This window comes from Streptococcus thalassemiae, assembly GCF_903645285.1.
GTDB lineage: Bacteria > Bacillota > Bacilli > Lactobacillales > Streptococcaceae > Streptococcus > Streptococcus thalassemiae.
Genome location: NZ_CAHJXN010000001.1, coordinates 461,374 through 516,480 on the forward strand (window position 1 = coordinate 461,374; position 55,107 = coordinate 516,480).

Here is a 55,107-nt window from a genome sequence, read left to right on the forward strand (position 1 = left end):
AAAAGTACAGCCTCCATGAGCCACAGTTCCATCACGATTGGGACAATCAAATCCCGCATCAATAGGGACTTTAAAGGTCTTTTCTCCAAATAGTTTTCGATAATAATCATTCAAGGTGTTATAAGATTTCATAACTTTCATTATAACAAAAAACACCCACAATCTCAAAAGCCTGACTTTCCTATAAATTCCTCTGTTTCTCGTTTCCATTAGCCATTTTTTATGATACAATATGGGTATGATTTTAATGAAATTAGCATCTATTTTATTATTGATACTGACCTTAGTCGTCTGCATTATCATAAGCAAACTTTTTAGATTAAAAAAACTAGGACGAAATTTTGCGGATTTGGCCTTTCCAGTTTTAATATTTGAGTATTACTTGATTACAGCTAAAACCTTTACCCATAATTTTCTCCCTAGACTGGGACTAGCCCTCTCACTTCTAGCCATTATTCTCGTTTTTTTCTTCCTTTTGAAAAAACGTAGCTTTTACTATCCTAAATTCATCAAATTCTTCTGGCGTGCAGGATTCTTATTAACCCTTGTTATGTATATTGAGATGATTGTTGAATTGATGGCCCAGAAATAAAAAACTAAATCGAAAACACCTCAATCAAACTAAAATACAGTGATTGAAGTGTTTTTTCTTTATCTATTTTTTCATCAATTCCTATTTTCCTTCTTTATCAGGAAAGAGATAACCAATCCCTACACAAGCTAGCACACCTGCTCCAATGACCAAGCCATTTGAAATTGGCAACAGGTCCAAAATTGCATTTGCGATGATAAAGGCAATAGTTAAACACATCAGACTAGCCTTGTAATCCTTTTTCAAAAGATTCTCTAGTGTGAAAAAGAGGAACAAACCTACCGGAATCAATGACCAGAGGTTGACATTAAAATTTGGCCATCCAACAGAACCAAAATACACTACTGTCGCTGCTGCTAGTAAAAATACAATCCCCAATAACTTTTTCATTTGTTTATCTCCGATTTCTTTTTTAGGAACTTGAGTTATCTGATATTGATGCCTCACGTCCCTTACAAAAATCATTATAGCAGAGGTCAGTTTCAAGAACAAGTTCGTTTGCCTATCTGGTCTCTATACCAGTCTAAGTGGTCTGATTTTCTTTAAAAAGAAAAAGAAGCCTGATAAGACTTCTTCACTTTGCCGATTGCAGGGATCGAACCTGTGACCTAGGCTTTACGAGTGCCTTGCTCTACCAACTGAGCTAAATCGGCTATTACACTTACAGTATAGCACTCTGAGAATAGATGTCAAGGAATTTTCATCTCTATTAGAAAAAAGCCTGTCCTGAGACAAGGCTTTGAGTTTCTTCATCTTAGGATCCAGCACTTTCGTAGGAATCCAAGCCCCTGTCCCAGAGTTTAAGGGAAATACTAAAAAAGACAAGGGAAATCAAAATCAAACCTCCGATGTTAAAGATTACATCCTTGTCCTGCAAGAAATAGCTGGCAGGATAGTAGGCCGTAAAGGCAAAAGGCACAATAAAGCTAATCAACCATCGAAGAAGGGAATTGTAAATCGAAATGGGATACTTGGCAAAGTCATTAAACATATAGAAAATGTAAATCATAGCCCCTGACTGCTTGGTCCAAAAAGCGATACTAGCTGTCGCGATTTTAAGAGAAGTATAAATCAAGGTCGCAAAAGGAATGCAGACTAGGAAAATCAGGAATTTTGGAAGAGTCCAATCAATGCTAGTCACTGTTGTTCCCAATAGGATACCACCGACCAAGAGTTCGCCCAAAGCATCAATCTGAAAGGTCTCAACCAAGATGTGAAAGAGAGGATTGATAGGACGCGTCAGATACTTGTCAAACTCCCCTTTTCGCACCAAACGTTGCCCCAGTGCCCAGAGATTGTCAAAAAAGAGATGGTCCAAGCCCTTGGGAATCAAGGAAAAACCATAGATAAAGGCAATTTCTTGGAAGGACCAGCCTTCTAGCGAGGGGATATGTTGAAAGATGACATTGAGAAACAAGAGGTTCAAGCCTTGGGTCAGAAAAACTCCCAGGACACCAACTACAAAATCCACCTTGTATTCCATGATTTGTTTGATGTATTGTCTAATAAAAATCAGATGCATGCGTTGATATTTTTTCATACTAACCTCCCTGAATGGTGATAAAGGACTGGACTCGTTTCCAAATCAACTGAGACAAGCCCACCATCACTAAGAGCCAGAAAAATTGTAGCAAAATCGCCTGAATCATCTGACTGGCATCGTATTTCCCAACGATAATCATGACCGGAGTGTAAATCAAGGATGAAAAAGGCAGGAAGGAGAGAATATCTGAAACAACCTTTGGAAAGAAAGCCAAGGGAATCAAACTTCCAGACATAAAAGCCACTATGGAAGTCTTAAGTAGATTGGAACCCCATAGATTTTTAAACACAAAGGCTGAAAACCCAAAACAGATATTAAAGAAAAAGTTAATCAGATAGGCCAGCGTTAAGCTAAAGAGGTAAAGGACAGTTAATCCCAGCACTTCTACAATCTCTTGCCCAGATACGATTTTCATCAAGACAATGACACTTAAAAATGGAAGGCCAACAGAGATAAAAATCAACCACTTGGACCCAAGCTCAGTGAAAAGATAAGAGGCCGCAAAATGCACTGGTCTCAGTAAGCGCATGATAATGGAACCATCCTTGACCTCCTCCCCAATCATAAAGGACGAATCTGACCTAGTCAGAAGATTGGTCACAAAACTCATGATGATGTAGAGGGTGATATCTGCCATACTGAAGCCCTGAATCAAAGACTCTTGTGAGGAATCAAAGACAGCCTTCCAAAGATAAAAGGCAACAAAAGCCCCCATGACATCGCCGATCCGATAAAGAATAAAGTTGACTCGATAGGTGATCAACTCCTGAACCCCTGCATTGATAAAGGGTTTATAACGTCTCCACATTTTGACCATCTTAGAGCTCCTTTCGGTAGAAACGGCGGATAATATCCTCGATATCCGTATCCACCATCTTCAAATCGCGGATTTCAAAATCAGACAGGGTTTGCTTAATAATATCAGCTGATTGGTAGCGAGAACTATCGAATTCAATGTTAAGACTATTTCCTTGTCTATCAACGGTCATATCAGACAAGCCTTCATAGTGAGAGGCGAGATGACTTTGACCTGGCACCAGTTCAAAGGAGAGAGTCTTCATCTTACCAAAGGTCTCCTTGAGTTGGCTCACCGTTCCATCAAAAATCTCCTGCCCCTTATCAATCATAAAAATCCGATCACAAAGTTGCTCAATGTCGCTCAGGTCGTGAGTGGTCAGGAGAATGGTCGTCTCTTCCTCCTGATTGATCTGAGTAATAGCCCGACGAATGTTATCCTTGACCGAAACGTCCAAACCAATGGTCGGCTCATCTAAAAAGAGAACCTTGGGATTGTGAAGCAAAGAGGCTGCAATGTCCGCCCGCATGCGCTGTCCCAATGAAAGAGTTCGCACAGGATCCTTGATAAAGTCCTTCAAATCCAAGACTTCATTCAAAAAATCCATGCGCTTATGAAAGAGCGAGTCTGGAACATCATAAATCTCTTTCAAAACCGTGTAGGTCTCTTGCAGTGCCAAATCCCACCACAGCTGGGTGCGTTGTCCAAAGACTACACCAATATCTTTGACATAATCTTGACGATTATCCTGAGGAATCTTGCCGTTAATCCTACAAAAACCAGATGTCGGCTTTAAAATCCCGGTCAGCATTTTAATGGTTGTCGACTTCCCAGCACCATTTGCCCCGATAAAGCCTAAAATCTGCCCCTTGGGAACCTCAAAGGTCAAATCCTTAACCGCTTCAAAGGTCTGCTTTTCAGGATGAATAAAGGAGCGCAAAGCCCCCTTCAAGCCCGGTTCCTTAACTGTCTTCACAAAATTTTTCTGAAGATGTTCCACTTCTATCATTGCCATATCTATCTCCCTATCGTAAGGAATAGAAAATCGTATTTTCGAACACAAGTATTCTAAATCCTTACTTTCTACACCTTCTACATTTTATTATTACAGAAAGCTTTATACCAACCTATTATAGTCCAATAAAAACTAGAATGCAAGCGTTTGCCTAAAATTTGTGAAATTGAAAATTTTTCTCTTAAAATAATACTTTTAATCAAAAATTCTGTTTGATAGTTTAAATTACCAACCTACCATCCTTCCCTACTAAAACAGCCCTTGACTTTCTCGATCTTTTTTTGTAATGTATATGTAATACACTATCATTACAAGGAGAAATGCCATGTCAACACTTAAACGAGACCGAGTTTATAACTTCCGCGTCAATACTCAACTATTTGAAGAAGCAAAAACCATCCTAGAAAGCCAAAACATCAGCCTTTCAGATGCCCTCAACCTCTTTGTAGAACAAATCGTCCTTGAAAAAGGTCTCCCAATTAAAACAGCCGACCAACTCAAAGCAGAAATCTTCCTAGGCGAACTCAAGTCAGAACTAGATAAAGGCTACCAAGACATCATCGAGGGGCGTCTCTACGACGCAGACGAGGTCTTTTCAAAGTATGGACTATAAAGTACGCTTTACAGAACAAGCCAGACAAGACTTGGACAATATTTTCATCCACTACTCCACAGACTTCAGTGAAAACATAGCCAAGAAAGTCTTCACTCGTCTCCAACAAATTACCAACCTACTCACCTTCTCACCAGAGGGCGGTATTAACTTTGACCATAAAATCGGATACTCCCTCTATCCAGAAAATATGCTCAGAATGATTGTCTCTAAACAATACCTACTCTTTTACCTCGTTCATGAAAAAGAAGTCCATATCCTGAGAATTATCAACTCACGCACCGACTACCTAAACCAACTCGACCACCTCTTTCAACATATCCAAGACTGAGAAGTAAGCTCTCTGTCTTTTTATTTACTGTAAATCAATTGCATATGAAAAAGCATAAACAAGGATTTTTTAAAACTCCCAATCCTCTAACATATTGAGGAGCTCCCCAACGTTCGACTCATGCACAAGCTCGCGTTTGTAGAGAACAGCAATCAAAGCATGGAAACCATTCTCTTTTTAGACTCAAAATGACGAGATTGTGGACCTCTACAGGTCCAATAACTTTTAACATTATAGTTGATTGAATCTGGAATAGTCCGCCGAGTTTTCTAAAACATTGTTATAAGTTGGTTTAAATCCCCCAATCAATTTGTCCATTTTTTATCTCATTTCACTATACAATAAGTGAGGCCGAAAAAGTCTGTAAAATTAAAAAACGCATAATATCAGGTCTTGAAAACTTGATACTATGCGTTTTATTGTGGCTTCATTTTATCCTGAAATGAAGTTTTTGCCCATCCTCATTAAGGACAATCTGTTCATTGCAAACAAATGATACCCATTAGAAAGATTAGTCTTCTTTTTTCTTGCGAGCAAGAAGTCCAAATCCACCTAGAACTCCAAGGAGTCCAAGTGCAGCTAGACTAGCGTTAGCTTCTGTACCTGTGTTAGGCAATTCTTTTTGACCATCAACATATTTAGGTGTTGCTGGCATTTGAGGTTTAGATGGCTGTTCAGGTATTGCTGGAGTTGCTGGCTCTACCGGTTGTGCTGGTTGAGTCGGTTCAACCGGTGTTGGAGTTGGCATCTCAACTTTACGGAAGATATGTCTGATATTTCCATTTGAATCTGTCACAGTCTTCACATATTCGTAACCTGGAATTGTTCCCGGTTCTTTAGAACCTGGCTCACTTGGTTTCAATGGATTTCCATTCTCATCAGTCCAAGTAGTTGTATTTTGCTTACCTGGATTTGGTTGAGGAACAGGTGAAGGTGTTGGAGCTGGTGGTGTTACTTTTTCATAAACATGAACAGTATCTCCATTTGACAGTTTCTTCGTTTCTACGAATCTGTATTCTGGAATGTCTTTCTTATCGACTGTTCCCGGTTCACTTGGATAGTTAGGAATTTCGTTTCCTTCTTTATCTTTGAAGAAGGTACTTACTTTTTCGTAGATATGTTCAGTATCACCATTTGGTAATTTCTTCGTTTCTACGAATCTGTATTCTGGGATGTCTTTCTTATCGACTGTACCTGGCTCACTTGGATAGTTTGGAATCTCTTTGCCTTCTTTATCTTTGAAGAAGGTACTTACTTTTTCGTAGATATGTTCAGTATCACCATTTGGTAATTTCTTAGTCTCTACGAATCTGTATTCTGGGATGTCTTTCTTATCGACTGTACCTGGCTCACTTGGATAGTTTGGAATCTCGTTGCCTTCTTTATCTTTGAAGAAGGTACTTACTTTTTCGTAGATGTGTTCGATATCTCCGTTTGGAAGTTTCTTAGTCTCTACGAATTTATAACCTGGAATCGTTTTAGCCGGGGTTTCTCCTTCTTCTGTTGATTTCACAGGGTTGTTGTCTTTATCAACAGTAATAAGATTACCTTCCTTATCCTTGAATGTTGTTGTTACTTTTTCGTAGATGTGTTCGATATCTCCGTTTGGAAGTTTCTTAGTCTCTACGAATTTATAACCTGGGATCGTTTTAGCTGGGATTTCTCCTTTTTCTGTTGATTTCACAGGATTGTTGTCTTTATCAACAGTAATAAGATTGCCTTCCTTATCCTTGAATGTTGTTGTTACTTTTTCATAGATATGAGTAGTATTACCCTTGCCATCAACTTTAGTTTCAACAAATCTATAGCCCGGGAAGTCCTTCTTATCAACTTTGCCATCTTCTGTAGTACTTCCTGAAACAACATTCCCATCTGTGTCTTTAAACTCCGTTACAGGACGCACAGTTGGAGTATAAGTTTCAGAAACTACTTTGCCATTGACGTCTTTCACTTGAACTGTTACTCCAGAAGTTTTCCCTACGAAATCTTTTTCTGGTGTAAATTCAATGACTCCATCCTTAAGTACATATGTTCCTTCTCCTGGAACTACAACTTCTTTCACTTCTTTACCAGTTTTATCAACTAATGTCAGAGTAAACTTATCAAGTTCAACTTTTTCATGACCTTTATTAAAGTTTACTGTTGTATTATCTTGATCTGGCGTATCAAATACTACAGGAGATGTTTGAATAGTTCCACGAGCTCCTTCAGTAACCGATGAAGCACCTGTTGGAGTTACAGCTGTCACCGTTGGGGTGTAGGTAGTCGTTGTCGCTGTTCCGTTGGCATCTTTCACTTGAACTGTTACTGGAGTTGCCTTTCCTACGAAACTTGAAAGAGGTTGGAAGGTGATGGTGTTGGTGTCTTTGTTTAGACTGTAGGTACCTTGATCTGCCACTGTGACAGTTGTAGTTTCTGCTCCATTGGCATCAAGAAGCGTTACCGTTCCTTTATCTAGCTCAACAGACTTCGCAACAGTTTCAACCATAGCACTACCTTTAGTAAAGTTCACAGTGCTAGCGTCTGTATCTGCAGTATCATACTTAATAACTGAAGTCTGCGCTTGTCCTTGCGGTCCAGTTGTCTCTGAAGCTTCAGAGCTTGGTGTTACTGGAATAACTGTTGGGGTGTAGGTAGCTTCTTTCGTAATGCTTGCAGTTTCATTCTTGGCATTTTTAACAGTCGCAGTTGCTTCAACTTTGATGGCATCTGGTGTCCCCTTATACGCACCATCTGGTTGGAAGGTGACTTTACCTGTCGTTGAATCAATTGTATACCTACCAACTGATTGAACAACTACAGATGTTTCATCTGTCGCTTGGCCTGTAGTTGGATCCACAAGCTTATAGCCTGTGATAGTCGTTGTTGCTTCTGCTCCATTTGACAAGGCAAAGGTTGGAGTTCCTTCTTGTTCTGCCCCTTGAATATCTTTCGATGTCACATCAGTCGACGTTAGAGAAACTGGAGTAACTGTCGGAGTGTAAGTCGCGGTTGATGTTTCACCATTTGAGTCCGTTGCTTGAACAGTAACACCTGTTCCCTTCTTTTTATATGATGGATCTGGTACGAAGGTCACAAGACCTGTTGTTGGTTCAATTGTGTATGTTCCTTCATTTGCAATTGTCACACTATCTGTTGCTTGATTTGTTTCTGGAGAAATCAACTGATGCTTCACAACTGTTACACTCTTGTCTGAAGTCTTAAAGGTTGGAGTTCCACTTTGAGTAGCCCCTTGAATACCAGTCGATGTAGCATCTTCAGATGTCATGGTTACATCTGTTACCGTTGGGGTGTAAGTCGTTGTTGTCGCTGTTCCGTTGGCATCTTTCACTTGAACTGTTACTGGAGTTGCCTTGCCTACAAAGCTTGAAAGAGGTTGGAAGGTGATGGTGTTGGTGTCTTTGTTTAGACTGTAGGTACCTTGATCTGCCACTGTGACAGTTGTAGTTTCTGCTCCATTGGCATCAAGAAGCGTTACCGTTCCTTTATCTAGCTCAACAGACTTCTCAACAGTTTCAACCATAGCACTACCTTTAGTAAAGTTCACAGTGCTAGCGTCTGTATCTGCAGTATCATACTTAATAACTGAAGTCTGGGCTTGTCCTTGCGGTCCAGTTGTCTCTGAAGCTTCAGAGCTTGGTGTTACTGGAATAACTGTTGGGGTGTAGGTAGCTTCTTTCGTAATGCTTGCAGTTTCATTCTTGGCATTTTTAACAGTCGCAGTTGCTTCAACTTTGATGGCATCTGGTGTTCCCTTATACGCACCATCTGGTTGGAAGGTTACTTTACCTGTCGTTGAATCAATTGTATACCTACCAACTGATTGAACAACTACAGATGTTTCATCTGTCGCTTGGCCTGTAGTTGGATCCACAAGTTTATAGCCTGTGATAGTCGTTGTTGCTTCTGCTCCATTTGACAAGGCAAAGGTTGGAGTTCCTTCTTGTTCTGCCCCTTGAATATCTTTCGATGTCACATCAGTCGACGTTAGAGAAACTGGAGTAACTGTCGGAGTGTAGGTAGCGGTTGAGGTTTCACCATTTGAGTCCGTTGCTTGAACAGTAACACCTGTTCCCTTCTTTTTATATGATGGATCTGGTACGAAGGTCACAAGACCTGTTGTTGGTTCAATTGTGTATGTTCCTTCATTTGCAATTGTAACACTAGTAGTTGGTTGCATCGTTGATGGATCAAGCAACTGACGTGTTGCAATCGTTACTGATGGATCTGATGTTTCAAATCCTGGTGTTCCACTTTGAGTAGCCCCTTGAATACCAGTCGATGTGGCATCTTCAGATGTCATGGTCACAGCTGTTACCGTTGGAGTGTAAGTCGTTGTTGTCGCTGTTCCGTTGTCATCCTTCACTTGAACTGTTACTGGAGTTGCCTTTCCTACGAAACTTGAAAGAGGTTGGAAGGTGATGGTGTTGGTGTCTTTGTTTAGACTGTAGGTACCTTGATTGGCCACTGTGACAGTTGTAGTTTCTGCTCCATTGGCATCAAGAAGCGTTACCGTTCCCTTATCTAACTCAACAGACTCCTCAACATTTTCAACCATAGCACTACCTTTAGTAAAGTTCACAGTGCTAGCGTCTGTATCTGCAGTGTCATACTTAATAACTGAAGTCTGGGCTTGTCCTTGCGGCCCAGTTGTCTTAGAAGCTTCAGAGCTTGGAGTTACTGGAATAACTGTTGGGGTGTAGGTAGCTGTCGCAGTTGCAGTGAGTGGGTTGCCAGTAGTATCATTAGAAAATGTTACTGTCAAACGTACTGTAACTGCTGGTGCTTCCCCTGTAAAGTCTTTTTCAGGAGTGAAAGTGACCAATCCTGTATCTTTATCAATCTTGTAAGTACCTATTGTCTTACCATCTTTTGTAGCCGTTACAGAGCCATCTATCGCTCCTTCAAGGCTATAGAGTTTTGTTCCCTGATCAATCTTTTTCTCAGTTTCGACATCTGTTTTAAACTCAAATGTTAGGTCACCTGTTTGTGGTTCCCCTTGAATAGCCAATGATTTCGTAGGTTGACCCTCTATATCCATAGGAGTAACAGTAATAGTGTAGACTGTTCTTGCCGTGGATGTGTTTGCACCATGATCTGTACCCGCTGTTGTCTCACCCACGTTTGTCTCATCTACTAGATTAGTATTACTATCCATAACATCTACTGTAACCGTATAAACACCAACTTCTGTCAATTTTAAGCTTGTTGCATCTGGGTAATTATGAGCATCACCAGTCTTTGTGTAAGATGCAACCACCCCACCATTTGGATCAGTTACTGTAATAGTTGTTATCTTGGTATTGTGACTAGTCTTGAAAGTTTTCTCAGCATCACTTGTAGATGGAAGTGAGTCATCTTCTGCATCAGCTACTGTCACATGAGCATCAGTTGTTACCGTACTTACTCCGTCCAAACTGCGATCTACTAAGTCTACAGTTGTATTCATCTTAGTTGTATAAGAAGTAGAAGTAACAGTTGGTTTTCTATTGATAATCGTAGCTTCGTCCGTTGATTCTGCTGTAGTAGCCTTAACCACACCAGAAAATCCTGATGAAGTAGATACTTCCCAATGATCATCATCTGTCTTTGTAGCTGTCACTACTGACTGATCCGATGACGACCATGTGTTCGTAGCTTTATCGTAAGAAACTGTTACATAGGTTCCATTCCCCACTGTTGTAGCTAAGGTATTTTCTCTCGCATAGACTGTTTCTTTACGAGTCACATCATTAACTGCCGTAACCTTTCCTGTAGCATCATAACTACGGTTATAGGCATAAATATAGAACTTGATAGAGCCATCCGCTTGCACAGAGGTGTAAACTTCTCTATTCGTTACATCATAAGTACCATCTCCGTGATCGGTTCTAACAGTCGCATATTCAGCTGGTAGTTCCCAACGTCCACTTGTTTTATTCAAGGTTGCAACATGTGACGAGTTATCATTATCTTGGAGTGTGACAGATGAACGCATCAAGGATGCTGTAACAGCTTCTGTTTTAGCATAAACAGATATCTTATTTACACCAGCTGTTGCTGTCATTTCACTTGTAACTTTTAATTTAAATTGTTCACCAACTGTTCCGACTAATTCACCAGCTGTCACTGCTGTATTTGTAGTTCCCTCCGCGGCAACATACCACTTGCCTTCTCTATTTTCAAGTGCTGTGACACTTCCATCAGGCATGGTCACCTTGGCATAGGTAGCTCCTTTAGAGATAGTCACTGGGACTTCTGTTCCATATGCAGCAATGTTGAGGACATCAATTTTAGGTGCTACCTTAACTGTGATACCTGCATGGGTTTCTTGCCCCTGGGTTGTCCAACCATTCGCACCTGTTGGCTGGTTCCAGTCCTTAGCATAGGCTGTAACATAATAAATACCAGCTTCCGTTGGAGTCCCACTAATCAAAGCCTTCCCTGTATAACCCGTAGTCGCACCGTCAGGACTAGTTAAGGTTTTATTTCCATCTAAGGCATAGGTCAATCCCGGAATCTCTGTATCCACGGCACGAGCTGTTCCAGTAGCTGTCACAATATTACCCGAGATTCCTGTAGTACTTGGCCCATATTGATTACGGACTGTAACATCTGTCCCATCTGCTAGCGTATAGCTAACATTAGCACCGCCAGACATGGCACGAGAACCTGAAGTATCTGAGTAGTGGATATCAATACTATTTGTAGAGTGACCTTGTTCATTGGTAAAGCTACTTTCACCAACCTTTCCTTCAAAGACCTCTCCATTGGTTCCAATGTTTGGTGGAGTTGTGTCTTGCCAACCGATCCAACCCCCACGAAGATTTCGGTATACTGCACGTACAGTAGCATTGGTTTGGGTATTGGTATAGGTCACATACATCCGCGTATCATATACCCCATTTGCCAGACCATCTGTCACAATCTTCCCCTGAATAGTATCTGTAGCTGCATTATAGGTTAAACCTGTTGGTAAGTTTGTCGGCTCTACCTTTGAGACCACCCAGCCAGCTGTGGCTGCTTTCTCTGTCACACTAAATCGTCCCTTGATCTTTTCGATATAGACACGGTCAGTACCTTGCTCATAAACATAATGATAGATGTGGGTTGCAAGGTATTCATATCCTCCTCCTGCACCAAAAACTACATTATTATACGTTGAAATTCTTGACCCATCTGCACGGAGTTTTCCTTTCCAGAGGGGAGCTTCTGCAGCCAAGGCTTCTGCTTGTTCCTTAGTTAGAGGAAAATCCACTCGACCTTTATTATTATTTCCGGAACCTGAGTTACCAGGATTCGTGTCGGTCCCTGTCCGTTGGTGAGAGTATACGACTGCTTCCAGAGTCGTAATATCTCCACTGATTCTATCAGTTGAGACATCTCCGTTTGTAGCGGCAGTTGCACCAAAGGTATAGATATCCTTACCTGTTGCAGAGGCTTCTGTTGTAGCTGTTGAAACTATCTTATAAGTGCCATCTCCCTGCGGAATGGATATATAATCTTTGGCATTTGGTTGTACAATTACACCACCGGCAGGAGGCGTATCAGCCAAGGAAACAGAAAATTCTTCTTTGCCTGTTTTACGGAGAGTAACATAGACAGCTTCAATAGAGGACTGTAATTCTGCCATAGATTGGTTAAGGGCTTGAGCACTCGCATCACCATTTGCTAAAGCAGCCTTTGCTTCTGTAATTTTAGCAGTATTGCTGGCTATGGCAGCTCTAATAGCACTCTTGACATCTTCAGAAAGGCTTGAATCATTTGCTTCTTTTTCCAAAAAACTATTTGCTAAACGATTGGTTACATCCGCCTCTGACACTCGCTTTTCTAACTCTACTTTTTCAGATGATTGATTTGTTTCTGCTGTATCGACTTGATTAGCTTGTGCTTGACTAGACGCCTCTGCGATTACAGTAATAGCATTTGTTAGGGCTTGGACTTGCTGAGCGACCTCTTCTTGACTTGGTTTAGCTTCTAAAACCGCTTGCGCACTTGTCAATGTTTGATTAGCAAAGTCAAGAGCTAGACTGTCTGTCCCCTTAGTAGCCGACTGGATTGCAGTACGTAAGGTCAAAATTTTCGATTGTAGTTCTGCCTTATCTGCAACTGTTTCTGTAGAGGATTCAGTTGCCGCTGCTTCGGTATTCTCATCGCTAGCTTGGGATGAGGCAGTATCTTCACCGCCGTCCCTAGTTAGGACTGGTTCTGCGTCATAAGTAGTGGGTTTAGATGAGTTAGCACCTTGATTAGCACCCTCATCGCCTATGGTCGGTGTTGGAGTAGCTGTTGAAGATAGTTCATTACCTCCTTCTACTTCTGTCGCTGAAACCGCACCAGCTCCAAGAAACATCAAACCAGCCGCAATTGCCACTGATGCTGCCCCAAAACTATACTTACGAATACCATATCGAAGGTATCTTTCAGTTCTAAAATCTTGTTGACCTCTCTTCATGAGATTCAACCTCCTTGATTTATTTTATTCGTGTTGATTTAAAGCATTAGGGCAAATAAAAAGCCCCCCCCCTTAAATTTTTTAGTAATATTAAGAGAAGAACATCTTAAAAAAGATTGCTAAATAATTGTACACATTTCAGTTCATTATAGCATTTATATTTGTAGCATTCAAGTATTATAACTGGTAATTATTGAGTTTGAATGAGTGTTTTTTAATTTTATTAGAGATTTTTCTATTTTTCATTAACGATGATCAATGCTTTAGTATAAAACCAATTTAAATACGCTTAAAGAGTATTGTATTAAAACACGTGACTCTAAGAATAACAGCAGTAACTTAAATTTATACTCTTCGAAAATCTCTTCAAACCACGTCAGCTTCACCTTGCCGTACTCAAGTACAGCCTGCGGCTAGCTTCCTAGTTTGCTCTTTGATTTTCATTGAGTATTACCTTACAAGAAGATATTTTGAAATCAAAAAAAGTTGAGACATAGCGTCTTCAACTTTTTTACATTACTTTAACTACTGATTAAAGTGAGTTTACGTCAACTTTGATACCAACACCTTGAGTAGTTGTGATAGTCAAGTTTGTTACGTAAGTTCCTTTAGCTGTAGCTGGTTTTGCTTTTTGAATTGTTTCGTTGAAAGCTTTGAAGTTTTCAACCAATTTTTCAGCTTCAAATGATACTTTACCGATGATTGCTTGAACGTTACCTGCACGGTCAGCACGGTAAGTAATTTTACCACCTTTAGACTCTTCAACTGCTTTAGCAACATCCATTGTTACAGTACCAGTTTTAGGGTTTGGCATCAAGTTACGTGGTCCAAGGACACGTCCAAGACGTCCAACAAGAGCCATCATGTCAGGTGTAGCGATAACTACGTCGAAGTCCAACCAACCATCGTTGATTTTAGCAACAAGGTCATCTTCACCAACAAAGTCTGCACCAGCAGCTTTTGCTTCTTCAGCTTTTGCACCACGTGCGAAAACAAGAACGCGTGAAGTTTTACCTGTACCGTTTGGCAATACCATTGCTCCACGGATTTGTTGGTCAGCTTTTTTAACGTCGATGTTCAAGTTGTAAGCAACTTCTACAGTTGCGTCAAATTTTGCAAAGTTAGTTTCTTTTGCAAGTGCTACAGCTTCTTCTACGCTGTATGCTTTTGTGCTGTCGATTTTCTCAAGAGCAGCACGAAGTTGTTTGCTTTTTTTAGCCATTTTCTATTCTCCTTGTAAGTGGTTCAATCGATTTTCATCTCCCACGTCACTCCTCGAAATGATGAAGTCTTGCGGGTTTTCAGTCTATTACTTTCTTTTTCCTACGGCCTTAAGTTCCCTTGCTGTACCCAAGTACAAGCATCAGTCACTTGCCTAGTATGAAAAGTAACTAATAGACTGCTGTGAGATTTTCTACTGTGTTATTGATTAGTCAACAACAGTGAATCCCATAGAACGAGCAGTACCTTCGATCATACGCATTGCAGACTCTACGTTTGCTGCGTTCAAATCTGGCATCTTAGTTTCTGCAATTTCTTGTACTTGTGCACGAGTAACTGTAGCAACTTTAGTTTTGTTAGGTGTACCTGATCCTTTTTCAACACCTGCAGCTTTTTTCAAAAGAACAGCAGCTGGTGGTGTTTTAGTGATGAAAGTAAATGATTTATCTTCGTAAACTGAGATAACAACTGGAATGATCATACCAGCTTGGTCAGCTGTACGAGCGTTGAACTCTTTTGTGAATCCCATGATGTTGATACCAGCTTGACCAAGAGCAGGTCCAACTGGTGGAGCTGGTGTAGCTTTACCAGCAGGGATTTGCAATTTTACAAGTTTTTCGACTTTTTTAGCCATTTTTAAATCCTCCTTTGTGGTTTTGGCGGTAATTAGAGATTTTTACCTCCCACAAGTATGTTTTTCACATACCCATCTATTATACACTATTTATCTGGAATTGCAAGAGAAAAGTTTATTTTTTAATCGACGTAATCTCCGCCTTCAAAGCCATAGTATTCTTCCAAACTGAGACCACTCTCAGCAATTTCTTTAGCTTCTTTTCCGACATAACGAAGGTGCCATTCCTCAGCCATATAGCCTGTTTCTTTTTCCTTACCTTTGAGATAACGGACAACAAAGCCATAATCAGCAGCATGATCCAAGAGCCATTGAGCCGCTTTTTCTTCTGTTACTAAATCACCATCAGTCCCAATAACATCAAAGGCCAAGCCAGTTTGGTGTTCGCTATAGCCAGGACGAGCAGAGTAACGGTCAGCTGCTGCTTTCCCATCTTGATTAACATAATCTTGGTAGAGCTTGGTCTGAGTTTCATAACTTCTAAAACCACTATAATGATCACTAATTGGGAAACCTGCCTCTTGCATCGCTTTGATGAGTTTAACCAACTCAGCCTTGGCTGTTGGATTTTCCCCTGGATTGTAGTCTTTTGACAATGGGTAGTGTTTGTTGGCTACGATGATTTCATCGTATTTTCCTTGGATGCTGTAGTAGTCTCCTTTATTGACCACTTCTGCTTTCTTCTGGGCAGCTCCTTGAGACTTACTTCCTACTGTTCCATCAGCTTTGGCTGTCTGTTCTGTCTTAGCTTCTCCATCTTCATTTTTTGCTTTTTCTTGTGAACAAGCTGCTAGACTCAAGGCTAGCAAGGCTGTCAAGATAAGGTATCTTTTTTTCATTTCTACTCCTTTATTTCTAATAGGTTATCTACTTCTGACGATAAACATTCGACTAATCTTTTAATCTCATCCGTTTTTACTTGGTATGTTTCTGCTGTCATTTCTTCAAAGGGAACCCACCAGACTGGACCACGACCTTTAAGACCGTGGCCATTCATATCACCTGTCCGTCGTGGAAACAGATGCCAATGAAGATGGGCATCGCCATTTCCTAGCAGTTCGATATTCATTTTCTCAGCAGCAAATGCCTTGGCAACTGCCTCTTGGACTAGACTCATTTCTTCGAGAAAACGGAGTCTTGTTTCCTTTTTCAAATGGTGCAATTCGGTGACATGTTCCTTGGCTAGAAAGAGACTATAGCCTGCAAAATACTGGTGGTCTCCAACCACAAGATAGCCTGTTTCCAACTCTTTGACAAAATAGGGATTTTCTCCCTTCTTGATGAGCTCAATTCTCTGGCAAATCAAACACATATTAGTCTACCAATGCGCTCTTAAGATAAGCATCGACCATTCGTTCTGTTGCGACCACCGAGTCAATATGAGTACGCTCATAAGAATGACTAGACTCGATACCAGCACCGAGAAGGGCGTGTTTGACTTCTGCCCCTGCAGACATAGCCGCTGAAGCGTCTGAACCATAAAATGGATAGATATCGAGCTTAAATGGAATACCTTGCTCTTTAGCCAAAGCAACCAAATGTTGACGGAAGTCATAGTGATAAGGGCCTGAAGCATCCTTGACACAGATAGACACTGTATACTCATCTGTTTGCTGGTCATCTCCCATAGCTCCCATATCCACAGCCAGATATTCTACTACCTGATCAGGAATATTAGAATTAGCCCCATGCCCCACTTCTTCAAAGACTGAAAAAGCAAAATGGGTTGTTACGGGCAATTCAATCTTCTCTTCCTTATAGATACGAAGGAGCTTAAGCAAAATCGCTGCGCTGACCTTGTCATCCAAATGACGAGACTTGATAAAACCTGTCTCTGTCACGACGGTTCGTGGATCAAAGCTGATAAAATCACCGACCTCAATACCAAGAGCACGAGTTTCTTTTTCACTGGTTACTTTGGCGTCCAAACGCACTTCCATATTATCCTGCGTGCGTTCTGCAGTTCCTGCATCCTTATAGACATGGCAAGAAGTTTGGTGGATGAGGATGGTTCCTGATACTTTTTGACCTGTGCTAGCCACATGAACGGTACAGTTTTCACCTTCAATCATGTTCCAAGGAAAACCACCGATACGGTCCATTTTGAGACGACCGTCTGGTTTGACTGCACGGACAATGGCCCCCAGCGTATCCACATGGGCAGTCACATAGCGATGCTCTTCATCATTTTGACCTTTAATGGTCACATTGACACCACCCTTAGCTGTGCGAACCGGCTGGTAACCAAAAGCTTCTAGAGTCTTGACTAAATAGTCCGAAATCTCACGAGTGAAGCCTGTTGGCGATGCAATGGCTGTTAGTTCTTTGATATATTCTACTGTTTGATTCATTTATTTACCTCTTTTGCTACCTATTATAACACATTTATCATCGGATAAAAAAAGAAAATCACTCCTGTAGACTTGGCTACAAAAGTGATTTTATACTCAATGAAAATCAAAGAGCAAACTAGGAAACTAACCGCAGGTTGCTCAAAACACTGTTTTGAGGTTGTAGATGGAACTGACGTAGTCAGTATCCTACACATACGGCAAGGCGACGTTGACGCGGTTTGAAGAGATTTTCGAAGAGTATTAGTGATTATTCCATTTCAAAAACATCACTTTCCTGCTTGTTTGGTAGAACCAATGAGAGCAAGATTCCGACAACGGCTGGTACTAACCATGGGAGTGATGCCTTGGCAAAAGGAAGAGCATTGACAAGGTTTGCAAGAAACTCAACCTTAAATGAGCTTCCTAGTACGCTTGCAATGGCAATAGCTGTAACAACAGCAATTGTCAACTGCATACCTGGTTTTGAAAGGGCAACAAATTTGTTGACAATGACAATCATAACGATAGCAATCGTGATTGGGTACAAGATAACCAGTACAGGGATTGAGTACTTGATAATCGCATCAAGACCCAAATTGGCAATAGCAAATCCAATCAAGGTAAAGGCCGTCGCATAAACCTTATAACTGATTTGTGGGAAACGCTCATTAAAGAACTCAGCTGTTGACACAATCAAACCAACTGTTGTTGTGAAGCAGGTTACGGTAACCATAGCTGCAAGGAAGAGTTGAGCTGTTGAGCCAAAGATTTCTTGAGTGGCTTGTGACAAGATGTAAACACCTGGTGTTCCACCCTTCATCGCCTCAGCTGGTACCGGGAAATGATTTCCAAGGAAACCTAAACCGATATAAAGAGCGCTGAAGGCAAGGGCAACAACGATACCAACCACCCAAATAGTTGAAATGTATTCTTTCTTACTTGAGAAACCAAGTTGTTTCAAGGTTTGAACAGCAATCACACTAAAGGCAACTGAGGCAAGGGCATCCAAGGTATTGTAACCTTCTAGGAAACCTGTACCAAAAGCAGAAGCTTGATAAGCAGCTGAAGCAGCTTGAGGACTTGTTCCACCGTATTTGAAAGCTCCCAGAACAACCAAGATAACAATCAAAATCGCAAATACTGGCGTTAAAATACGTCCAATGCGGTCCAAGATTTTTGATGGATTAAGTGAAATCAAATAGGCTGCCGCAAAATACAGAACCGTAAAGACAATCAAACCAAGACCTTTATTTGCATCCGATAAAAGGGGGCTAATCCCTACTTCGTAAGCTGTTGTAGCAGTACGTGGGATAGCAAAGAATGGACCGATTGACAAGTAAAGAACTGAGAGGTAAAGAGTCGCAAACCAAGGCGCTATCTTTGTTGAAATCTCGTAGATATATCCTTTAGGATTTAGCGTTCCAATAATAAGTGTCAAGACGGCGATACCGACACCTGAAAAGACAAAACCTGCGATAGCAGGAAGAAAATGTTCTCCAGATAGAGCACCTAGAGAAGGCGGAAAAATCAAGTTCCCCGCACCAAAAAATATTCCAAACAGGAGTAAACCTGTTAAGGCACCTTTTTTAGCCATGAAAATCTCCTTCATATTTATAAAATACTGACCTAGTATATCATGAATAAGAGTATGAAAAAAGCTTCACGAAGTAAATATTGAATGTTTTCAAGATTCTTAAAAATAAGAATTGTCTAAAAATAAAATCCCCTACCCAGTCCACACCAAGTAGGAGAAATTCTTACGTTTAGAGTTCTTCAAAGGCGGTCATTCCACCTTGGACATTGATAACATCATAACCTTGTTCTGATAGGAATTGGCAAGCACGCGCTGATCTCATTCCAGATTTACAAATAACATAATGTAACTGATCCTTGTCCAACTGATCATAGATATCGTCTAATTGACTCAGAGGAAGATTCTGAGCGCCTTCTAAGTGAAGAGCTTCAAACTCATCCACTTCTCTCACGTCTACTAGAGAAAGTTGGTCATTTTGGTAAAGCTGGTAAAATGCGTCAAAGGCTATTTCTTTCATTCTTTTTCTCCTAATACTCTTCGAAAATCTCTTCAAACCACGTCAGCGTCGCCTTACCGTAGGTATGGTTACTGACTTCGTCAGTTCTATCCACAACCTCAAAGCAGTGCTTTGAGCTGACTTCGTCAGTTCTATCCACAACCTCAAAACAGTGTTTTGAGCTGACTTCGTCAGTTCTATCCACAACCTCAAAGCTGTACTTTGAGCAGCCTGCGGCTAGCTTCCTAGTTTGCTCTTTGATTTTCATTGACTATAAAATGGTTTTAATTCTTTTTTTCAAGTCTGGCACCACTTCTGACTCAAACCAAGGATTTTTGGCCATCCAGATTTGATTTCGCGGCGAGGGGTGAACTAAAGGAAAATACTCTGGCAAGTAGTTCTGGTAATGTTTTACCCTTTCTGTCACCTTGCCACTGACTTTCTCCTGTAAATAGTAGGCTTGGGCATATTGGCCGATCAAGAGGGTCAACTGGATATCGGGTAATTCTTGCAAGAGCTGTGGATGCCATTTTTCAGCAAAGCCTGTTCTCGGTGGCAGGTCACCTGACTTGCCATGTCCTGGAAAGTAGAAATCCATAGGCAAGACAGCAAAATAGCCTGAATTGTAAAAGGTATCTTCATCCACACCGAGCCAGTCCCGCAAACGATCACCACTTTTGTCCTTCCAGTAAAGGCCTGCTTCTTGGGTTTTAAGACCAGGCGCCTGACCGATGATATTGATGCGAGCAGTTTTTGGCGCTGCAAAAAGAGGCTCAATTCCGCGTTCTGTATAGATAGCATTCTGTGGATCCGCCATAATAGCTTTCTTGATTCTTTCGATTTGAGACATCTACTTTCCCTCCAAAAAGAAGTCTAAGCATAAGATCTCAGACTTCTATCGTTTTATTTGATCAATTCGTAAATAGCTTCGGCATAGATTGCTGCTGCTCGGAAGAGATCGTCCAAGGCGATAAATTCATTGGCTTGGTGCATGGTATCAATTGAGTCTGGGAACATGGCACCGTAGGCAACTCCGCGTTCGAGCAAACGACCAAAGGTTCCACCACCGATAACTTGCTCGTGACCTTTAAGTCCAGTTTGTTTTTCATAGACATTCAACAAGGTTTGCACAAGTGGATCTTCCATTGGCACATAGTGAGGGGTATGACCGTGTTCAGAAAGGCTAACAGAAGCAACTGGCAAGTTTTCAAGGATTGACTTGATTTGTTCTGGACTTGTTCCTTTTGGATAGCGGATATTAAGGGCAATGGTATTATCAGCGCTTGTTTCATCAAAGCGGAAGACACCGGCATTCATAGAAAGGGCACCCATCTTTTCATCCACATGAGCAATCTTGAGATTTTCACCCTCATGATCGTTCAAGAGAATTTTACCAGCGATGTCAAGGTAGTCTTTGGCTGGACCAGCAAAGTCAAACTGACTAAGGAAGAGGGCAAGGTAAGTCGCACCATTGACACCTGAAGCAGGCATAGCACCGTGGGCTGATTTACCAATGATGGTAACCTTGTACTGACCGTTTTCTTCTTGGAGTTCTACTCTAAGTTTGTGTTCTGCAACAAAGGCATCTAGTTTAGCTTGCAAGTCAGCCAAATCACCTGAAACGACTGCTGTTGCTGATTCTGGTACCATGTTTTCACGCAAACCACCTGTGAAGCTGTGAAGACGGGCAGCACCTGTATTTTCTCCTGCAAAGTGGAGGTATTCCGTGATATTTCCTTTTTCACCGTTGATGATAGGGAATTCAGCATCTGGAGAGAAACCGAAGTCGGGTTTTGCAAGTCCTACGTGCTCAAAGTAGTAGTCCATGTCTGCCCAGCCTGATTCTTCGTCTGTTCCAACGATGAAGCGAACTTTCTTAGAAGTTGGAAGACCCAATTCTTTGATGATTTTCAAACCATAGTAACAAGCTGTTGTAGGTCCCTTGTCATCTGAAGCCCCACGCGCATAAAGGCGACCGTCTTTGATAGTTGGTGTGTAAGGGTCTGTGTCCCAGCCGCTACCAGCTGGAACCACGTCCATATGAGCAAAGATGCCGAGAACTTCTTCTCCATCACCAAACTCAAAATGTCCTGCGTAGTTATCAACATTTTTAGTTGGATAACCATCACGGTCTGCGATTTCAAGGAATTTTTCCAAGGCTTTTACCGGCCCAGGTCCAAATGGATGCTCAGCATCAACCTTGCTGTCATCACGTTCAGAGTTGATTTCCAAAAGGCTAAACAAGTCAGCCAAGAGGTCTTCTTTACGTTTTTCTACTTCTGCTGTAAAATCAATTGCTGTCATTTCTTTCTTCTTTCTATCTTTTCTCGATGATTTCATCTACTGGTAAGCGGTAGCTTGGTTCCAATTTCTCGTCTGTGTAACCCACTGTAATTAAGAGTTCTGGGCGGAAGCGGTCTTCAATTTCCAAAATCTCATTGACTTTTGATTTGTCAAAACCAAGAATCAGATTTGATCCGATTCCTTGGTCTGTAAGAGCCAGAACCAAGTTCATAGCAACCAAACCTGCATTGAGGGCTAGGTAGTCGCTGACTTGTTGTTCATTATAACGGGCAAATTCAGCTGGCAAATTTTTCATGAAGTATTGAAGTTGTTCTTCTGAGAAATTGTTAGCACCACCAACTCGGGCAATCTTACGAGCACGTTTAGCCAAATCTGTGTCTGTAAACAAGGCAATAGTTACAGGCGCTGATGATACCTGTTCAAAGTTGGAACCGTAAGCCAATTTTGCTAGTTCGGCATTTTTCTCACGAACCACCACAAATTTCCAAGGCTGGCTGTTGTGGGCGCTTGGTGCCAAGGTTGCAATTTCGATAGCCGTACGTACATCTTTTGGATCAACAGGCTTGTCAGTGAAATGCTTAGTCGCATGACGTTTTTTGTTTAATTCAAGAAATTTCATAATCGATTTCCTTTTCTAATTCTACTGCTTCCATTCTACCATATTTTGAAAGAGCTTGCAGATATTTTCCATGATTAAGTTTTTTTATCACAGCCATAAAAGATATATATTGGTGCATCAAGACAGTTTCTGATAAACTAGCAAGTACTTTACATTTGAATGGAGACATTATGAAAAAATTTAGCCTTTTACTAGCTATCCTACCATTTTTGGTTGCCTGTGGGAATCAAGCCACACCCAAAGCAACCAACTCTCAAAAGACAATCGTCGTTGCTACAGCTGGTGATGTGCCACCATTTGACTACGAAGACAAGGGCAATCTGACCGGCTTTGATATTGAAGTTCTAAAAGCAGTAGATGAAAAACTCAGCGACTACGAGATTCAATTCCAAAGAACTGCTTGGGAGAGCATCTTCCCAGGGCTTGATTCTGGTCACTATCAAGCAGCAGCCAATAACTTGAGTTATACAAAAGAGCGTGCTGAAAAATACCTCTATTCACTTCCCATTTCAAACAACCCCCTCGTCCTTGTCAGCAACAAGAAAAGTCCTTTGACTTCACTTGATCAAATTGCTGGTAAAACAACGCAAGAGGATACCGGAACTTCAAACGCTCAATTCATCAATAACTGGAATCAGAAACACACTGACAATCCCGCTACTATCGATTTTTCTGGTGAGGATATTGGTAAACGAATCCTAGACCTCTCTAACGATGAATTTGATTTCCTAGTCTTTGACAAGGTATCAGTTCAAAAGATTATCAAGGATCGTAGCTTAGACCTTTCTGTGGTTGACTTGCCTTCTGCTGATAGCCCCAGTAACTATATTATTTTCTCGAGCGACCAAAAAGAGTTTAAAGAGAAATTTGATAAAGCGCTCAAAGAACTCTATCAAGACGGAACCCTTGAAAAACTCAGCAATACCTATCTAGGTGGTTCTTATCTCCCAGATCAATCTCAATTACAATAAGATATATTAAAAACGATTGGACCAGTCAATCGTTTTTAGTTTGCATTGGTTATTTTAGGAAACTTTTACAAAAAATCAAAAAAATCCTTCACATCCTCTACATACCTATGCTTTTCTATTAAGCTGGCTAATAGTTCCAGATTGTGCCCCTGATAGTTATCTTCACGACGTAGTTCTTCATACATTTCGATAAAGGGAAGCCCTTTGGATTTGGCCAATTCCAACTCCGCTTCATAGTCATAAGCGACTTTACGAAATTGGATATTGACCAATTCCCCATCTTCAACTTCTATCACGGCATACTGGGCACGGTGATTTTTTAACGCCTCCCAATTAAAATAGGGCATGCCAATCGAACCTGGATTGATGATTTGTTGCCCTTGACTGCCATAACGAAGCAACTGCTTGTGAACATGACCATAGACTGCCACGTCCGTTTCCTCATCTAGTAGTTGGTCAAATTTCTCTGTATCATTCTCAACTAGCAAGTCACCACCATAGTTCTTATTTGGCAAATTATGAGAGATAGAAAAGCGCAATCCGTCAATTTCTTTCTTTTCCAGCAAAGGCAAGCTTCGTAGCCAGACAATCGTTGCAGGATCCATTCGCTCCATCAAAAACTGGGTCATGCGCATTGACTGGATTTCTTTCGGATGTTCCAAACCATATTCACCATCCAAGGCCTCAAGGATACGATCATCCCAATTGCCTCGAACACTGGCTGTGATAGGAAGGTCCTTTAGCAGGGCGACTAAGTCATTTGCGCCTGGACCAGGAAGAAAAATATCTCCCAGAAGCCAGTATTCACTGACTCCTTGATTTTTAGCATCTGCAATCACTGCTTCTAGCGCCGTCGCATTGCCATGAATATCTGATAAAATTGCGATTTTATGGTTCATGATGGTCTCCTTCTGTTTGGTATTCTACACTTTCTTCCGCCACTTGAGGCAAGGTTTCTGTTTCCTGCGGGTTCAACTTCTTCTGCACAGCTTCTGCGACTGTTCTTGGCACCCCAACTTCGACAATCTCATCCACACTGGCTTCCTTGATTTTAGTTAGAGACTTGAAATGCTTCATAAGATTTTGCTTGCGTTTAGGTCCCAGCCCTTCAATTCCATCCAGTTGTGATGAAAAAGAATTTTTGGAGCGCAGTTGGCGATGGAAAGTAATAGCAAAGCGGTGGACCTCGTCTTGAATACGTTGGAGGAGGAAAAATTCCTGAGAATTGCGAGACAACTCCACCACCTCAAGCGGATCTCCAAAGAGCAATTCATGGGTTTGGTGCTTGTCATTCTTTTGCAGACCTGCAATGGGAATATCCAAGCCAAGTTCTTCTTGGATGACCTGCTTGGCGATATTGACTTGACCTTGCCCCCCATCAATGACAATCAAATCTGGGGGAGTCAAACCGTCACGCTGTACTCGACCATAACGCCTGCGAATGACCTCTCGCATACTGGCATAATCGTCTGGCCCAACCACAGTCTTGATTTTATACTTACGGTAATCCTTCTTACTAGGCTTTCCGTTAACAAAGACCACCATAGCCGAAACAGGACTGGTACCCATGATGTTGGAGTTATCGAAGGACTCGATGCGAACTGGAGTCGGAATTTGGAGCAAACGTCCTAGATTTTCAATAGCTCCTTGGGTCTTTTCGACAGATTTTTCTAGCAGATTGAACTTCTGCTCCAGACTAACACGGGCATTTTTTATAGCTAGATTGACCAGTTGTTTTTTCTCTCCACGTTGAGGTTTGAGAATCTTGGTATCCACCAAAGCCTTGACAGCTTCTTCATCGATATCCTGCGGAATCAATACCTCATTAGGAACTAGATGAGATTTTTCTTGATAAAATTGTCCCACATAGGTCAAAAAATCTTCATCCGGATCATTGTAGTAGGGGAAGAGGTTAACATCTCGTTCGATGAGCTTGCCCTGACGGACAAAGAAAACCTGAACACACATCCATCCCTTGTCCACATAGTAGCCAAAGACATCACGATTTTGGAGATCCTTAGCCATGACCCGTTGCTTGGTTCGAAGCGTTCCAATAGCCTGAATTAGGTCACGGTATTCCGCCGCACGTTCAAATTCCATAGTCTGAGCTGCCGCTGCCATTTTGCCCTTGAGATCATCAATGATTTTGTCATCCTGCCCTTTCAGAAACTCAGAGACCTCCTGAGCCATAGACTTGAAATAAGCCTCATCTTTCTTACAGATGGTGTGGGCCATACACTGGCCGATATGGTAGTAAAAACAGACCTTAGACGGTGGATTGGTACACTTGCGAAAAGGGAAAATCCGATCCAGAAGTCGCTTGATTTCATTGGCTGCCCCCACATCTGGATAAGGTCCAAAGTAGAGACCGCCGTCCTTTTTGACCTGACGAGTGATAATCAAGCGAGGATAGCGCTCATTAGTGATTTTGATGAAGGGATAAGACTTATCATCCTTGAGCATGATATTGTATTTAGGCTTATTTTCCTTGATCAGGTTGATTTCTAGGAGAAGTGCCTCAATATTAGACTCCGTAACGATAAATTCAAAATCTACAATTTCAGACACCAAAGCCTCTGTTTTGGTATCATGACTTCCACGGAAATAGGACCTCACGCGGTTACGCAGATTTTTAGCCTTTCCTACATAGATAATGGTGCCGTTTTTATCCTTGTGAATGTAACAACCAGGGCTGGTCGGCAAGAGCTCTAGTTTTGATTTAATCAAGTTGTTCATAGTTCCATTATAGCAAAAAAGTAGGGAAAGATAGTTCCCTACTCACTAGTCTCATATAATTTTCGAAGTCTTTCAACATCCTCTTCCTGAATACCATAAAAGGAACCTGCTGGTTGCATCACAGACTTCTCATCGGTATGGTCCAAGCCAATCGCATGCCCCAACTCATGTTCTGCCGTATGGACAATGCGCTCATAGGAATAGCCATAGTTTGGATTGGACAAATAATAATGATTCAGGCGCACCGTTACAGACAAGAATTGCCCTGTTAAGAGATTGGTCTGACTTTCCGCCTCTCCTGCCACAGGAGTGTTTCCGTTGTTCATCTCAGTAGCCAAGATATCCGCCGTGCTGGACTCAGTCACGAGTTCAAAATTAAAAGCACCAGTTTGATTCCAATTCTGGATTGCTTCTAAATAAGCTTCTTGAAAGCGTGAATCCATCTGGGGATCCAAGTAAATACGAGCAGAGGCCTGTGGCCACCTTCCTTCAGAGTGTTGATGACTATCTGTCTGGCTTAACTTAGGCAGTTGCCCTGTTCTTTCCCATTGGTCGATACTTTGTTGACCAATCTTGACTGACCGCTCTGCTTGCTTTAGCGCTTCTTGAAAATCTCCGTTCAAATACCAGAGAAGTCCGAAAGCAAGCGCACATAAGAGCACAACTATCCAAACCAGGCGCCAAAACAAACGCCACACAAAAGAAGAGAAAGCCCCTATCAAACGAAAAAGCCAGCGCATGCCTCTCCACCTTTCTAGCAAATAAAAATTATTTTACTAAAAGAAGCTGAAAGAAAGCTAAATACTGGCTTTTTCATCTTAACGTCCTAATATTTTTTTGAATAACTGAATAGCTTTGTATTTTAAAGGCGATGGATGATAACGGAAAGTTCCTGCTTTACGTACAATATAGCCATTAAAATTTTGTTTAAAACGCAAAACACCATCACTACCATCAAAAATCCCTTGAATGCCTAGGAAGTTGTATTTAGGTATTCCACGTTTTATGCTTTCCAACATAACATATTTTTGAAGCAGTGCAGGGGCATAGAACTTATTAAACTCAGTGTAAGAACCACTAAAGAGATAAGTCGTTTCCTGAGGCATATAAACAAATAAACTCCCGGCTAAAACAATATCTTCTTCTCCATATTTTTCAATCAAGTCTCGCGCTTCTGCTTTTCGAACTTCAAACGTTTCAAATTGACTAGAATATTCTCTCAGTTGATTTTGTTTTTTCTCAGAATGAGGATTTTTACTCAAATCAAGTCGCAACTTGTCCAAGATTTCTTCTAGTTTACTTTGTTCACCTTGCAATTTGCTCATATAGTCCGAAAAATTTAAGCTTGCTATGAGAAACTCCGCTTGTTCTCCAAATGAATCATAAAAGTGCTCATAATATTCTAAACTTTTATCACTATATTCTCTACGTTCAGAGGTTTCTTTAGTTATATTCTTAAAACTCGATAGTTCTTCACGTTTTAACTTTTTCAACCGAATACCAAACGTTTCAGCTTTTTTCACCAAAGGTTTACCCTTTTTACTAAAACTTTTAAGTAAATTCGTTTCAGTTAATTCAGTCAAATCTTTATAGTATAACCAATCTGGTTCTCCACCTGGATAACCTCTTGTCAATCCATCAAATTGATAACCTAAATCAGTTAAACCTTGAATGATACTTTTTTTCTCAGCATCTATTGGATTACCTTCACTATCAAAAGTTTGATAAGTTTCATAAGGTTTTACAAGCAACTCTAATACACCATTTTGCTTGGCATATTCTTTTAACTCCGCATAAAAAACTAGAAGAGCATCTTGTTGGGTATAAATCGGCCCCGAATTGAGCTCCATATGAAGACCACCTAGCATTGGTAAACTATAAACCAAAGCTGCAACTTGAATTTCTCCTTCTTGTTTTAAAGCAAGATAAACAATTTGAGCTCCTCTTTTTTCTAGCAAGTCACCCATCTGGACAGATTGCATAAAGGAACGAGAAGAAACCTGATCAGAATAAATCTGAAACTCTTCTTTGGTGAGTGTTGTTAGTGCCATATACTTACTTTCTATGTTTTTTTCTTAATGTTTTACGGAAATCAAGAGCAAGTCTTAACAGAGGATAGAGAGGATGGGTAGGCATTGTAAATTCACCCAAATATTCTTCAATCGTTGGATTAAATTTTTCCTTAAAATGATAAAGACCACCATTGAGAGAGTTTTCAACACCACCTAAATTTTGCCACAACATACCTCGCTCAAAGGCATAGCGAGCCGTTTCATACCAAGTTAAAATTGGTGCATTGTAACGTTTAAAATCATCATCCATACCAGCATATAGATTGACAGAGGTAATACCAAATTCCAAACTCAAAGTAGCCGCTAACGGAATGTTTGATTTTCCCATATTCATATATCCCTGCAAAAAATCTATTTCCTCTTCTAAACGTTCTTTTTCTTTTATATTTTCCTGAATTTTTGAAGGTTTGGTGGCATCATTAAATTTTTCTGCAACTACTCTATTTTTTTCTAACTGTTCTTCTAATTCTCTTAAACGCTTAGAAACATCCAAACTCGTTAGCGTGATATAGGAATCTTCTTTGAAGTTATCTAATAATTTTTTATAATAAGCTTCGTTTCTTAAATGAATCTCTTTTCGCTTCTCAGTTTTTTTCATCAACTCCGAAAATGAATCTAATAGTTCCAGTCCACCATATTGAATTTCAAGCCCTTTGTTTCGTGCTGTTCGGATAGCTTGCCTCGTTGATTTAGAAAGTTTATCTTCTTCAAAATTTTCCTTATATATTTTCGCCTGAATACGAGGCTGAATGGTGTCATCCATCTCGGTTGTCCGCCCAGACCATTTCACTCCTAATTGTCCTAAAATCTCAACAATAGCAAGATTTTCAGGATATTCTCTTTTATCTTGATTGACCAAATGTTGGGATAGACAAATACTTGGATCGAAAGTCACAAAAACCGCTCTCTTACTGCGAGCATAAGACTTAATAGACTGCAGGACAAACTTTAAAAGTTCTATATCCCTGTAATCCAATATAGGACCTCTTGGAATATAAAACATTTTATAGCCTAAAGGCAGAGATTTTATGAGAATACTAGCCACAGCCAGTAAGTTCTCCCCTTCATAGACACCAATCCTCTCATGATTCCAATCAGATTTCACTTTTTCCCAAGCACTACTTTGTAATATATTAGCTAATTCATGTTCTTTGACAAACTGATCATATTCTAATGTGGGAATGCCAATTTGATAACGGTACATTTCCTACTCTCTTTCCTCCAGTATCTTATTACTATTCTACTACTTTCGTTTGAAAAGTCTAGTGAAAACAGACTTCCATCATTGTTTTAAAGCCAAGAATAACTATAAATAGTGGTTCATTTATAAAAAACTAAATCAATCTCTCTTCTAATTTGAAATCGATTGGAAGAGTTGCTAAGAACAGTTCCAATTGTTTTTCCCAGTAGTACCACTCGTGAGTTCCAGCACTATGGCTATAGGTCACATCAAAACCTAGTTTTTTGAGATTTTTCACTGCTAGATTATTGGCTTCATACAAGAAATCCTGCTCGCCACACCAAGCCCACAGCTTGGTCTTTTTATCCGATTTTTTAGCCAGACTTTCAAGCGAATAGGGACTAGTTGTCCAATCTTTAATCTCTCCAAAAACACCTCTCCAGTAAGCTGGTGTCCCCAGATTTTGGCTTTCAGGAGAAAAATCTTGAAAACTAAGGGCGCCTGAAAAGCTAGCTGCACGAGAGAAACGATTTGTAGCAAGAGCCAGTTTAAAACAGCCGTAACCTCCCATAGAGAGACCAGCGATAAAGGTCTTTTCACGCTTGCTAGTCATATTAGGGAAGAAGCGTTTCAGAACCTGTGGCAATTCCTCTGCTAGAGCTGTGTAATAGTCAAAACCATACTGGGTATCGGTGTACCAACCATTGCTGGTATTAGGCATGACAGCGATGAGATTAGTTCCTCGAAGCAATCGTTCTACGTTGGTCCGCTTGAGCCAACTATTATGATTGCCAGACATCCCGTGCAAGAGGTACAAGACAGGGATATCTTTACACTCTGGTTCTTCCACTCGATTGGCATCAGGGTAGAGGACATTCACCCCCCACTCCATATCCAAGACTTGTGAGTAATACTCGATTTTCATTACTGCCATGATTTTCTCCTTCTATTTTCCGATAAGAAAAAGCCGAAATTCGACTTTCTCTCTGTTTATTTCAAAGATTATTTTGCTTCCATGACTACTGGTAAAATAGCTGGACGACGCTTGGTTTGGTCAAAGAGGTACTTGGTCAGATTATCACGAACCTTCCCTTTGAGGTCTGCCCAGTCAAAGTCATCTCCTTGCAGATAGTCTTCTACCGTTTGGTTAATCAATTCTGAACTTTCACGGAGAATATCGCGACTCTTCTTGAGATAAACAAATCCACGCGTGTGAACACGAGCCTTGGCCACAATTTTCTTCTCACGACGGTTAACGGTAATTGCGACGATGAAAATACCATCCTCTGACAAGACCTTACGGTCACGAAGAACCACATTTCCAACATCACCTATGGCATTCCCGTCAATCAAGACATCCCCTGCCGAAACTGCTCCAGCTGGGACAAAGTCTCCATTCTCATAAGCCATGCTGGTTCCCTTTTTAGGAATGAAAATGCGTTCTGGCAGCATCCCGACCGCCATAGCAGCCTTAGCATGAGCATCCAACTCGCGGTATTCCCCTTGAATTGGGAAGAGATACTTAGGTTGCAAGAGATTGATCATCAACTGCAAATCACGCGCATTTCCGTGCCCTGATACATGTAAACTTTGGGTAATCAATTTGACAACCCCTCCTGCCTGATAAATCATATTTTCCACACGCGCAACGAAGGCTTCTTTAGCAATAGACGGAGCCGTAGCAATATAGACCAGGTCCCCATCCTTGATTTCTACATAACGATGGCGACCAATCGACATCTTACGAAGTCCATTGATAGGTTCACCCATACGACCTGTCTCAAGAATAATCAACTCATGGTCTTCAAAGCGAGACATATCTTTCGGCTTAATCAAGAGAATTTCGTTGGCTAAAGACAACTTCTTGAGACGAATCGCTGTGCGGACGATATTTTCAATATCAAATCCTGTCAAGACGATACGTCGACCTGTTTTATCCGCAGCGTCAAAAATCTGCTGGATACGAGAAAGGTTACTGGAAACAGCTGCAACGATGATACGACCTTCCCAGTCAGCAATGGTTTGGGTAATTTCATCTCTAACTTCACTTTCACTAGCCACCTGAATATTGCTGTCCGCATTGGCCGAATCACTGAGGAGAGCCAGGACGCCGTCACGACCGATTTCTGCCAAACGAGCGAAGTCTGTCGCATAAGATTCACTAGCTGTCTGGTCAAATTTGAAGTCACCTGTATAAACGATGCTCCCTTCAGCTGTCTTCAAGACAATTCCCAGGCTCTCTGGAACGGAGTAAGTCGTAGGGAAGAAGGAAACCACTGTCCCACCAAAATCAATCTCCGTATCTTCATCAATAACATGAAAATCATTAAATTTCTTGACTGCGTCATTTCCTTTGACAAAGAGTTTTGCCAACTCAATGGTCAACTCAGAGCCAAATACAGGTACCTTGGCTTCAGCCAAGAGATAAGGCAGAGCACCAATAGCATCTGCATGTCCGTGAGTTAAAAATACCCCAGCAATTCGATCTTTATTTTCAAAAAGGTAGTCCATCTTTGGAATCACCACATCGACCCCTAATTGTTCATTTTCGGGATATTTTAACCCTGCATTCAAAACAAAAATGGACTCTCCAATTTCAGCAATGTACATATTTTTCCCATTTTCACGTACACCACCAAGTGTTGTTAAACTAATATTACTCATTTTTCCTCCAAAATCTTAGTTTATCTTGATTATAGGGTTGCTTACCCTCTTATTCTAAAAGCACTATTACTGTTAGCCGAATCTTTTCCTACCATTATACCATTTTTTTGATGATTTTCAAAATGAAGATTTGTTTTCAAAAAAGAGCTGGTTTCCCAACTCTTTCCTATGATCTACTCTTTTTCCATTAAAAAGTCATAAATTTCTTGCACGGTACCCAGCGCCATCATTTCTTGGTCTTTGACGGTTTGTTTGAGATTTTGGTAAATCTGACTTTCTCCGATTTCTCTCTTTGGCGCTTCTTTATTGACTGTCATAACCCCATCTTTGATCGTCACAAAGCCTAGTTCTTTAAAGACTTGAATCATCTTAACCAGCAAGATTTGTTGGATATTGAGATAAGCAGCCAAATCCTTGAGCTTGTAGCGAATATCAAACTCTGGAAACTGGTAGATAGTCTTGTACAATTTGGCAAACTGCTCTCTAGTCCCATAGCCTGTCAGATAGTAGGCCTTGTCAATATCATTTTTGAAATAGACAGCGGAAAAATTCTGTTTCTGAAAAATGGTCTTCAGCTGAGTAATATCCTCAGGAATGGTTTTCACGACAATAGCTTCACTAGCCGCCAGATTTGGCACTTCTCCAGCAAAATCCAAGATTGGAACCCCTTCTGGTAAGACTGCATTTTTCCCACGGATGTTAAAAAGTTGAACACCCTCCACACGCGCATCCACCATCATCAACTGCAGGGCAGTTTGGCCATTCCATTGGTTGACAGACAATTTAACCGCCAATTCTAGATTTTTGGTTTGAGAAAACTCTGTCGCCCATCTGCCTTGGCCAAAGGCCACCACTTCAAAACTAGCCTCACCCTTAGAAATTTTCAGTTTGAGATGGGCATTGCCTGCCCCCATGGTACGGGCACTTTCGACCTGAAAATCCTTGATATAAAAGACAGGTTTCTGATTGTCCATTCCAAAGGGAGCTAAACGTTCAAAACTTTTGACCGTTTCTAAGCTAAGTGTCTCCAAATCCAGTTCTTCATCTAGATTTAACTTGTTCTTGCCAGCAGCATCCGCTCCTTTTTCACGGACATAATCTTCCAAAACCTGAGATAAATCTGAGAGTTTCTCCACTTCCAGCGTCATTCCTGCTGCGCCAGCATGGCCACCAAAGGCGATGAAGAGGTCGCGATGGGGATCTAGGGCTTCAAAAATATCGACCGCTTCCACACTACGGGCACTACCCTTGGCACGACCGTCCTCTATATTGAGAACGATGACTGTCTGCCCTAATTCTTCCAACAAACGACCAGCGACGATTCCCAGAACCCCAGGATTCCAGCCTTCCTTAGCCAAGACTTGGACCTTCTTCTCAGGGTCCACCATGGTCTTAGCTTCTTCATAGATAGACTGGACAATTTCCTTGCGCTCTTCATTTTTCTGATGAATCATAAGGGCAATCTCGTGAGCTTCCTCATCATCAAAGCCAGTCAACAAATCAATGGCTGGATTAGGATCATCCAAGCGCCCCAAGGCATTTAAACGAGGGGCAATCTGGAAACCAATCGTTTCTTCTGTTACTTCGTTGGTAGCAATCCCAGCCATATCCAGCATTTCTTGTAAACCAATACGCTGAGTGTGTCCCAACATTTCCAAACCATATTGCACCAAGATGCGGTTTTCATCCGTCAAACTCACCATATCAGCAATGGTTCCGATAGCAACCAAATCAAGCAGTTCCACTTGCACTTCTTCTAACAGGGCACAAGCCAGCTTGAAGGCCACTCCACAACCAGCCAAATATTTGAAAGGATAGTCCGCATCTGGATGTTCAGGATGAACGATGGCATAGGCATCTGGCAGGGTTTCAGGCATGGAATGATGGTCAGTCACAATGACATCCACTCCCATAGACTGGGCCAATTCAATAGCCTCATGACCAGCAACCCCATTGTCCACCGTCACAATCAAGGAAATTCCTTCTTGCTCGATAAAGTATTTATAGACACTAGCATTAGGACCATAGCCATCGGTAAAACGATTTGGCAGGTAAACACGGCACTCAGCGCCAAGCTGTTCCAAACTTTCCTTAACAATAGAAGCCGAAGTCATACCATCGGCATCATAATCACCGTAAACGAGGATATTTTCCCCTTCTTCAATGGCCTGACGAATCCGTTCCACTGCCTTGTCCATATCATGGAGCAGATAAGGGTCATGCAAGTCCTCCAAGGAAGGTTCTAAAAACTTCTTCAGACTTTCTTGGTCCTGAATCCCTCTTTCAAATAATAGCCGAGCCACCTCAGGACCCAGTCCAGCCTTCTTGGCTATCTTTGTAAAATCCGCATCTTCTACCTGCGGGGCAAACTGCCATTCATAAGTAGGTGTTATCAAAAAGACATCCACTCTTTCTAAGAATTCTATTGCTTCATTATAACATGATTTAGGCTTTTTCTCTATCCAGATTGCTTTTTTATAAAATTTTAGTGAATTTTTTCAGATATGATTTGACAAGGCAATTCTTTTGGTGTAGAATCGTGTTATAAAATCTAACACAAAGGAGATTCCTTATGGCTTTAGTAGAATTTGAACACGTTGAAAAATATTACGGAGATTACCATGCACTCCGTAACATCAATCTCCGTTTTGAAAAAGGGCAAGTTGTTGTACTCCTAGGCCCTTCTGGTTCTGGTAAGTCCACTCTTATCCGCACCATCAATGGTTTAGAGGCTGTCGACAAGGGAAGTCTTCTAGTAAATGGTCACCAAGTTGCTGGTGCCAGCCAGAAAGATTTGGTGCCTCTTCGTAAGGAAGTCGGCATGGTTTTCCAACATTTTAACCTCTATCCGCACAAAACAGTGTTAGAAAACGTAACACTTGCACCTATAAAAGTTCTAGGAATTGATAAAAAAGAAGCTGAAAAAACAGCCCAAAAATATCTGGAATTTGTAAATATGTGGGACAAGAAAGATTCATATCCAGCTATGCTGTCTGGTGGACAAAAGCAACGGATTGCCATTGCACGTGGACTCGCTATGCATCCGGAACTCCTTCTCTTTGATGAACCAACATCTGCCCTAGACCCTGAAACCATCGGCGATGTTCTGGCAGTTATGCAAAAATTGGCCCACGATGGTATGAATATGATTGTCGTTACCCATGAAATGGGCTTTGCCCGTGAAGTTGCGGATCGCATTATCTTTATGGCTGATGGAGAAGTTTTGGTGGATACGACAGATGTTGATGACTTTTTCGACAATCCAAGCGAACCTCGTGCCCAACAATTCCTCAGCAAAATCATCAACCACGAAAGTGACAAAGTCAAATAAGGAGGCGTCTATGAAAAAGAAATTCTTTTTATCCGCATTATTGATTAGCCTTTTCGGCCTTGCTACTGCAAAACCAGTTCAGGCTGATACTAGTGTCGCAGATATTCAAAAAAGAGGCGAGCTAGTTGTCGGTGTCAAACAAGACGTTCCCAATTTCGGTTACAAGGATCCCAAGACAGGAACCTATTCTGGTATCGAAACGGACTTGGCCAGGATGGTAGCTGATGAGCTCAAGGTCAAGGTTCGTTATGTGCCGGTTACCGCACAAACCCGTGGACCGCTCCTAGACAATGAACAGGTCGATATGGATATCGCAACCTTTACCATCACAGACGAACGCAAAAAACTCTACAACTTTACCAGCCCTTACTACACAGATGCTTCTGGATTTTTGGTCAATAAATTTGCCAAAACCAAAAAGATTGAGGACCTAAACGGCAAAACCATCGGAGTCGCCCAAGGTTCCATCACCCAACGCCTGATTACTGAACTGGGTAAAAAGAAAGGTCTGAAGTTTAAATTCGTCGAACTTGGTTCCTACCCAGAATTGATTACTTCCCTGCACGCTCATCGTATCGATGCCTTTTCCGTTGACCGCTCGATTCTGTCTGGCTACATCAGCAAACGCACAGTACTACTAGATGATAGTTTCAAGCCATCTGACTACGGTATCGTTACCAAGAAATCAAATACCGAGCTAAACAATTATCTCGATAACTTGGTTACTAAATGGAGCAAAGATGGTAGTTTGCAGAAACTTTATGACCGTTACAAGCTCAAACCATCTAGCCATACCGCAGATTAAGGAGGATACCCCATGACAGATTTATCATCTTGGACAGCCTATTTTCAGGATTTTGGACAATTTTTCAATGGTTTCCTCTTCACTCTTGCCCTAGCTATCGGATCCTTTATCCTCGCCATGGTTTTAGGCATCTTCTTCGGAGCCATGTCAACCAGCAAACGTCCGATTTTGCGCATTTTATCTCGCATCTTTGTGGAGTTTTATCAAAACACTCCCCTCTTGGTGCAGTTTGTTATCGTTTTTTATGGCCTACCTCTTATCAGTGATCATATCATCATGATTCCAATTTATTGGACAGCCGTTCTCTGCGTGGGACTCTATCACGGCGCCTATATCGCTGAGGTTATTCGCTCAGGGATTCAGTCTATTCCTAACGGTCAGATGGAGGCCGCCTTGTCGCAAGGTTTTACCTATATCAGTGCTATGCGTTTGATTATCTTGCCTCAAGCCTTCCGTATCATTCTCCCTCCTTTGACCAACCAAATAGTCAACCTCATCAAGAACACCTCTACAGTCGCTATCATCTCTGGAGTGGACTTGATGTTTGTGACCAAGTCTTGGTCGGCACTTAACGGAAACTACATTCCAGCCTTTCTAGGCGCTGCCCTGCTCTACTTCTCTCTCTGCTTCCCTGTTGCCCAGTTTGGTCGCAAGATGGAGCAAGCCAACAAAAAAGCCTATTCACTTTAGGAGGTTACTATGGAATCCATTTTAGAAGTTTTGACCCCAGATAACCTAGTCTTTATCTTTAAAGGATTTGGCTTGACCCTCTACATTTCACTGATTGCCATCTTCCTCTCTACCCTTATCGGGACAGTGCTAGCAGTTATGAGAAATGGGAAAAATCCTGTCTTACGTATCATCTCCAGCATTTACATCGAGTTTGTGCGCAACGTTCCCAACCTTCTCTGGATCTTTACTATCTTTTTAGTTTTCAAGATGAAATCCACTCCAGCAGGTATTACAGCCTTTACTCTCTTTACATCAGCGGCCCTAGCTGAGATTATCCGAGGCGGTCTCAATGCCGTAGACAAGGGACAGTACGAAGCAGGAATGTCACAAGGATTTACTTCTGCACAAATCCTCTACCACATCATTCTCCCACAAGCTATTCGCAAAATGCTGCCAGCCATCATTTCTCAGTTTGTAACCGTGATTAAGGATACCAGTCTTCTCTACTCTGTTATCGCCCTACAAGAACTCTTTGGAGCTAGCCAAATTCTCATGGGCCGTTATTTCGAACCAGAGCAGGTCTTCAGTCTTTATATCCTGATTGCCCTCATCTACTTCAGCTTTAACCTAGCAATTTCGAGCCTATCTCATATGCTAGCAACACGTTGGCGACAAGCTGCAGAATAAACAGCCACTCTCCAGTTCATTGGAGAGTTTTTTGATGAGAGTAGATATTTATAGACCTCAATTTGACACCATACATTTTCTATGATAAAATGTAACAAATTTATTTACAACAAATCAAAATCTTAATGAAATGGAATTTTCTATGAAATCACTCAAAGGAATACTCTTTATCATAGCTAGTTTTGCCTTGACTATTTTGACTTGGATGAGCACTTCTCCCCAATTCATGATTCCAGGACTAGCTTTAACAAGCCTATCTCTAACTTTTATCCTAGCCACTCGTCTCCCGATAATAGAAAGCTGGTTCCACGGTTTGGAGAAGGTCTACACCGTTCACAAATTCACAGCCTTTCTATCCATCATCCTACTCATCTTTCATAACTTCAGTATGGGCGGTTTGTGGGGTTCTCGCTTAGCTGCTCAGTTTGGCAATCTTGCCATCTATATCTTTGTCAGTATCATCCTTGTCGCCTATTTAGGCAAATACATCCAATACGAAGCTTGGCGATGGATTCACCGTCTGGTTTATCTAGCCTATATTTTTGGACTCTTTCACGTCTATATGATGATGGGCAATCGTCTTCTCACATTTAATCTTCTAAGTTTTCTTGTTGGTAGCTATGCCCTTTTAGGCTTACTAGCTGGTTTTTATATCATTTTTCTATATCAAAAGATTGGCTTCCCCTATCTAGGGAAAATTACCAATCTCAAACGCTTAAATCACAATACTAGAGAAATTCAAATCCATCTTAGCAAACCTTTCAACTATCAATCAGGACAATTTGCCTTTCTAAAGATTTTCCAAGAGGGCTTTGAAAGTGCTCCGCATCCCTTTTCTATCTCAGGAGGTCATGGTCAAACTCTTTACTTTACTGTCAAAAATTCAGGCGACCATACCAAGAATATCTATGACAATCTTCAAGTCGGCAGCAAAGTAAGCATAGACAGAGCTTACGGGCACATGATTATAGAAGAAGGACGAGAAAATCAAGTTTGGATTGCTGGAGGTATTGGGATTACCCCTTTCATCTCTTACATCCGTGAACATCCTATTTTAGATAAACAGGTTCACTTCTACTATAGCTTCCGTGGAGATGAAAATGCAGTCTACCTAGATTGGCTCCGTAACTATGCTCAGAAAAATCCTAATTTTGAACTCCATCTAGTCGACAGTAGGAAAGATGGCTATCTTAATTTTGATCAAGAAGAAGTACCCGAACAGGCAACCGTCTATATGTGTGGTCCTCTTTCTATGATGAAGTCACTCTCCAAACAGATTAAGAAACAAAATCCAAAAGCAGAGCTTATTTACGAAGGATTCAAGTTCAAATAAGCAATCGAGTAGGGAATAATCTCTAGCCCCTCTCACACCACCGTACGTGCCGTTCGGCATACGGCGGTTCAACTAACTTTTAACGCATGTCGTTCAAGGTAATAATCCAAACACGAAACCAGTCCACGTTTTTCAAGGACTGGTTTTGATATAGCACGTTTAAGTACCGACTTCTGAGCTACTAATTGATAATGGTCGCCCCAGCCAGATACCTTATCTGCTATCCATTTAGGGACCCCTAACTTAAGCAATCCCCATAATCGTCTAGATTTCTTCTTCCATTGCTTCCAGATAATCACTCGTAGGCGAGTACGCAAGCGCTCATCTATGCTAGTAACTATACTTTTCATATTTCCCAATGAGAAATAGTTTATCCATCCTCGAATAGACAAATTCAGTTGCTCAATACGTCTTGTTAAGTCTATACTCCATTTCCTCTGTGTTAGTTTCTTCAATTTAAGCTTAAATCTCCGAACACTATCTTGATGGGGACGACTTTTCCAACCAGCTGATGATTTCCAGAACCCAAAACCTAGATATTTCAACTCTCTTGGTCTGGTAATCTTAGTCTTGGTCATGTTTACTTTCAAACCTAGCCGTTTCTCAATAAAACGACTGACTGAATACATCACACGCTTAGCGGCTGCCTCGCTTCCGACCGTAATCACACAATCATCTGCGTAGCGCACAAATCGAAGTCCCCTCTTTTCTAATTCCTTGTCCAATTCATTAAGCATGATATTGGATAAGAGAGGAGATAAATTTCCTCCCTGTGGCGTGCCAACTAGTGTTTTATAATGTTGACCATTAATGATAACACCTGAATGAAGATACTTACGAATCAAGGATTCCGTATCTCCGTCTTCGATAATGTTATGTACTAAGGACATCAATCTATCTTGAGGAACTGTATCGAAAAATTCCTCTAGGTCTATATCCACTATCCACTCATAGCCGTCATTTAAGTACTCTAAGAACTTCATGATGGCTTTTTCACATGACCTATTTAGTCTGAAGCCATAACTCGTATCTGAGAAATGAGGTTCACAAATGGGGCTAATAACTTGGACAATGGCCTGTTGAATCATTCTATCCATAACTGTTGGAATTCCTAGTTGACGGATGCCTCCGTTTGGTTTAGGAATCTCAACTCTAAGAACTGGTTGAGGCTTATATTTTCTCTGTTTTATCAGTTCCTTAGTCAAGCGCCAGTTTTGTCTGAGATAATTATCCATCTCTTCGATAGTCATTCCATCAATCCCAGCTGAGCCTTTATTGGATTTTACTTGATTGTAGGCTTCCAGCATATTTTCGCGTGATAATATCTTATCTAGCAATTTTGACATGTGCGTATTCCTTTCTTGTTTTGGTGCCTGAGGGACATCTTATATTGGTGAGCCTTCATCTAGTCAATACGTGACAGACTCCAGTTCTATCAGACCACTCGTTTTACAGACACAAGTGAAGTAGGATTACTTCAATTAGTTGTTCACCCCTTCGCTCCACTTCCATTACAGAAGTTTCCTCACTACTATGGGTTCGGCTGACTTCTCATGATTCGTTGTTACTACGCATTCAGCGCTCATGAGACCTCACGGGATAAGTCGTACATCTTTCCTCGTTTACTCTCGTGATTTACGCATATAGGTTACGACTACCTTTTTGGACTTTAGAGTTTGAAGCCCCCTTATCCGCTATATACGCCTTACTATCACGTTCCTGTTCGTAGAGCCACGATTTCGCTATCCCTTCCTCTCCCCGCTACCTCACGATAGTCAGGCTTGGGAATCGCTATTGGGTTCACCGGTAGCAGGTGCCCACCGAGGACTTACACCTCAGATATACGACATGCCCGTCATACCTCATACTCTCCTGGAATTTCCCAGGAGAGTTTTTTATAGCCAAATGAAATAAGACCGGAGCGATGGAATTTTGGCATTCAAATCAATTGATAAGAATGTTTTATAGTGGAATGAAATAGGATACGAACAAATTGATTAGGAAAATCAAATGAATTTACAGAAATCTTTTAGCAGTCATGGCATCCTATTCCAGTTTCAAAACGCTATAGAAGTAGCATTGTGCTAGTCTCGTTTCAGTTTACTATACTAAAACGAGTAGCTTGAAATCAAAAAACCCACCCAATGGGCAGGTTCTATCTGTATTATCCAGCTAAATTATGCTTTACCTTCTGAACCGAATACGTCAATACGTTCTTCAACTGATGCTTGGATAGCTTTTACACCGTCAGCCAAGAATTTACGTGGGTCGAAGAGTTTTTTCTTGTCGTATTCTGCTTCGTTTGCTTCGTAGTCACGAGCAAATTTACGAGTTGCGTTAGCGAATGCGATTTGGCATTCTGTGTTAACGTTAACTTTGGCAACACCAAGTTTGATAGCTGCTTGGATTTGCTCATCAGGAATACCTGATCCACCGTGCAATACGATTGGGAATCCAGGAAGAGCTTCTGTCAATTTTTGCAAGTGGTCAAGGTCAAGACCTTCCCAGTTTGCTGGGTAAGGACCGTGGATGTTACCGATACCAGCTGCCAAGAAGTCGATACCAGTTTCAACCATTGCTTTAGCGTCTTCGATTGGAGCCAATTCACCTTTACCGATGATTCCGTCTTCTTCACCACCGATAGTACCAACTTCAGCTTCTACTGAGATACCTTTAGCGTGTGCTTTTTCAACAACTTCTTTAGCCAATTTAAGGTTTTCTTCAACTGGAAGGTGTGAACCGTCAAACATGATTGAAGTGTAACCAACTTCGATACACTCAAGTGCATCTTCATAGTGACCGTGGTCAAGGTGGATAGCTACTGGTACAGTGATACCCATTGATTCAACAAGGTTAGCGATCAAGTTGCGAGCAACTTTGTAACCACCCATGTATTTAGCAGCACCCATTGAAGTTTGGATCAAAACTGGAGCTTTTTTAGCTTCTGCTGCGCGCAAGATAGCTTGAGTCCACTCAAGGTTGTTTGTGTTAAATCCACCAACTGCATAACCGTTGTCACGAGCTGCTTGGACAAATTTTTCTGCTGAAACGATTGCCATTTTATCAGGCCTCCTGTATATTTTTATGGGTCATCCCATTTACATTGTTCATTTTATCACTTTTTGACAAAAAAATCTAGTTTTTCCCGCAGTTTCGATTGAATTTCTTCTAGCTTCATCTATGTAAACCCTTTCTCTCCCTAGTCTTAGGCGACTTTTGGAAAAACTATAAAGAAGGTTAAACGATTCTCCGCCATCTCGAAACGATAAGCTAATTTTTCATGTTCTAATAGACTCTTAACCACAAAGAGCCCCATTCCAGACCCCTTGGCCTTGCGACTAGCATTGTCAGAAAAAGACTGGGCTAGTTTTTCTTGTTCTTCTGGACTACAGCTATTTTCTATAAAGAATTCCCCTTCTCTCTCTCCAATGCCAACCAAGCCACCTGGAACAGAGTGCTTAATGGCATTGCTGATGAGGTTAGATAGAATCAACTTCATGACAGATGGGTTTAAGTAAGCCTGCTGATGAGTCAAACTATTGTCTATCTGGAGCTCTCTTTCCTTGGCTAGCAAGGCATAATCCTTAACCAGATTTTGCGTCATCTGGTGTAGGTCAATTTCTTCCCTATCATCTCGCAACTCCTGCACAGAAGAGAGGGAAAGTATCTGGAGAACGTGGTGATTGAGTTCATCCACAATCCCCAAGGCAACTCCCAGATAGTGCTCTCTATCCTTATAGCGACCGACATTTTCTTTCATGTTTTCGATCAGGATTTTGAGGCTAGCCAGAGGTGTTTTCAATTCATGAGAAGCCCCTCGCAAAAATTCGACCTTCATCTTTTCCAGCTGGAGAATAGCTTCATTCTTGTCATGCAAGTCTGCAATGACAGTCAAAAGATGCTGGTAGAGGCTATTGATTTGTTCCTTGAGATCACCAATCTCATCCGTAGAGTCCACGCGCAATCGCACTTGGGCATCCAAATCCATCATCCGTCGGGTCACCCGCTTGATTTCCAAAATCGGGGCAACAATGGTCCGAGCATATATGTAAGCCACCAAAAGTGAAATCAGAAAGGATGCCAGCAAGGTATAGGGAAGAAACTGGAGACTGATTTGCTCTGCTTCCTTTTGCAAATCCATGGAAACTAGAAACTGGAGAGTCATGGTGCCACCGTCTTGCGTTTTCACCTCCCGTTCCTCAATAAAAAGCGAGGTAGTCTGGCGGTCTGTGTCCAGAGGAAGACTGTCCTTGACTTCTAACTTATCCTCGGTCATCTCTCCCTTGACAGCCCCCTTAATCTCACTAGTCTGAGAATACAAGTCTAAGACTTGCTCGATGCTCTGCCTATCCTTACCCTCTAGGGACTGGGCAATGGCTGTTGCCTTCTGGCCAATGGTTTCCTGACGATGACTCAGATAAGTCGAAGGAAAAAGAAAATAAATAGCTAAATGAAGGCAAATAACCAGAACACTAAAAATCGAGAAGGTATAGATAAATATCTTTGTAAATAAGCCTGTTCGTTTCATTTTCGCTCCAATTTATAACCAACATTGCGCACAGTGAGGATGCAGTCCAGGTCTAGCTTTTTCCGCAATTCCTTGATATAAACGTCAATGACACGGTCAAAGGGAACCTCATCTGTCGCTTTCCAGACGGCATCGATTATCTGAGATCGAGTCAAGGCTCGTCCTTCATTTTTCACCAGATAGTCCAGAATTTCCAACTCTTTAGCATTGATGGGCACTTCTTGACCTGCTAGGCTAGCACTGTAGCTCTCAAAGTCTACCTTGGCATCCTTATAGGAGAAAATTCGTCCCGTATCATAATAGCGCTTGAAAATCGCGTCCACCCTCACTTTTAAGAGGGAGAGGGAGAAAGGTTTTTCCAGATAGCCATCTGCCAGAGAAGCAAAGGCACTCATCTTGTATTCCTCATCCTGAAAGGCTGTTAACATCAAGACAGGGACTTGGCTGGTTTTACGAATCTCAGCTAGGACTTCTAAGCCATTGAGCTTTGGCATCTGGATATCCAGTAAAACCAAGGCTACTTCATAGCTGGAAAATTGCTCCAAGGCTTCTTGTCCGTCCGCCGCCTCAATAATTTCATAGCCACAATCCGTCAAATAGTCACTGATCCCCTCACGGATCATCTCTTCATCTTCTACAATTAAAATTTTCATGCTTTAACTGCTCTCTATTTTTTATTTTTCTTATACTCAATGAAAATCAAAAAGCAAACTAGGAAGCTAACCGCAGGTTGCTCAAAGCACTGCTTTGAGGTTGTAGATAGAACTGACAAAGTCAGTAACATATATACGGTAAGGCGACGCTGACGTGGTTTGAAGAGATTTTCGAAGAGTATTAGAATAAATACCTACTCTATTTTCTATTATAGCCTCTTACTGGTCTTTTGTCTGTAAGCAACTGACCACTAGATAAAACAAAGAGAGCCTATCGCTCTCTCTGCTTGCATTTCACTCTCTATAGAATGAAAATTATTTAGCTGCTTTTGAAAATGTTACAACGTAGTTATAATCTTTCCCATTAGCTTGATAGACATAATCCTCTTTGAAAGTATAGCCGTGTTTGCGCAACTCTTCTTTCTTAGCATCAACTTGGCTCTTGACAGCTGCTTTAACCTGTTCATTTGATAAACCTTCTGCAATTTCAAGAGAAGTTCCATTGATATCTCCTAGGAAACCTGCAATATCTTTCATTTGATCAAAGTTATAAAAAACATTGACTTTGACCTTTTGAGGAGCTGGCTGTTCTAGACTTCTACGATTTCTGCTAGCGCGTGGTTGAACTGCTGGAGCCATTCTGAAACCTGAAGTTCCTGTAGCCTCCTTAGTGAAAGTTACTACGTAGTCATAATGAGTTGCGTCTGCTTGATCAATTTCTACAAAATACTCATCAGAGATCTTGTATCCTCTGCTTTCGAGTTCTGCTTTTTTCTTATCTATTCTTGATTTTAAAATAGATTTCAAAGCTTCACCAGATACCCCTTTTGGTATGTCAACTTCATTTTTACCACCTAAATCATCAAAGAAGCCCGGAATATCCTTCATACCATCAAAATTATAATAAATAGAAACTTTATTTTGAGGTTCACTTACACTTCTAGGGCGACGAGTTACTCGAGGTTGGTAAGTTCCTGCACTTCGGAATCCTGAGTTATTAGGTGTACTAGCTCCATGACCGATATTACCAGAACTATTTTCATCTATAGTTGTTCCATCATTTCGACCATTTGTTAATCCTTCATTACTATAATTTGGTTTTGAAACTTCCTCATTCGGAATTTCTACAGCGTAAATTTTTTCTTGATATTCTTCAGCTTTTACTGCTGCTTCTTCATTAGTTTTAGCATTTTGAATAGATTTTAATCCTTCTTCTTTAAGACGATTTACTTCATTTTTTAATTCTGTTTTTTTAGACTCATCATCAACTTTATCTATTTCTTCTAGTCTACTATTTGCTGCTTCATTTATAGTTTTTAAATTTTCTTCTTTTGCTGTTTCTAACGGTGCTTCAGTTTCTTTCTCTAAAGACTTCTCTGAATCCTCGTGTTCTTCAGATGGTGCATCGCCTTGAGGTTTTTCTTCATTAGAAGTTGAATCGTTTGAGTTGCCATCAGTTGTAACGTCTGTTGATGAATTTGAAGTATTTCCCGTTGTAGCAGTCGTTGATTCTGGAGCTGTTGATTCAGTTGATGAACTTGATTCAGTTGATGAACTTGAGTCAGCTGAATTACTTGTTGCACTTGATGAAGCCGTATTGTCTGTAGACGGTTGTTCTTCTGTGACTGGTGTTCCTTCTGCTACTGGATTTTCTGATTCACCTTCGTTAGGCGCCTCATTTGTAGAGTCTACTGCTGGCGCTGGTGTGGCTGTTTCAGTAGTTGCAGATATTCCTGCTTCTGCTGACTCTTTTCCTTTAGATTCATTTGCTACCTCTTCTGGTTTTGTTTCATCAGAGGTCAATGTTGAAGGAGTTGATTCATCTGAATCAGCACTAGTTGTAGCGCCTGTTGTTGGATTATTTGATGTTTCGGCGTTACCTTCATCTCCTGATGTTGAATCTTCTTTTGGAGCTAGTTTTTCTTCAGTTTCTTTCGCTTCTTTTCCTGTTGCTCCTGATTCTTCAACTTCTTTTTCTGAAGTTGAATCTGTTTCTTTTGGTGCTGTAGCTGATTCTGCTGGAGCTTGTGTTCCTGCTTCCTCAGATGATTTTCCTTCAGCTTCCGATGTAGAATCTGTTCCTGATTCTACAGATGGTTGTGTAACTGTTGACTCACCTTCAGAGGCAGTTGATGAAGATTCAGTTGAAGAAACTGAATCCTCCGCTTTACCTTCTTCTCCTGATTCTTTTGGTGCTGGGTTTTCTTCTACTGGTTGACCTTGTTCTCCTGCAGTTGTACCCTCTACCGCTGGCGCTGGCTCTTCAACTTTCGGCATTTCTGCTTTTTCTTCAGTTGTATTTCCTGATTCATCTGAATTAGCACTAGCTGTAACACCTGTTGATGGAGTATTTGCCGTTTCTGACGTTTTCTCAGGTTCTTTTCCTTCTTCTCCTGTTGTTTCCCCTGCTTCTGCTGTTGCACCTGGTGTAGTTCCTTCTGTTTCATTTTCTTTAGGTGTTGTTTCTGCTGAAGTTCCTGAAGCTTCTGTTGATTCTGTTGCAGCTTCTGCGTTTGATTCAGCTTGTTTCGCTACCTCTGGCTCTATTGCTTTTGATTCAGTTGATTCTGCTGGGGTTTCTGGTTTTGATGGTGCTGGGATTTCTTCTGCTGGTTGATCTTGTTCTCCTGAAGTGCCTTCCTCTACCACTGACGCTGTTCCTTTTGGTTCAGCTGACGCCTCTGGTTCTTCAACTTTCGGCGCTTCTACTTTTCCTTCAGTTGCATCTTCTTTAGGTGTTGGAGTAGTTGGCGCTTCTACTTTCGGAGTTGGAGTTTCTGCGTTTGGTTCAGCTGGTTTTGCTACCTCTGGCTCTGTTCCTTTTGGTTCAGATGATTCTGTTGGCGCTTCTACTTTCGGTGCGGGTGTCACTGGCTTCTCTTCTTTTGGTACAGCTGGTTTCGCTACCTCTGGCTCTGCTGATTCTGTTGCCACTTCTGCGTTTGATTCAGCTGGTGTTACCACCTCTGGTGCTGTTTCTTTTGGCGCTACTGGAGCTTCTGTTTCTTCTTTAACTTCTGGGCTTGTCTCTGCTGGTGCTTCTGAGGCAGGCTCTTCAACTGATTCTTCTGCTCTTTCCACTACTGGAGCTGATACAGGCTGATAGACTGAGCTATAGTTCACAGTCATTTTTTCAACTTTCTCAGTGACATCTGTTAATTCAAAGGTAACAGCTTTTGTTTCCTGATCTTTCTTGAGCAAGACTTCATAAGTACGAACTTCGCCACTGGCACCACTTTCTTTGATGACAATCTTGTGTTTTGTGACTGTATCTGAAACCGTTTCAGCTTCGGTAAAGTACAATTCATTGTGCGGTAAGAATAAATTCTTGCCTGAAGCTTGATTCATTTCTTGGAGTACATCTACAGGGATATTGCTTGCTTCGCTGATAACACTTAATGTATCTCCCCACTTAATGACATACTTAAATAAATCACCTTCTTTTTGAAGGTCAGCTTTCACTTCCTCAACTGTTCTGGCTACCCAGACACCATCTTGTTCACTGGCTGATACAGTTGGAGCTAAAAAGCCCAGACCTAGCAAAATGACACCTGTCGCAACAATTGCACCAGTTCTCAATTTTCTAAAGCCACGGAGGGACAAGCTTCCTCTAACATTTGTTTGTCTCATAATGTTTATTTTTCCTCACTATTCTATATTTTCCAAGGTAGACCCTGCCTAGGTCTACTAGCCTATGTTTGCGATATGGATAGGCTTCTACAGATTTATCTATCTATTTTCAAGATAAGATTTCTATAGATTTTTATGCACAATTCCATATATAAGTTGCGAAACTCCTTTCTAATAAATTCCATAACTTTAGTATATCATATTTAAGTACTAAAGTACAAAGAAAGCAACTGAAAGCAATGATTGTCACCATTGCTTTCTGCTTCATGTATCATTTTAAAACTTTCAGTTGCTAGCCTCATTTTTCAGTCTAGCATCAGTATTATTCACCATCGAGCAAGAGCTCTTTTGGTTGTTTTCTAAGGAGATTGCTTGAAGCAAGCGCCATAACGAGAACCACTAGAACCAAGGCAAGGACAAAGACGATGATAAAGTCTGATGTCTGAATGGAAATGTCTAAGCTCGACAAGGTCTTGCTAAAGCCATCTACTTCTGCACCACCACCAAGGTTAGAGGCTTGAGCCGCCTTGCTAGCCTGTTTGGCAACACCTGAAGTGACATTGGCAAGGACAGTGTTTCCAATTGCACGGGCAGTGTAATTAGCTAAGAAGTAAGCAGAAACAAGAGCAGGAATGGCAATCAAGATGGATTCGGTGATGAATTGCCCCAAGATACTTGCCTGCTTGAGACCGATAGAGAGGAGGATTCCCACCTCCTTGCGACGAGCGTTGATCCAAAGGCTGAGTAAGAGGGCAAGGAGAAGAACTGAGAAACTCAAGCTACCCCAGAAGAGGAGGTTGGCCATCTTGTACATACCAGAGATGGATTGCTCAAGAGCTGGGTAGTTAGACGAGCTCTTCACAAGTGTGTAGTTCTTCCAGTTAATACCGCTGATACCATTCAACTCTTTCATAACATCATCCAAGTTCTTGTCCGCTGTTACAAAGAAGGTTGCGTCCCCATAAATAGCTGTGTCTTCTGTGTATCCATATAGTTTAGCAGCAGTATGAATATCTGTAATAGCTGTATTTTCGTAAAGCTCTTGTGAGTAAGTTACTGCTGACTTGTTGTGGCCATCAAAGAGTCCCTTGATTGTCACTTCGACTGTTTCCTTGGCTCCTTTTTCATTGTCTGCATCGTAGACATTAGAGTCCAACTTGACCTTATCTCCAACTTTCCAGCCGTGTTTGGCTGCCAAGTCCTTGTGCAGGAGAATCTTGTCCTTGTCGTCGTTTGTTAGGTGCTCACCTTCGACCAGCTTATAAGAACCAGAGACAAACTTGTCTTCTTTAGAAGAGTCATTGACACCTGTAATCATCAAGCTACTTCCAAAATGTTTGGCACGGTCAGGTGTCAGATTTTTCTTGGTTTCTGGCGTTTCGATGAGTTCATAGCCAGTCAAATCTCCGATAGCGTTGATGCGTTTCACATAAGACTCAATAGCCTTATTTTCGGTGATTTTTTTGATATCTTCACCCTTGATATTCCCAGCACCACGTGGCGTTCCTTGATTGACGCGACGATTGATTTGCATGGAGAAGCTATTGGTGATATTTTTAAAGGTCTCCTGAGAAGCTTTGGCAGTAGCTCCCTTGATCGACAAGCCGACCAAACTCAAGCTCGCCATGAGGAGAATAATCAGGAAGATGACAATCGATTTGAAAAACTTCCTTGTAACATAGGCAAATGCGTTGTGTAACATAGATTCCCTTTCTAGATTTTGTTTTAATCATTCTATCAAAATAAGCTCAAATTATTTACTAGTATTGCGCGTTTCAGTCAGCTTCTTATCCTTTAATTCAAGTGTAATATCTGACGCTTGTGCCACTTCTTTACTGTGAGTTACGACAATCACACATTTACCTGTTTTCTGGGCAAGTGACTTGAGCAGTTCGACAATATCTCCAGCAGTTTTAGGGTCCAGATTTCCTGTGGGCTCATCAGCTAAGATAACTGGAGCTTCTGATACCAAACTACGAGCGATGGCAACACGCTGCTGTTGACCACCTGATAACTGGAGAACATTCCGCTTGATCTGACTTTCATCCAAACCAAGCTCAAGCAGTGTATCCTTGCTTGCCTTTTTGTTGACCAAGCGGATATTTTCCAGTGGAGAAAGATAATCTATCAAGTTATAATTTTGAAAGACCAGGGAAATATGGTGCATGCGATGGTAGGAATAGCCCTTCTTACGAATATCCTCTCCTTGAAAAAGGATAGAACCTTCAACAGGACTGTCAAGACCGGCAAGGAGGGACAAGAGAGTGGATTTCCCTGCTCCTGACTCACCAATAATACTGTAAAATTTCCCGGGTTCAAAATTATAATTGATCTGATATAGGACTGCTTCAGCAGTGTTCTTATAACGGTAGGTAAGATCTTGTAATTGTAATAAAGTCATGATTTCTCCTTCTTAACTAATAGATGATAAAATTTCTTTCGGCGATTTTCTAAATAAGAATAGGAAGCAAAGGGCTACAGATAAGCAACTAAGCAGAACTAAAAAAACATAGGATTCTGCAAAAGATAGGATGCTGGTTGATAAACTGCTTGCTTTAGCTAGCGTGTCTTGTAAGCTTGCCTGTTCTCCACTTGCTAGTAGGGTTTGGAGTAGGTAAGATGTGATTGCGTTGTCTGCAGCAAATGCTGGAAGCAAAGCACCGAGAGAGACCAAAACTACCTCTAAACAGAACTGTAGGAAGATTGAGGTCTTGCCTTTTCCAAGTGCCAGTAAAATCCCCACTTCGTAGACCCTTTCTCTCAACCAGAGAGACAAAACAAGAATTAAGGCTCCAGCTCCTGCTATCAACATCCCATAAAGGAAGATGGTCAGGAAGGTTTGGAAGGTTGCAACTGAGTCTTTGATTTGTTCAAAGGCCTTATTTTCCTTCTCAACTTGGTAGCCTTGATTTTCCAAGGCCAAGTTTTCCACCTGCTTCATGAGTTCGTCCATTTCCTTAGGATTTTCTACATAGAAGCGCGCTGCACTAATTTGAGCTTCACTATTGCCCAAAAGGGTTTGGCTACTTTCATAGTCTGTAAAGACCTGGTTTTCACTGAAGTCAGAAGACAAGCCTGTAAATTTCTCTTGTTTTTTACCGGAAAAGATGCCGACGATTTCAAACTCGACGGTTTGTCCTTCTCCAGCTTCTGACTGTCCAGCATCTAAGACAATCTTGTCATGAAGCGAAAGACCGTTCTTCTTAGCCAACTCTTCGTGGATGATGATTTTCTTGGAATCTCCTTTTTGAAGGTGTCGCCCTTCTTTTAGGTTGAAAGCCGAACTGGTAAAGGTCACATCCTTGGATGAATCCTCAAGAGCCGTTAAGCTAACCAAGTTCTTATCTGCAGCTGACAAATCATCACGTTCTACACTCTGCTCACCAGTCACCGCTTCCTTGTCTTTTAGTTTTGCGACCGTCTCCAGTTCAGGAGAGACATTTTCCAGTCCCTTAATCTGGCTCACGGATGATAAGTCCGACAACTTAAAAGTCTGTCCGTTTTCTATCTTTTTAATTGAAAAAGATGTATTGAGTGATTTGTAAAGATTGGTTTTAACTGTTTTGTTGGACTTCATCAGAGTCAAACAGGCTGAAATTCCGGCCAATAGGACCAATAAAATCAGAAATAAAATAAAACTTCTCAGTCGTTTTCTGCTGACATAAGCCCAAGCTCTTTGGATTGGATTCATTTGTCACCTCCATATTTGTAAGACTATTATAAAACCCAAATATGAAATGTTTATGAAATACGAAAAAAGAACTAGAATTCTCACAAATGAGTGATTTTTCTAGTTCTTTTTGATTTACAAAGACTTTATGCAGGGAAAGCTACTAAGGATCAGATGAGATCATCTATTTAAGCTTCCTCTTCATCGTCTTTTTTCTTTTTGGCAAATAGCAAACCAAATGCGCCAAGAAGAGATAGAACTCCGAATGCACCTGTAGCACGGTCTTCTTGTGTACCAGTATTTGGCAATACTGCTTGTGGTTGAGAAACTGATGGATTCGTTTCTGACACTTCATTCGGCAATTGAGCAGGTACTTCAACTGTTTGACTTGGTTGTCCAGCCGGTTGAGCAGCTGGCACTTCAGCAGGGGTAGCAGTATCTGGTCTACGATTTGTATCGGTAGATGGCGTAGCTGGTCCCTGTTGACCGTCACCTGTTGGTCTAACTGGACTCACTTTTCTGAAGATATGAGTTACAACATCACCTTCTACTTTCGTTTTAACAAATACATAACCTTCTATTTCACCATGTTCAAATGCTTCATTGGCTTCACCTAATACTGCTGGAGCTTTCGCATCTGCTGGTTTCAATTCATTACCTTGTTCATCAACCCATTTAGTGATAATAAGTGATGGAAGATCTAGTTTTGTTGAATCTCCTTTTCCAGTAACCATGATCAAATCTTTATTTGGTATTTCATGAGAAATTTTCGTCCGTGGATCCTTAACGGTTGCATTCCCTTTAGAATCGACTGTTACATCTTTTCCTGGATTTGCTTTTTCTACCGCTTTCTTAACTTTATCTTGTTCTTCATTTGTTAAGTTACTTGGATCTTTAACTGGAACTTTTTCGGTTGGTTTCACTGGTTCGAAGTCTTGGTTCACTAGCTCTGTTCCTGGAATTGTATGACTGACGCCTGTTGTTGGATCTGTCACCGTCGCTGTGCCGTCGTCTCCTACCGTTACATCCTTACCTGGGTTCTTATCTTTGACTTTATCTGCCACTTGTTTTTTCTCTTCTGAAGTTAAGTGGGCTTTATCTTTGACTGGAACCTTGTCGGTTGGTTTCACTGGTTCGAAGTCTTGGTTCACCAGCTCTGTTCCTGGAATTGTATGACTGATTCCTGTTGTTGGATCTGTCACTGTCGCTGTGCCGTCGTCTCCTACTGTTACTTCCTTACCTGGGTTCTTCGCTTTGACTTTGTCTGCCACTTGTTTTTTCTCTTCTGGAGTTAAGTGCGCTTTGTCTTTCACTGGAACTTTTTCGGTTGGTTTCACTGGTTCGAAGTCTTGGTTCACTAACTCTGTTCCTGGAATACTATGCGTAATGCCTGTATTCGGATCTTTCACAGCTGCTGTTCCATCTTCACCTACCGTTACATCCTTACCTGGGTTCTTATCTTTGACTTTATCTGTCACTTGTTTTTTCTCTTCTGGAGTTAAGTGCGCTTTGTCTTTCACTGGAACTTTTTCGGTTGGTTTCACTGGGGTAAAGTCTTTTACTGTTAAGTCTTTCACTGGGATGAATACTGCTTCGCCAGTTGCCTTATCCGTTACAGTAACATTGCCCTTATCATCCGCCTTAACATCGCTATTTGGATTAGATTTTTTAACTTCTTCTACCAATTTTTCTATTTCTTTTGATGTTAAATGTTCTGGATCTGGAACTACAAGTGGTAACGGTAGTTCAACGATAAAGTCAATTGCTGGAGCACCTTTAGCACTAGTTAGTTTACCAGGAATTGTAATTTCGCTTGTACCTTCTGTCGGAAGTTTACCGTCTTCTTGAGCACTTCCTTTTCCTTTGGTTGATTTTTCTGGTAAGTCATCGTTTGTTAATGTTACTTTACCATCTTTTACCTCTTTTTCTCCATTAACACCTGGTAATTTCACTTTTGTACCGTCAGAAACACCTGTAACTGTGACATCCACATGTCCGTCAAGTTTATCTTGAGTTCCTACTGTAAATGTTGGAGTGGCACTTGGTACCAACTTCGCTGGAACCTCCACTTCAACTGTTCCTTCCGTTGACAATTTACCTGGCTCGGTGATACTTCCTTTGCCTCGTGTCGCAGTTTCTGGAAGATCGTTGTTGCTGAGCTCAACTTTGCCGTCTACTACAGCCTTATCACCAGAAACTCCTGGAATCTTAACGGTTGTGCCACTTGCTAATGGCTGACCATTTTGATCCGTTACTTTAACCGTCACATTTCCTGTCTTCGGATCTTGCGCTTCAACTACGAGTTTTGGTACAGCGCTGTATTTCAACTTCGCTGGTAACTGCTTATCATCACTCGTTTCCGCTGGAAGTTTGGTTCCTTCTTTTACAGTAACTTTTCCTGTTTGTACTGTATCTTTCAGTTGGTCGTTCTTAATCGTGATTGTGCCATCTTTGACTTTGAATGTTCCGTCTATTCCTGGAACGGTAACTACTGAGTCATTTGGATAATTAGAATTATCGTGACGTTTAACTGTTAACGTTACATCTCCTGTTGTGCCATCTTGCCTATTGACAGTTACTTTAGGTGCAGCTGGTGCAACTTTTAATGTGACAGTAGTTTTTTCTTGTGAACCGTCATTATACGTAATCAACACTGGTACTTCAGTCTCGCTATCTGGAGTTAAGGCTGGTAATGCTCCGTTTGAAGTCACTGATTGAATGTTCGATGACGCATAGTCTTTCTCTTCATTTCCTACGGTGATTCCGATAACTCCCGTATTCGTATGAAGGTCTTCGCCACTCAAGGTGTCTGTTGGTTTCTTAACGATGTCTGTCTTACGAACAGTATGCGCTTGTTTGCTGTAGGCTGCACTGTTTGTGCTATTTTCTAGCTCGCCTTCTCCAACTTTTGCGGTTACGGTGACGCTATCGCCTACTTTGTCCGCTGGAACTTCAATCGAATCGCCTGTCACCTTAACGTCTGGATGGTTACCCTCTACAGTCCAGGTGCCAGTGTCCCCTTTCTTGACAACAACTGTTCCGCCTGCTTTCAACGGAATCTCAATCTTATCTCCTCCGTTGTCTGCGGCTGGTGTTACTTTCAAGTTACCGTTTTGCCATTGTCCTACGGTTGGGGCAGTTGGCGCGGCTTTGGTTACTTTCAACTTAACAGTAGTTTCTTCCGTACTACCATCAGTGTAAGTAATCGTAACTGGAATATCTTGGTTGCTTCCTGCTGTTAAGGCTGGTAATGCTCCGTTTGAAGTCACTGATTGAATGTTCGATGACGCATAGTCTTTCTCTTCATTTCCTACGGTGATTCCGATAACTCCCGTATTCGTATGAAGGTCTTCGCCACTCAAGGTGTCTGTTGGTTTCTTAACGATGTCTGTCTTACGAACAGTATGCGCTTGTTTGCTGTAGGCTGCACTGTTTGTGCTATTTTCTAGCTCGCCTTCTCCAACTTTTGCGGTTACGGTGACGCTATCGCCTACTTTGTCCGCTGGAACTTCAATCGAATCGCCTGTCACCTTAACGTCTGGATGGTTACCCTCTACAGTCCAGGTGCCAGTGTCCCCTTTCTTGACAACAACTGTTCCGCCTGCTTTCAACGGAATCTCAATCTTATCTCCTCCGTTGTCTGCGGCTGGTGTTACTTTCAAGTTACCGTTTTGCCATTGTCCTACGGTTGGGGCAGTTGGCGCGGCTTC

Annotated in this window: 44 protein-coding genes and 1 tRNA gene (1 of these 45 only partly in view); 10 read left to right on the plus strand and 35 right to left on the minus strand. The window is 41.4% G+C overall.

Annotated elements, in window-relative coordinates:
• Nucleotides 1-141, minus strand: the 5' portion of a protein-coding gene (gene mnmL / locus HWX15_RS02405; RefSeq protein ID WP_175880163.1) for a tRNA modification radical SAM protein MnmL/YtqA. 816 nt of this gene lie to the left of the window's left edge; only the first 141 of its 957 coding nucleotides appear in the window; its start codon is at nucleotides 139-141; its stop codon lies off the left edge, out of view.
• A 91-nt stretch (nucleotides 142-232) separates the two neighbouring features.
• Here mnmL and HWX15_RS02410 point away from each other — a divergent pair, with 91 nt between their 5' ends.
• A complete protein-coding gene (locus HWX15_RS02410) occupies nucleotides 233-592 on the plus strand; it encodes a DUF3397 family protein (RefSeq protein ID WP_173283308.1) in 360 nt (119 codons plus the stop codon).
• Between the two features lie 81 nt (nucleotides 593-673).
• Here HWX15_RS02410 and HWX15_RS02415 read toward each other — a convergent pair whose 3' ends face one another.
• The 5 genes from HWX15_RS02415 to HWX15_RS02435 form a co-directional block, all read right to left on the minus strand.
• Nucleotides 674-982, minus strand: a complete 309-nt coding sequence (locus HWX15_RS02415) for a hypothetical protein (protein WP_175880164.1) — start codon at nucleotides 980-982, stop codon at nucleotides 674-676.
• A 190-nt stretch (nucleotides 983-1,172) separates the two neighbouring features.
• Nucleotides 1,173-1,245: transfer RNA gene (locus HWX15_RS02420), tRNA-Thr, on the minus strand.
• Between the two features lie 101 nt (nucleotides 1,246-1,346).
• Entirely contained in the window at nucleotides 1,347-2,132 is a 786-nt protein-coding gene (locus HWX15_RS02425) for an ABC transporter permease (RefSeq protein ID WP_175880165.1), read from the minus strand.
• A 1-nt stretch (nucleotide 2,133) separates the two neighbouring features.
• Complete coding sequence (locus tag HWX15_RS02430) at nucleotides 2,134-2,952, minus strand: ABC transporter permease (protein ID WP_175880166.1); 819 nt, start codon at nucleotides 2,950-2,952, stop codon at nucleotides 2,134-2,136.
• 1 nt (nucleotide 2,953) lies between these two features.
• Entirely contained in the window at nucleotides 2,954-3,946 is a 993-nt protein-coding gene (locus HWX15_RS02435; protein WP_175880167.1) for an ABC transporter ATP-binding protein, read from the minus strand.
• A gap of 325 nt (nucleotides 3,947-4,271) precedes the next feature.
• On the opposite strand from HWX15_RS02435, the gene relB reads away from it, so the two are divergent.
• Together relB and HWX15_RS02445 are read left to right on the plus strand one after the other, a co-directional pair.
• Nucleotides 4,272-4,559, plus strand: coding sequence for a type II toxin-antitoxin system RelB/ParD family antitoxin (gene relB, locus HWX15_RS02440; protein ID WP_175880168.1), 288 nt, complete (start codon nucleotides 4,272-4,274; stop codon nucleotides 4,557-4,559).
• Nucleotides 4,549-4,890 carry a type II toxin-antitoxin system RelE/ParE family toxin gene (locus HWX15_RS02445; RefSeq protein ID WP_057487307.1) on the plus strand — a complete coding sequence of 114 codons (342 nt, stop codon included), beginning with the start codon at nucleotides 4,549-4,551 and terminating at the stop codon, nucleotides 4,888-4,890. The genes relB and HWX15_RS02445 overlap by 11 nt, the downstream gene beginning before the upstream one ends.
• A 511-nt stretch (nucleotides 4,891-5,401) precedes the next feature.
• On the opposite strand, the gene HWX15_RS02450 is transcribed toward HWX15_RS02445, so the two are convergent.
• The 6 genes from HWX15_RS02450 to HWX15_RS02475 form a co-directional block, all read right to left on the minus strand.
• Nucleotides 5,402-13,324, minus strand: coding sequence for a YSIRK-type signal peptide-containing protein (locus tag HWX15_RS02450; RefSeq protein ID WP_175880169.1), 7,923 nt, complete (start codon nucleotides 13,322-13,324; stop codon nucleotides 5,402-5,404).
• Between the two features lie 532 nt (nucleotides 13,325-13,856).
• Nucleotides 13,857-14,546 carry a 50S ribosomal protein L1 gene (gene rplA, locus HWX15_RS02455; protein WP_001085675.1) on the minus strand — a complete coding sequence of 230 codons (690 nt, stop codon included), beginning with the start codon at nucleotides 14,544-14,546 and terminating at the stop codon, nucleotides 13,857-13,859.
• Between the two features lie 207 nt (nucleotides 14,547-14,753).
• Nucleotides 14,754-15,179, minus strand: coding sequence for a 50S ribosomal protein L11 (gene rplK / locus HWX15_RS02460; protein WP_001085807.1), 426 nt, complete (start codon nucleotides 15,177-15,179; stop codon nucleotides 14,754-14,756).
• A 122-nt stretch (nucleotides 15,180-15,301) separates the two neighbouring features.
• Entirely contained in the window at nucleotides 15,302-16,018 is a 717-nt protein-coding gene (gene ldcB / locus HWX15_RS02465; protein WP_175880170.1) for an LD-carboxypeptidase LdcB/DacB, read from the minus strand.
• A 2-nt stretch (nucleotides 16,019-16,020) separates the two neighbouring features.
• Nucleotides 16,021-16,491, minus strand: a complete 471-nt coding sequence (locus tag HWX15_RS02470) for an HIT family protein (protein ID WP_175880171.1) — start codon at nucleotides 16,489-16,491, stop codon at nucleotides 16,021-16,023.
• 1 nt (nucleotide 16,492) lies between these two features.
• On the minus strand, nucleotides 16,493-17,530 hold the full coding sequence (locus HWX15_RS02475) for a M42 family metallopeptidase (RefSeq protein WP_175880172.1): 1,038 nt from the start codon (nucleotides 17,528-17,530) through the stop codon (nucleotides 16,493-16,495).
• Nucleotides 17,531-17,629: 99 nt separating this feature from the next.
• On the opposite strand from HWX15_RS02475, the gene HWX15_RS10145 reads away from it, so the two are divergent.
• Nucleotides 17,630-17,755 carry a hypothetical protein gene (locus HWX15_RS10145; RefSeq protein WP_303048041.1) on the plus strand — a complete coding sequence of 42 codons (126 nt, stop codon included), beginning with the start codon at nucleotides 17,630-17,632 and terminating at the stop codon, nucleotides 17,753-17,755.
• Between the two features lie 25 nt (nucleotides 17,756-17,780).
• On the opposite strand, the gene brnQ is transcribed toward HWX15_RS10145, so the two are convergent.
• The 6 genes from brnQ to HWX15_RS02505 all read right to left on the minus strand — a co-directional run bounded on the left by brnQ (nucleotide 17,781) and on the right by HWX15_RS02505 (nucleotide 22,465).
• On the minus strand, nucleotides 17,781-19,106 hold the full coding sequence (gene brnQ, locus HWX15_RS02480) for a branched-chain amino acid transport system II carrier protein (RefSeq protein ID WP_033685412.1): 1,326 nt from the start codon (nucleotides 19,104-19,106) through the stop codon (nucleotides 17,781-17,783).
• Between the two features lie 169 nt (nucleotides 19,107-19,275).
• Nucleotides 19,276-19,563 carry a rhodanese-like domain-containing protein gene (locus HWX15_RS02485; RefSeq protein ID WP_175880173.1) on the minus strand — a complete coding sequence of 96 codons (288 nt, stop codon included), beginning with the start codon at nucleotides 19,561-19,563 and terminating at the stop codon, nucleotides 19,276-19,278.
• A gap of 10 nt (nucleotides 19,564-19,573) precedes the next feature.
• Nucleotides 19,574-19,810 (minus strand): hypothetical protein, encoded by a 237-nt coding sequence (locus HWX15_RS09845; RefSeq protein ID WP_138705978.1) that lies wholly within the window; start codon nucleotides 19,808-19,810, stop codon nucleotides 19,574-19,576.
• A 3-nt stretch (nucleotides 19,811-19,813) separates the two neighbouring features.
• On the minus strand, nucleotides 19,814-20,392 hold the full coding sequence (locus HWX15_RS02495) for a uracil-DNA glycosylase family protein (protein WP_175880174.1): 579 nt from the start codon (nucleotides 20,390-20,392) through the stop codon (nucleotides 19,814-19,816).
• A gap of 53 nt (nucleotides 20,393-20,445) precedes the next feature.
• A complete protein-coding gene (pepV, locus tag HWX15_RS02500; protein WP_175880175.1) occupies nucleotides 20,446-21,846 on the minus strand; it encodes a dipeptidase PepV in 1,401 nt (466 codons plus the stop codon).
• A 13-nt stretch (nucleotides 21,847-21,859) separates the two neighbouring features.
• Nucleotides 21,860-22,465, minus strand: coding sequence for a nitroreductase family protein (locus HWX15_RS02505; protein ID WP_084927756.1), 606 nt, complete (start codon nucleotides 22,463-22,465; stop codon nucleotides 21,860-21,862).
• Nucleotides 22,466-22,635: 170 nt separating this feature from the next.
• Here HWX15_RS02505 and HWX15_RS02510 point away from each other — a divergent pair, with 170 nt between their 5' ends.
• A complete protein-coding gene (locus HWX15_RS02510; RefSeq protein WP_054436152.1) occupies nucleotides 22,636-23,436 on the plus strand; it encodes an amino acid ABC transporter substrate-binding protein in 801 nt (266 codons plus the stop codon).
• Nucleotides 23,437-23,501: 65 nt separating this feature from the next.
• Here the strand turns inward: HWX15_RS02510 and HWX15_RS02515 are convergent, their stop codons facing one another.
• The 8 genes from HWX15_RS02515 to recJ form a co-directional block, all read right to left on the minus strand.
• The gene (locus tag HWX15_RS02515) at nucleotides 23,502-24,335 is read right to left on the minus strand and encodes a metallophosphoesterase family protein (RefSeq protein ID WP_055387832.1); all 834 of its coding nucleotides are present in this window, start codon (nucleotides 24,333-24,335) and stop codon (nucleotides 23,502-23,504) included.
• Nucleotides 24,325-26,172 (minus strand): excinuclease ABC subunit UvrC, encoded by a 1,848-nt coding sequence (gene uvrC / locus HWX15_RS02520; protein WP_050225226.1) that lies wholly within the window; start codon nucleotides 26,170-26,172, stop codon nucleotides 24,325-24,327. The genes HWX15_RS02515 and uvrC overlap by 11 nt, the downstream gene beginning before the upstream one ends.
• A gap of 38 nt (nucleotides 26,173-26,210) precedes the next feature.
• Entirely contained in the window at nucleotides 26,211-26,912 is a 702-nt protein-coding gene (locus HWX15_RS02525; RefSeq protein WP_175880176.1) for a M57 family metalloprotease, read from the minus strand.
• A gap of 78 nt (nucleotides 26,913-26,990) precedes the next feature.
• Nucleotides 26,991-28,223, minus strand: a complete 1,233-nt coding sequence (gene murN, locus HWX15_RS02530) for a peptidoglycan bridge formation alanyltransferase MurN (RefSeq protein WP_175880177.1) — start codon at nucleotides 28,221-28,223, stop codon at nucleotides 26,991-26,993.
• A gap of 4 nt (nucleotides 28,224-28,227) precedes the next feature.
• Nucleotides 28,228-29,448 carry a peptidoglycan bridge formation alanyltransferase MurM gene (locus HWX15_RS02535; RefSeq protein WP_175880178.1) on the minus strand — a complete coding sequence of 407 codons (1,221 nt, stop codon included), beginning with the start codon at nucleotides 29,446-29,448 and terminating at the stop codon, nucleotides 28,228-28,230.
• 130 nt (nucleotides 29,449-29,578) lie between these two features.
• The gene (locus HWX15_RS02540) at nucleotides 29,579-30,358 is read right to left on the minus strand and encodes an alpha/beta hydrolase (RefSeq protein WP_175880179.1); all 780 of its coding nucleotides are present in this window, start codon (nucleotides 30,356-30,358) and stop codon (nucleotides 29,579-29,581) included.
• Nucleotides 30,359-30,426: 68 nt separating this feature from the next.
• Nucleotides 30,427-32,088, minus strand: a complete 1,662-nt coding sequence (locus HWX15_RS02545) for a ribonuclease J (RefSeq protein ID WP_000065626.1) — start codon at nucleotides 32,086-32,088, stop codon at nucleotides 30,427-30,429.
• Nucleotides 32,089-32,261: 173 nt separating this feature from the next.
• A complete protein-coding gene (recJ, locus tag HWX15_RS02550; RefSeq protein WP_175880180.1) occupies nucleotides 32,262-34,484 on the minus strand; it encodes a single-stranded-DNA-specific exonuclease RecJ in 2,223 nt (740 codons plus the stop codon).
• Between the two features lie 176 nt (nucleotides 34,485-34,660).
• On the opposite strand from recJ, the gene HWX15_RS02555 reads away from it, so the two are divergent.
• The 5 genes from HWX15_RS02555 (at nucleotide 34,661) to HWX15_RS02575 (ending at nucleotide 38,916) form a co-directional block, all read left to right on the plus strand.
• Nucleotides 34,661-35,419, plus strand: a complete 759-nt coding sequence (locus HWX15_RS02555; RefSeq protein WP_112445076.1) for an amino acid ABC transporter ATP-binding protein — start codon at nucleotides 34,661-34,663, stop codon at nucleotides 35,417-35,419.
• 10 nt (nucleotides 35,420-35,429) lie between these two features.
• On the plus strand, nucleotides 35,430-36,224 hold the full coding sequence (locus tag HWX15_RS02560) for a transporter substrate-binding domain-containing protein (RefSeq protein WP_175880181.1): 795 nt from the start codon (nucleotides 35,430-35,432) through the stop codon (nucleotides 36,222-36,224).
• Nucleotides 36,225-36,236: 12 nt separating this feature from the next.
• Nucleotides 36,237-36,914: an amino acid ABC transporter permease gene (locus HWX15_RS02565; protein ID WP_175880182.1), complete on the plus strand. Its 678-nt coding sequence runs from the start codon at nucleotides 36,237-36,239 to the stop codon at nucleotides 36,912-36,914.
• A 9-nt stretch (nucleotides 36,915-36,923) separates the two neighbouring features.
• A complete protein-coding gene (locus HWX15_RS02570; protein WP_175880183.1) occupies nucleotides 36,924-37,583 on the plus strand; it encodes an amino acid ABC transporter permease in 660 nt (219 codons plus the stop codon).
• A 142-nt stretch (nucleotides 37,584-37,725) separates the two neighbouring features.
• Nucleotides 37,726-38,916, plus strand: coding sequence for a ferredoxin reductase family protein (locus tag HWX15_RS02575; protein WP_175880184.1), 1,191 nt, complete (start codon nucleotides 37,726-37,728; stop codon nucleotides 38,914-38,916).
• 68 nt (nucleotides 38,917-38,984) lie between these two features.
• Here HWX15_RS02575 and ltrA read toward each other — a convergent pair whose 3' ends face one another.
• From ltrA to HWX15_RS02620, 9 genes are all read right to left on the minus strand, one after another.
• A complete protein-coding gene (gene ltrA / locus HWX15_RS02580; RefSeq protein WP_175880185.1) occupies nucleotides 38,985-40,262 on the minus strand; it encodes a group II intron reverse transcriptase/maturase in 1,278 nt (425 codons plus the stop codon).
• A gap of 831 nt (nucleotides 40,263-41,093) precedes the next feature.
• Complete coding sequence (locus HWX15_RS02585; RefSeq protein WP_001019001.1) at nucleotides 41,094-41,975, minus strand: class II fructose-bisphosphate aldolase; 882 nt, start codon at nucleotides 41,973-41,975, stop codon at nucleotides 41,094-41,096.
• 146 nt (nucleotides 41,976-42,121) lie between these two features.
• Nucleotides 42,122-43,444 (minus strand): sensor histidine kinase VncS, encoded by a 1,323-nt coding sequence (gene vncS, locus HWX15_RS02590; protein WP_175880186.1) that lies wholly within the window; start codon nucleotides 43,442-43,444, stop codon nucleotides 42,122-42,124.
• Nucleotides 43,441-44,097 (minus strand): response regulator transcription factor VncR, encoded by a 657-nt coding sequence (vncR, locus tag HWX15_RS02595; RefSeq protein ID WP_175880187.1) that lies wholly within the window; start codon nucleotides 44,095-44,097, stop codon nucleotides 43,441-43,443. The genes vncS and vncR overlap by 4 nt, the downstream gene beginning before the upstream one ends.
• Before the next feature lie 315 nt (nucleotides 44,098-44,412).
• On the minus strand, nucleotides 44,413-47,727 hold the full coding sequence (locus tag HWX15_RS02600; RefSeq protein WP_175880188.1) for a hypothetical protein: 3,315 nt from the start codon (nucleotides 47,725-47,727) through the stop codon (nucleotides 44,413-44,415).
• Between the two features lie 322 nt (nucleotides 47,728-48,049).
• Complete coding sequence (vex3, locus tag HWX15_RS02605) at nucleotides 48,050-49,429, minus strand: ABC transporter permease subunit Vex3 (RefSeq protein ID WP_175880189.1); 1,380 nt, start codon at nucleotides 49,427-49,429, stop codon at nucleotides 48,050-48,052.
• 51 nt (nucleotides 49,430-49,480) lie between these two features.
• On the minus strand, nucleotides 49,481-50,128 hold the full coding sequence (gene vex2, locus HWX15_RS02610) for an ABC transporter ATP-binding subunit Vex2 (RefSeq protein ID WP_016569459.1): 648 nt from the start codon (nucleotides 50,126-50,128) through the stop codon (nucleotides 49,481-49,483).
• Nucleotides 50,129-50,140: 12 nt separating this feature from the next.
• A complete protein-coding gene (locus HWX15_RS02615) occupies nucleotides 50,141-51,418 on the minus strand; it encodes an ABC transporter permease (RefSeq protein ID WP_175880190.1) in 1,278 nt (425 codons plus the stop codon).
• Nucleotides 51,419-51,585: 167 nt separating this feature from the next.
• The coding region (locus HWX15_RS02620; protein WP_175880191.1) for an LPXTG cell wall anchor domain-containing protein at nucleotides 51,586-55,107 on the minus strand (3,522 nt) is incomplete at its 5' end.

Coding starts and splice junctions, on each gene's coding strand:
- HWX15_RS02410 (WP_173283308.1), top strand. CDS start 233: ATGGGTATGATTTTAATGAAATTAGCATCTATTTTATTATTGATACTG.
- HWX15_RS02415 (WP_175880164.1), bottom strand. CDS start 982: ATGAAAAAGTTATTGGGGATTGTATTTTTACTAGCAGCAGCGACAGTA.
- HWX15_RS02425 (WP_175880165.1), bottom strand. CDS start 2,132: ATGAAAAAATATCAACGCATGCATCTGATTTTTATTAGACAATACATC.
- HWX15_RS02430 (WP_175880166.1), bottom strand. CDS start 2,952: ATGGTCAAAATGTGGAGACGTTATAAACCCTTTATCAATGCAGGGGTT.
- HWX15_RS02435 (WP_175880167.1), bottom strand. CDS start 3,946: ATGGCAATGATAGAAGTGGAACATCTTCAGAAAAATTTTGTGAAGACA.
- relB (WP_175880168.1), top strand. CDS start 4,272: ATGTCAACACTTAAACGAGACCGAGTTTATAACTTCCGCGTCAATACT.
- HWX15_RS02445 (WP_057487307.1), top strand. CDS start 4,549: ATGGACTATAAAGTACGCTTTACAGAACAAGCCAGACAAGACTTGGAC.
- HWX15_RS02450 (WP_175880169.1), bottom strand. CDS start 13,324: ATGAAGAGAGGTCAACAAGATTTTAGAACTGAAAGATACCTTCGATAT.
- rplA (WP_001085675.1), bottom strand. CDS start 14,546: ATGGCTAAAAAAAGCAAACAACTTCGTGCTGCTCTTGAGAAAATCGAC.
- rplK (WP_001085807.1), bottom strand. CDS start 15,179: ATGGCTAAAAAAGTCGAAAAACTTGTAAAATTGCAAATCCCTGCTGGT.
- ldcB (WP_175880170.1), bottom strand. CDS start 16,018: ATGAAAAAAAGATACCTTATCTTGACAGCCTTGCTAGCCTTGAGTCTA.
- HWX15_RS02470 (WP_175880171.1), bottom strand. CDS start 16,491: ATGTGTTTGATTTGCCAGAGAATTGAGCTCATCAAGAAGGGAGAAAAT.
- HWX15_RS02475 (WP_175880172.1), bottom strand. CDS start 17,530: ATGAATCAAACAGTAGAATATATCAAAGAACTAACAGCCATTGCATCG.
- HWX15_RS10145 (WP_303048041.1), top strand. CDS start 17,630: ATGAAAATCAAAGAGCAAACTAGGAAACTAACCGCAGGTTGCTCAAAA.
- brnQ (WP_033685412.1), bottom strand. CDS start 19,106: ATGGCTAAAAAAGGTGCCTTAACAGGTTTACTCCTGTTTGGAATATTT.
- HWX15_RS02485 (WP_175880173.1), bottom strand. CDS start 19,563: ATGAAAGAAATAGCCTTTGACGCATTTTACCAGCTTTACCAAAATGAC.
- HWX15_RS09845 (WP_138705978.1), bottom strand. CDS start 19,810: ATGAAAATCAAAGAGCAAACTAGGAAGCTAGCCGCAGGCTGCTCAAAG.
- HWX15_RS02495 (WP_175880174.1), bottom strand. CDS start 20,392: ATGTCTCAAATCGAAAGAATCAAGAAAGCTATTATGGCGGATCCACAG.
- pepV (WP_175880175.1), bottom strand. CDS start 21,846: ATGACAGCAATTGATTTTACAGCAGAAGTAGAAAAACGTAAAGAAGAC.
- HWX15_RS02505 (WP_084927756.1), bottom strand. CDS start 22,465: ATGAAATTTCTTGAATTAAACAAAAAACGTCATGCGACTAAGCATTTC.
- HWX15_RS02510 (WP_054436152.1), top strand. CDS start 22,636: ATGAAAAAATTTAGCCTTTTACTAGCTATCCTACCATTTTTGGTTGCC.
- HWX15_RS02515 (WP_055387832.1), bottom strand. CDS start 24,335: ATGAACCATAAAATCGCAATTTTATCAGATATTCATGGCAATGCGACG.
- uvrC (WP_050225226.1), bottom strand. CDS start 26,172: ATGAACAACTTGATTAAATCAAAACTAGAGCTCTTGCCGACCAGCCCT.
- HWX15_RS02525 (WP_175880176.1), bottom strand. CDS start 26,912: ATGCGCTGGCTTTTTCGTTTGATAGGGGCTTTCTCTTCTTTTGTGTGG.
- murN (WP_175880177.1), bottom strand. CDS start 28,223: ATGGCACTAACAACACTCACCAAAGAAGAGTTTCAGATTTATTCTGAT.
- HWX15_RS02535 (WP_175880178.1), bottom strand. CDS start 29,448: ATGTACCGTTATCAAATTGGCATTCCCACATTAGAATATGATCAGTTT.
- HWX15_RS02540 (WP_175880179.1), bottom strand. CDS start 30,358: ATGGCAGTAATGAAAATCGAGTATTACTCACAAGTCTTGGATATGGAG.
- HWX15_RS02545 (WP_000065626.1), bottom strand. CDS start 32,088: ATGAGTAATATTAGTTTAACAACACTTGGTGGTGTACGTGAAAATGGG.
- HWX15_RS02555 (WP_112445076.1), top strand. CDS start 34,661: ATGGCTTTAGTAGAATTTGAACACGTTGAAAAATATTACGGAGATTAC.
- HWX15_RS02560 (WP_175880181.1), top strand. CDS start 35,430: ATGAAAAAGAAATTCTTTTTATCCGCATTATTGATTAGCCTTTTCGGC.
- HWX15_RS02565 (WP_175880182.1), top strand. CDS start 36,237: ATGACAGATTTATCATCTTGGACAGCCTATTTTCAGGATTTTGGACAA.
- HWX15_RS02570 (WP_175880183.1), top strand. CDS start 36,924: ATGGAATCCATTTTAGAAGTTTTGACCCCAGATAACCTAGTCTTTATC.
- HWX15_RS02575 (WP_175880184.1), top strand. CDS start 37,726: ATGAAATCACTCAAAGGAATACTCTTTATCATAGCTAGTTTTGCCTTG.
- ltrA (WP_175880185.1), bottom strand. CDS start 40,262: ATGTCAAAATTGCTAGATAAGATATTATCACGCGAAAATATGCTGGAA.
- HWX15_RS02585 (WP_001019001.1), bottom strand. CDS start 41,975: ATGGCAATCGTTTCAGCAGAAAAATTTGTCCAAGCAGCTCGTGACAAC.
- vncS (WP_175880186.1), bottom strand. CDS start 43,444: ATGAAACGAACAGGCTTATTTACAAAGATATTTATCTATACCTTCTCG.
- vncR (WP_175880187.1), bottom strand. CDS start 44,097: ATGAAAATTTTAATTGTAGAAGATGAAGAGATGATCCGTGAGGGGATC.
- HWX15_RS02600 (WP_175880188.1), bottom strand. CDS start 47,727: ATGAGACAAACAAATGTTAGAGGAAGCTTGTCCCTCCGTGGCTTTAGA.
- vex3 (WP_175880189.1), bottom strand. CDS start 49,429: ATGTTACACAACGCATTTGCCTATGTTACAAGGAAGTTTTTCAAATCG.
- vex2 (WP_016569459.1), bottom strand. CDS start 50,128: ATGACTTTATTACAATTACAAGATCTTACCTACCGTTATAAGAACACT.
- HWX15_RS02615 (WP_175880190.1), bottom strand. CDS start 51,418: ATGAATCCAATCCAAAGAGCTTGGGCTTATGTCAGCAGAAAACGACTG.